This is a genomic window from Pseudoramibacter alactolyticus ATCC 23263, from assembly GCF_000185505.1.
In the GTDB taxonomy this organism is placed as follows: Bacteria; Bacillota; Clostridia; order Eubacteriales; family Eubacteriaceae; genus Pseudoramibacter; species Pseudoramibacter alactolyticus.
On the sequence record NZ_GL622359.1, the window covers coordinates 524,542 to 582,212 of the forward strand.

General features: G+C 43.8%; 54 protein-coding genes, 2 tRNA genes, 2 pseudogenes and 2 other annotated features (1 of these 60 running past the window's edge). Of the genes and pseudogenes, 27 read left to right on the forward strand and 31 right to left on the reverse strand.

What is annotated here, in order from left to right:
- Positions 1-108 precede the first annotated feature (108 nt).
- Positions 109-384 carry a hypothetical protein gene (locus HMPREF0721_RS02535; RefSeq protein ID WP_040639853.1) on the forward strand — a complete coding sequence of 92 codons (276 nt, stop codon included), beginning with the start codon at positions 109-111 and terminating at the stop codon, positions 382-384.
- A gap of 271 nt (positions 385-655) precedes the next feature.
- On the opposite strand, the gene pta (HMPREF0721_RS02540) is transcribed toward HMPREF0721_RS02535, so the two are convergent.
- Positions 656-1,678 (reverse strand): phosphate acetyltransferase, encoded by a 1,023-nt coding sequence (pta, locus tag HMPREF0721_RS02540; RefSeq protein ID WP_006597966.1) that lies wholly within the window; start codon positions 1,676-1,678, stop codon positions 656-658.
- A 129-nt stretch (positions 1,679-1,807) separates the two neighbouring features.
- Entirely contained in the window at positions 1,808-2,536 is a 729-nt protein-coding gene (locus tag HMPREF0721_RS02545) for a tRNA threonylcarbamoyladenosine dehydratase (protein ID WP_006597967.1), read from the reverse strand.
- 122 nt (positions 2,537-2,658) lie between these two features.
- Here HMPREF0721_RS02545 and HMPREF0721_RS02550 point away from each other — a divergent pair, with 122 nt between their 5' ends.
- The 5 genes and pseudogenes from HMPREF0721_RS02550 to HMPREF0721_RS11425 form a co-directional block, all read left to right on the forward strand.
- Positions 2,659-3,504 (forward strand): ABC transporter substrate-binding protein, encoded by an 846-nt coding sequence (locus HMPREF0721_RS02550; protein ID WP_006597968.1) that lies wholly within the window; start codon positions 2,659-2,661, stop codon positions 3,502-3,504.
- A 121-nt stretch (positions 3,505-3,625) separates the two neighbouring features.
- A complete protein-coding gene (gene trmD / locus HMPREF0721_RS02555; RefSeq protein WP_040640197.1) occupies positions 3,626-4,348 on the forward strand; it encodes a tRNA (guanosine(37)-N1)-methyltransferase TrmD in 723 nt (240 codons plus the stop codon).
- An 86-nt stretch (positions 4,349-4,434) separates the two neighbouring features.
- Positions 4,435-4,944, forward strand: a complete 510-nt coding sequence (locus tag HMPREF0721_RS02560; RefSeq protein ID WP_006597970.1) for a MarR family winged helix-turn-helix transcriptional regulator — start codon at positions 4,435-4,437, stop codon at positions 4,942-4,944.
- Positions 4,919-6,253 carry a citrate/2-methylcitrate synthase gene (locus HMPREF0721_RS02565; RefSeq protein ID WP_006597971.1) on the forward strand — a complete coding sequence of 445 codons (1,335 nt, stop codon included), beginning with the start codon at positions 4,919-4,921 and terminating at the stop codon, positions 6,251-6,253. The genes HMPREF0721_RS02560 and HMPREF0721_RS02565 overlap by 26 nt, the downstream gene beginning before the upstream one ends.
- A 218-nt stretch (positions 6,254-6,471) precedes the next feature.
- Positions 6,472-6,655, forward strand: a pseudogene (locus HMPREF0721_RS11425) (transposase); the annotation flags it as partial.
- A 79-nt stretch (positions 6,656-6,734) separates the two neighbouring features.
- Here the strand turns inward: HMPREF0721_RS11425 and pta (HMPREF0721_RS02570) are convergent.
- Positions 6,735-7,745 carry a phosphate acetyltransferase gene (pta, locus tag HMPREF0721_RS02570; RefSeq protein ID WP_006597972.1) on the reverse strand — a complete coding sequence of 337 codons (1,011 nt, stop codon included), beginning with the start codon at positions 7,743-7,745 and terminating at the stop codon, positions 6,735-6,737.
- 332 nt (positions 7,746-8,077) lie between these two features.
- Here pta (HMPREF0721_RS02570) and HMPREF0721_RS02575 point away from each other — a divergent pair, with 332 nt between their 5' ends.
- From HMPREF0721_RS02575 to HMPREF0721_RS02650, 16 genes are all read left to right on the forward strand, one after another.
- Positions 8,078-8,692, forward strand: coding sequence for a response regulator transcription factor (locus tag HMPREF0721_RS02575; protein WP_006597973.1), 615 nt, complete (start codon positions 8,078-8,080; stop codon positions 8,690-8,692).
- Entirely contained in the window at positions 8,692-9,933 is a 1,242-nt protein-coding gene (locus HMPREF0721_RS02580) for a sensor histidine kinase (protein WP_006597974.1), read from the forward strand. The genes HMPREF0721_RS02575 and HMPREF0721_RS02580 overlap by 1 nt, the downstream gene beginning before the upstream one ends.
- 104 nt (positions 9,934-10,037) lie before the next feature.
- Positions 10,038-10,505 (forward strand): tRNA (uridine(34)/cytosine(34)/5-carboxymethylaminomethyluridine(34)-2'-O)-methyltransferase TrmL, encoded by a 468-nt coding sequence (trmL, locus tag HMPREF0721_RS02585; protein ID WP_006597976.1) that lies wholly within the window; start codon positions 10,038-10,040, stop codon positions 10,503-10,505.
- Between the two features lie 151 nt (positions 10,506-10,656).
- Entirely contained in the window at positions 10,657-11,499 is an 843-nt protein-coding gene (locus HMPREF0721_RS02590) for a fumarate hydratase (RefSeq protein ID WP_040639855.1), read from the forward strand.
- Positions 11,499-12,071: a Fe-S-containing hydro-lyase gene (locus tag HMPREF0721_RS02595; protein WP_006597978.1), complete on the forward strand. Its 573-nt coding sequence runs from the start codon at positions 11,499-11,501 to the stop codon at positions 12,069-12,071. Before HMPREF0721_RS02590 ends, HMPREF0721_RS02595 begins: the two co-directional genes overlap by 1 nt.
- Positions 12,049-13,311: a pyridoxal phosphate-dependent aminotransferase gene (locus tag HMPREF0721_RS02600; protein ID WP_006597979.1), complete on the forward strand. Its 1,263-nt coding sequence runs from the start codon at positions 12,049-12,051 to the stop codon at positions 13,309-13,311. Before HMPREF0721_RS02595 ends, HMPREF0721_RS02600 begins: the two co-directional genes overlap by 23 nt.
- Positions 13,312-13,331: 20 nt before the next feature.
- Positions 13,332-14,345, forward strand: a complete 1,014-nt coding sequence (locus HMPREF0721_RS02605) for a LacI family DNA-binding transcriptional regulator (protein WP_006597980.1) — start codon at positions 13,332-13,334, stop codon at positions 14,343-14,345.
- Positions 14,346-14,418: 73 nt separating this feature from the next.
- Entirely contained in the window at positions 14,419-15,606 is a 1,188-nt protein-coding gene (locus HMPREF0721_RS02610) for a TraB/GumN family protein (RefSeq protein WP_242821842.1), read from the forward strand.
- A gap of 127 nt (positions 15,607-15,733) precedes the next feature.
- Positions 15,734-16,396 (forward strand): amino acid ABC transporter permease, encoded by a 663-nt coding sequence (locus HMPREF0721_RS02615; protein WP_314605337.1) that lies wholly within the window; start codon positions 15,734-15,736, stop codon positions 16,394-16,396.
- Between the two features lie 40 nt (positions 16,397-16,436).
- A complete protein-coding gene (locus HMPREF0721_RS02620) occupies positions 16,437-17,189 on the forward strand; it encodes an ATP-binding cassette domain-containing protein (protein ID WP_040640199.1) in 753 nt (250 codons plus the stop codon).
- 58 nt (positions 17,190-17,247) lie between these two features.
- Positions 17,248-18,117 (forward strand): histidinol-phosphatase, encoded by an 870-nt coding sequence (locus HMPREF0721_RS02625; protein ID WP_006597984.1) that lies wholly within the window; start codon positions 17,248-17,250, stop codon positions 18,115-18,117.
- Between the two features lie 126 nt (positions 18,118-18,243).
- On the forward strand, positions 18,244-18,894 hold the full coding sequence (locus HMPREF0721_RS02630) for a helix-turn-helix transcriptional regulator (protein WP_040640200.1): 651 nt from the start codon (positions 18,244-18,246) through the stop codon (positions 18,892-18,894).
- A gap of 74 nt (positions 18,895-18,968) precedes the next feature.
- On the forward strand, positions 18,969-21,599 hold the full coding sequence (gene ppdK, locus HMPREF0721_RS02635) for a pyruvate, phosphate dikinase (RefSeq protein ID WP_040639858.1): 2,631 nt from the start codon (positions 18,969-18,971) through the stop codon (positions 21,597-21,599).
- 599 nt (positions 21,600-22,198) lie between these two features.
- Positions 22,199-24,052, forward strand: coding sequence for a G5 domain-containing protein (locus HMPREF0721_RS02640; RefSeq protein WP_040639859.1), 1,854 nt, complete (start codon positions 22,199-22,201; stop codon positions 24,050-24,052).
- 26 nt (positions 24,053-24,078) lie between these two features.
- Positions 24,079-24,912 carry a PcsB-like coiled-coil domain-containing protein gene (locus HMPREF0721_RS02645; protein WP_040639860.1) on the forward strand — a complete coding sequence of 278 codons (834 nt, stop codon included), beginning with the start codon at positions 24,079-24,081 and terminating at the stop codon, positions 24,910-24,912.
- 50 nt (positions 24,913-24,962) lie between these two features.
- On the forward strand, positions 24,963-27,068 hold the full coding sequence (locus tag HMPREF0721_RS02650) for an RICIN domain-containing protein (protein ID WP_006597992.1): 2,106 nt from the start codon (positions 24,963-24,965) through the stop codon (positions 27,066-27,068).
- 154 nt (positions 27,069-27,222) lie between these two features.
- On the opposite strand, the gene HMPREF0721_RS02655 is transcribed toward HMPREF0721_RS02650, so the two are convergent.
- The 3 genes from HMPREF0721_RS02655 to HMPREF0721_RS02665 are packed head-to-tail and all read right to left on the reverse strand — an operon-like array spanning position 27,223 to position 30,676.
- The gene (locus HMPREF0721_RS02655) at positions 27,223-27,633 is read right to left on the reverse strand and encodes a hypothetical protein (RefSeq protein WP_006597993.1); all 411 of its coding nucleotides are present in this window, start codon (positions 27,631-27,633) and stop codon (positions 27,223-27,225) included.
- A gap of 14 nt (positions 27,634-27,647) precedes the next feature.
- A complete protein-coding gene (locus tag HMPREF0721_RS02660; protein ID WP_040639861.1) occupies positions 27,648-28,949 on the reverse strand; it encodes a phenylacetate--CoA ligase family protein in 1,302 nt (433 codons plus the stop codon).
- A 47-nt stretch (positions 28,950-28,996) separates the two neighbouring features.
- Positions 28,997-30,676, reverse strand: a complete 1,680-nt coding sequence (locus HMPREF0721_RS02665; RefSeq protein WP_006597995.1) for a glutamine--tRNA ligase/YqeY domain fusion protein — start codon at positions 30,674-30,676, stop codon at positions 28,997-28,999.
- 336 nt (positions 30,677-31,012) lie between these two features.
- Here HMPREF0721_RS02665 and glmS point away from each other — a divergent pair, with 336 nt between their 5' ends.
- Positions 31,013-32,836 (forward strand): glutamine--fructose-6-phosphate transaminase (isomerizing), encoded by a 1,824-nt coding sequence (gene glmS, locus HMPREF0721_RS02670; protein WP_006597996.1) that lies wholly within the window; start codon positions 31,013-31,015, stop codon positions 32,834-32,836.
- Positions 32,837-32,944: 108 nt separating this feature from the next.
- On the opposite strand, the gene HMPREF0721_RS02675 is transcribed toward glmS, so the two are convergent.
- On the reverse strand, positions 32,945-33,967 hold the full coding sequence (locus HMPREF0721_RS02675) for a tyrosine-type recombinase/integrase (RefSeq protein WP_050787008.1): 1,023 nt from the start codon (positions 33,965-33,967) through the stop codon (positions 32,945-32,947).
- Between the two features lie 225 nt (positions 33,968-34,192).
- Here HMPREF0721_RS02675 and HMPREF0721_RS02680 point away from each other — a divergent pair, with 225 nt between their 5' ends.
- Entirely contained in the window at positions 34,193-35,494 is a 1,302-nt protein-coding gene (locus HMPREF0721_RS02680) for a S1C family serine protease (protein WP_006597998.1), read from the forward strand.
- A gap of 128 nt (positions 35,495-35,622) precedes the next feature.
- On the opposite strand, the gene HMPREF0721_RS02685 is transcribed toward HMPREF0721_RS02680, so the two are convergent.
- From HMPREF0721_RS02685 to HMPREF0721_RS02735, 11 genes and pseudogenes are all read right to left on the reverse strand, one after another.
- Positions 35,623-36,096, reverse strand: coding sequence for a hypothetical protein (locus HMPREF0721_RS02685; protein ID WP_006597999.1), 474 nt, complete (start codon positions 36,094-36,096; stop codon positions 35,623-35,625).
- A gap of 273 nt (positions 36,097-36,369) precedes the next feature.
- The gene (locus tag HMPREF0721_RS02690) at positions 36,370-36,888 is read right to left on the reverse strand and encodes a cell division protein ZapA (protein WP_006598000.1); all 519 of its coding nucleotides are present in this window, start codon (positions 36,886-36,888) and stop codon (positions 36,370-36,372) included.
- 72 nt (positions 36,889-36,960) lie between these two features.
- Positions 36,961-37,815 carry a DNA-processing protein DprA gene (locus tag HMPREF0721_RS02695; RefSeq protein ID WP_169310200.1) on the reverse strand — a complete coding sequence of 285 codons (855 nt, stop codon included), beginning with the start codon at positions 37,813-37,815 and terminating at the stop codon, positions 36,961-36,963.
- A gap of 46 nt (positions 37,816-37,861) precedes the next feature.
- A complete protein-coding gene (pheT, locus tag HMPREF0721_RS02700) occupies positions 37,862-40,255 on the reverse strand; it encodes a phenylalanine--tRNA ligase subunit beta (protein ID WP_006598002.1) in 2,394 nt (797 codons plus the stop codon).
- Positions 40,256-40,268: 13 nt separating this feature from the next.
- Complete coding sequence (pheS, locus tag HMPREF0721_RS02705; RefSeq protein ID WP_040639862.1) at positions 40,269-41,291, reverse strand: phenylalanine--tRNA ligase subunit alpha; 1,023 nt, start codon at positions 41,289-41,291, stop codon at positions 40,269-40,271.
- 55 nt (positions 41,292-41,346) lie between these two features.
- Positions 41,347-41,574, reverse strand: a binding site (T-box leader).
- 25 nt (positions 41,575-41,599) lie between these two features.
- Positions 41,600-42,418, reverse strand: a pseudogene (locus HMPREF0721_RS12760) (TrmH family RNA methyltransferase); the annotation flags it as partial.
- Positions 42,419-42,772 carry a 50S ribosomal protein L20 gene (rplT, locus tag HMPREF0721_RS02715; protein ID WP_006598004.1) on the reverse strand — a complete coding sequence of 118 codons (354 nt, stop codon included), beginning with the start codon at positions 42,770-42,772 and terminating at the stop codon, positions 42,419-42,421. It abuts the pseudogene before it with no gap.
- A 24-nt stretch (positions 42,773-42,796) separates the two neighbouring features.
- Positions 42,797-42,991, reverse strand: a complete 195-nt coding sequence (gene rpmI, locus HMPREF0721_RS02720; RefSeq protein WP_006598005.1) for a 50S ribosomal protein L35 — start codon at positions 42,989-42,991, stop codon at positions 42,797-42,799.
- Positions 42,992-43,019: 28 nt separating this feature from the next.
- Positions 43,020-43,637, reverse strand: coding sequence for a translation initiation factor IF-3 (gene infC, locus HMPREF0721_RS02725; RefSeq protein ID WP_006598006.1), 618 nt, complete (start codon positions 43,635-43,637; stop codon positions 43,020-43,022).
- 123 nt (positions 43,638-43,760) lie between these two features.
- The gene (thrS, locus tag HMPREF0721_RS02730; RefSeq protein WP_006598007.1) at positions 43,761-45,695 is read right to left on the reverse strand and encodes a threonine--tRNA ligase; all 1,935 of its coding nucleotides are present in this window, start codon (positions 45,693-45,695) and stop codon (positions 43,761-43,763) included.
- A 53-nt stretch (positions 45,696-45,748) separates the two neighbouring features.
- Positions 45,749-45,950, reverse strand: a binding site (T-box leader).
- An 84-nt stretch (positions 45,951-46,034) separates the two neighbouring features.
- Positions 46,035-46,616, reverse strand: coding sequence for a hypothetical protein (locus HMPREF0721_RS02735; protein WP_006598008.1), 582 nt, complete (start codon positions 46,614-46,616; stop codon positions 46,035-46,037).
- Between the two features lie 179 nt (positions 46,617-46,795).
- Here HMPREF0721_RS02735 and HMPREF0721_RS02740 point away from each other — a divergent pair, with 179 nt between their 5' ends.
- Complete coding sequence (locus HMPREF0721_RS02740; RefSeq protein WP_050786948.1) at positions 46,796-47,506, forward strand: LexA family transcriptional regulator; 711 nt, start codon at positions 46,796-46,798, stop codon at positions 47,504-47,506.
- 235 nt (positions 47,507-47,741) lie between these two features.
- Here HMPREF0721_RS02740 and HMPREF0721_RS02745 read toward each other — a convergent pair whose 3' ends face one another.
- From HMPREF0721_RS02745 to HMPREF0721_RS02760, 4 genes are all read right to left on the reverse strand, one after another.
- Positions 47,742-48,023: a hypothetical protein gene (locus HMPREF0721_RS02745; protein ID WP_156788681.1), complete on the reverse strand. Its 282-nt coding sequence runs from the start codon at positions 48,021-48,023 to the stop codon at positions 47,742-47,744.
- A 255-nt stretch (positions 48,024-48,278) separates the two neighbouring features.
- Positions 48,279-49,529, reverse strand: a complete 1,251-nt coding sequence (locus HMPREF0721_RS02750; RefSeq protein ID WP_156788682.1) for a prealbumin-like fold domain-containing protein — start codon at positions 49,527-49,529, stop codon at positions 48,279-48,281.
- Positions 49,530-50,502: 973 nt separating this feature from the next.
- Positions 50,503-50,578, reverse strand: a tRNA-Ala gene (locus HMPREF0721_RS02755).
- Positions 50,579-50,602: 24 nt separating this feature from the next.
- Positions 50,603-50,691, reverse strand: a tRNA-Ser gene (locus HMPREF0721_RS02760).
- A gap of 133 nt (positions 50,692-50,824) precedes the next feature.
- Here HMPREF0721_RS02760 and proC point away from each other — a divergent pair.
- Positions 50,825-51,631, forward strand: a complete 807-nt coding sequence (proC, locus tag HMPREF0721_RS02765) for a pyrroline-5-carboxylate reductase (protein ID WP_006598015.1) — start codon at positions 50,825-50,827, stop codon at positions 51,629-51,631.
- 79 nt (positions 51,632-51,710) lie between these two features.
- On the opposite strand, the gene ychF is transcribed toward proC, so the two are convergent.
- The 9 genes from ychF to rplU all read right to left on the reverse strand — a co-directional run bounded on the left by ychF (position 51,711) and on the right by rplU (position 57,164).
- Complete coding sequence (ychF, locus tag HMPREF0721_RS02770) at positions 51,711-52,790, reverse strand: redox-regulated ATPase YchF (RefSeq protein WP_006598016.1); 1,080 nt, start codon at positions 52,788-52,790, stop codon at positions 51,711-51,713.
- Between the two features lie 39 nt (positions 52,791-52,829).
- Positions 52,830-53,207 (reverse strand): ribosome silencing factor, encoded by a 378-nt coding sequence (rsfS, locus tag HMPREF0721_RS02775; RefSeq protein ID WP_006598017.1) that lies wholly within the window; start codon positions 53,205-53,207, stop codon positions 52,830-52,832.
- Positions 53,191-53,811, reverse strand: coding sequence for a bis(5'-nucleosyl)-tetraphosphatase (symmetrical) YqeK (yqeK, locus tag HMPREF0721_RS02780; RefSeq protein WP_006598018.1), 621 nt, complete (start codon positions 53,809-53,811; stop codon positions 53,191-53,193). Before yqeK ends, rsfS begins: the two co-directional genes overlap by 17 nt.
- 1 nt (position 53,812) lies before the next feature.
- Positions 53,813-54,430: a nicotinate-nucleotide adenylyltransferase gene (gene nadD, locus HMPREF0721_RS02785; protein WP_040640209.1), complete on the reverse strand. Its 618-nt coding sequence runs from the start codon at positions 54,428-54,430 to the stop codon at positions 53,813-53,815.
- Between the two features lie 44 nt (positions 54,431-54,474).
- On the reverse strand, positions 54,475-54,792 hold the full coding sequence (locus HMPREF0721_RS02790) for a YhbY family RNA-binding protein (RefSeq protein ID WP_006598020.1): 318 nt from the start codon (positions 54,790-54,792) through the stop codon (positions 54,475-54,477).
- Between the two features lie 13 nt (positions 54,793-54,805).
- Complete coding sequence (gene obgE, locus HMPREF0721_RS02795; RefSeq protein ID WP_006598021.1) at positions 54,806-56,110, reverse strand: GTPase ObgE; 1,305 nt, start codon at positions 56,108-56,110, stop codon at positions 54,806-54,808.
- A 94-nt stretch (positions 56,111-56,204) separates the two neighbouring features.
- Complete coding sequence (rpmA, locus tag HMPREF0721_RS02800; protein ID WP_006598022.1) at positions 56,205-56,495, reverse strand: 50S ribosomal protein L27; 291 nt, start codon at positions 56,493-56,495, stop codon at positions 56,205-56,207.
- Positions 56,488-56,850 (reverse strand): ribosomal-processing cysteine protease Prp, encoded by a 363-nt coding sequence (locus HMPREF0721_RS02805; protein WP_006598023.1) that lies wholly within the window; start codon positions 56,848-56,850, stop codon positions 56,488-56,490. Before HMPREF0721_RS02805 ends, rpmA begins: the two co-directional genes overlap by 8 nt.
- On the reverse strand, positions 56,850-57,164 hold the full coding sequence (rplU, locus tag HMPREF0721_RS02810; RefSeq protein ID WP_006598024.1) for a 50S ribosomal protein L21: 315 nt from the start codon (positions 57,162-57,164) through the stop codon (positions 56,850-56,852). The genes HMPREF0721_RS02805 and rplU overlap by 1 nt, the downstream gene beginning before the upstream one ends.
- 266 nt (positions 57,165-57,430) lie before the next feature.
- On the opposite strand from rplU, the gene HMPREF0721_RS02815 reads away from it, so the two are divergent.
- On the forward strand, positions 57,431-57,671 hold the 5' end (the start) of the coding sequence (locus HMPREF0721_RS02815) for a Na+/H+ antiporter NhaC family protein (protein ID WP_040639863.1). Its footprint extends 1,316 nt past the window's final position; 241 of the gene's 1,557 nt are visible here — the first part of the coding sequence; the start codon lies at positions 57,431-57,433; its stop codon lies off the right edge, out of view.

The window sequence follows — 57,671 nt, forward strand, 5'->3', positions numbered from 1 at the left end:
CACCAGACTGAGGCGCCGGAGGCGGTTTTTTAATTGCTTAAAATAGGAAGTGCCATGAAGAATCAGGCAATGCAATTATTCCAGGAAGGCATGGAAAAAACCGAGTAGGTGCTGAATACTGGAAAAGATCCTGAAGCGATTCGCGATTATGCGGCGTGCATTTCTGGGATCGTTGATTTTTTTGAAACCAATAATATGGTGACAATTGATATGCTTGATTTTGAAGAACCGTTCAAGCAAAGTCTGCGGGCGGATAAGCGTATGATAGAAACCATTATGAAAACGGAAATTGAAGAAATCAAGCTGATCATAACCTTTGTTATTTATTGTTATTGTCGATTTATCGGTTTGAAAAATCATAGTGTCGTGTATGTATTGGTTTAAAGTTTACATTGAAAGTTTTTGCCCGGTGTTTTTGAATTGATTGGTCAATATGGTCTAAAACTGCTGTTTTGGCAACGGGGGATGCCGAAACTTTCCTCACCTTTGAAAAAATGGCAAGCGCGGTTAACTCAATGCTGGGAGAATCGAAAAGAAATGATTGAGGAATCGGCAAAAATTTTTTGCCCAATATCTGGTAGACAGAGCAGACCAATAAAAAAGTCCAAAGGCGTTCGTTTATGCCTTTGGGCTTTTTATTGGTTTTAATCTTGAATTATTCGGAAAGGGCGGCAGTGACGAGCGCCATTTTGTAGACTTCGTCAGCGGTGCAGCCGCGGGATAAATCGTTGATCGGTGCATTAAGCCCCTGCATAACCGGACCGATGGCTTCAAAACCTCCTAAGCGGGAAGCAATTTTGTAACCCATATTGGCGGCTTCGATCAGTGGAAAGATAAAGGTGTTGGCCTGACCGGCAACTTTAGAGTCGGGGCATTTGGTTTGAGCGACAACGGGGGAAACAGCGGCGTCAAACTGAAGTTCACCGTCAATATCTAATTCCGGTGCCATTTTTTGTGCTTCGATGGTAGCATCATGCGAAAGCTGGACAGTGCCGCCTTTTCCGGAACCTTTGGTGGAGAAGGAAAGAATCGCTACTTTGGGATCGATGCCGAAAATTTTCGCAGTTTTTGCAGATTCAACAGCCACCTCGGCCAATTGCTGAGCGGCGGACAACGTCACATTGCCATCTTTGTCCACGCGGTCTTTGTAGTCGATGTTAATGGCACAATCGGCAAAAGCCAGTTTTTCCTTTTCGTCGTTGCGCATCAGGATAAAGGTAGAACTGACGAGGTGGGCGCTCGGCTTGGTTTTGATAAGCTGGAGGGCCGGGCGAACAGTGTCTGCGGTAGAGTAGGTTGCGCCGCCGAGCAGGCAGTCGGCCTTGCCCATCTGAACCAGCATGGTGCCGAAGTAATTGGTCTGCATCAGGGCTTCACGTGCCTCTTCTTCCGTAAGTTTGCCTTTGCGCAGTTCGACCATTCGCGCCGCCATGGCATCCATGTCTTCTTTGGGGTAGGTTTTGGGATCGATGAATTCTGCTTCGTTGATGCAGTCATATTGATCGTCGCGGGTGGCGAGAAAAACTTTCATGGTGTCACCCAGCAAAATGACATTTAATGCTTTTTCCTTTAAAAGACGATTGGCGGCATAGAGAATACGCGGATCATCGCCTTCCGGAAAAACAATGGTTTTGTGATTGGCTTGAAGTTGTTCTTTTAATTCGTCAAAAATGGACATGTTTTAAAATCCCCCTTGGAATGACTTTATAATATCGCTTTTAATTATACCGTAATCCCACCACCGGAAATAACAATATCTTGTCCACTTAGAGAAAATATTTCGGATAATCGGCGATGGCCCGCCGCTTTAACAGCGACAGCAGTCTTGGGTTAAATCTTTGATGACTTCTCCGGCGATAATCAGGCCGACAACGCCGGGCACAAAGGGAACAGAGCCGGGAATGGGATGATGATCATGGGGTGGTTCAGAATCGGTGCCGGTTTGCGGGCGAATCGGTTGTTCTCTGGAATAGACCACTTTGAGGTGGTCAATACCTCGTTTTTTACACTCTCGGCGAATCACCTTCGCCAACGGATCGACAGAGGTTTTGGCGATATCCGTCACTTCAAACTGAGTTGGATCAAGTTTGTTGCCTGCGCCCATGCTTGCGATAACCGGGACCCTTTTTTCTTGAGCTTCTGTGATCAAGGCGAGTTTGGCGGTTACGGTGTCGATGGCATCGACGATATAATCGTATTGGCTGAAATCAAAATCCCCTTTGCTTTCCGGCAGATAAAAACAGCGATGGGATGTAACCCGCGCTGCGGGATTGATGTCGCGGATCCGAGCGGCCATGGCATCAACTTTAAACGTGCCGATGGTCTGATGGGTGGCGATGATCTGCCGGTTGAGATTGGAAAGGCTTACACGGTCGCTGTCGATCAAATCAAAACGGCCGATGCCACCGCGAGCTAAAGCTTCACAAACGTATCCGCCGACGCCGCCGATACCAAAAATGGCGACATGGGCACGGGATAATTTTTGAATCGCTTTCTCACCCAATAAAAGCGCTGTTCTTGAAAATTGTTCTGTCATAAAAATGCTCCCGATATTGATAAGATGTATTTTATCTTAGCATAAATGAGATGGGCTGAGGAAAATAAAAAATGGACATCCTGCAATAGATAACATATAATAAGGCTGAAAAGGAGGTAGCGATGATGAAAAAGTTAGTCATTATCCTTTTTGCCGTGACCCTTTTATTGGGAGCGACCGCTTGTGGGAAAGCCCGCCAAACGGATCCTTTGGCGGATAACGTATTGACGATCGGAACAGATTCGGATTTTGTGCCGATGGAATATCGTGATAAAAATAAAGCGCTCAAAGGGTTTGAAATTGATTTGGGAAATGCGATAGCTCAAAGGATGGGAGTTCGTGCATTTTGGATTGATACCGGCTGGAACAGCATTTTCAATCGAATGAACGGCGGAAAGTATGATTGTGTGATGTCAGCCATTAACGATACAACTGCGCGAGAGCAGAATTTTGCGATGACAGATCCGTATTTTATCAGCTCGATTGTCATCGTCTCTCGAAAAGAAACCAACGAACAGCAGGCGGATGCTGGCGGTCGGCCAGCAAAAGAAACAATCGATCGCGCAGAAAAATTAAACGGGCGAAAAGTCGGCATGTTAAAGGATATTAAACGACGGGACACGATGACCGATTTGCAAACGCGGTACCCTAAAATTAAAATCAAGGGATTTTCCAATAGCGCCAAGTTATTTAAAGCGCTCAAAAAGAAAAAGATTGATAATATCGTGGTGGATGAAGCCGTCGCAATTACCTATCAAAAGAAGGATCCCGAACATTTAGCGATCACCTCGGCGGCGATCAATCAAAAGGCCTTTGCGATTGCCTGCCGGAAAGATAACAGCGCGTTAAGCGAAAAAATCAGCCGGGCGATTGCCGATTTGAAAGCCGATGGCACCTATCGAAAATTAACGCTTAAATGGTTTGGCAGAGACATGACGAAAGACGCGTTGACACAAACGATGCAATGACTTTTTAATTAAAGCAAGGGCATGATGTGATATGAGGCAAAAGGGATTTCAGACAGGACCTGGAGTCCCTTTTATGATATAATAAATCTAATTATCTCCTGTGAAGATCGGAAAACATATGATGAAAATAACCATTCTAACCATTTGTCCGGAAATGTTCGATGGTTTCTTGCAATCACATATTGTCATGCGCGCGTTGCAGTTACTAACAGCTGAAATTGAAGTAATTGATATTCGGGATTATGCAGATGGCAGCTTCCGTCATATCGACGAGGCACCTTACGGCGGCGGCGCGGGGATGGTTCTCCGCTGTGAGCCGGTGTTATCGGCTTTAGCATCTGTCAGAATCCCCGAGAGTACGACGATCGCCTTAACACCCTGGGGAGAAGTCTACTCACAAAAGCAGGCTGTCCAGTTGGCGCAAACTGATCATGTGATTTTAATCTGCGGTCACTACGAGGGGATGGATGCCCGAATATTATCCGAAGTGGACATGGAACTTTCCATTGGTGACTATATTTTAACGGGAGGAGAACTGGCGGCGATGGTTGTGGCCGATAGTGTTTTGAGGCTTTTGCCCGGGAATTTAAAATCCGGCAGTCTTGAATGGGAGTCCCATGATCGGGATTTACTGGAATATCCACAGTTTACCCGGCCAATTGCTTATCATGGAAAAATCGTTCCTTCCGTTTTACGTAGCGGCAATCATGAACAGATTCGGAAATGGCGTTTGCAGCAAGCATTGCTGTTGACTCGGGAAAGGCGCCCGGATCTGTTTGCACGGCATGATTTAACCTCGGAGGAAAAAATGTTGTTGGCAAAGGCAGATCGAGAGATGGAGTAAGAATGCTTTTTTAATTTAAAGTAAAGTTGTGTCTTATATAATTTTTGACTCAAATAGCGAATCATCACATAAGAGAGGATAGAGCGATGGACCATCAATCAATTGTCGATTTGACAAATTTATCGAACGAGTTAATGTACCGACGTTTTTTGGTCAACAATGACGAAGTGCGCCAGTTTTTTTATGAGCTGACGGTCCCGGAATACATTGCCTTGAATTTAATCATCGAGAATGAGGCGAATGATCCCATTTATGGCGGGAAAACATATTTAAGCGATTTGGCGGAGCGTCTGCAGCGACCAATGCGCACGATCTCAAGCATCGCCCGCAATCTGCGGGATAAAGGGTTTGTCATTTGGAGCCATGACGGGGATGGCGAACAGGGAACTTATGTGATGATCACCGAAGAAGGCCGCAGCATTGAAGAAAAACATCAACAGGTCACCAAGGAATTCTATGGTCGCGTGATCGAAAAGTTTGGTCGCCAGAATATGATGGAACTTTTGAATCTCATGAAGCAACTGGATACAGTCATGACGGTTGAACTGGAAAATAGCAAACAGGAGGAAAATGGCGATGGGGAAAGGACAATCTAAATATTTAGAAAGACAAATTGCCATTTGTCGGGATAATGACGCGATTTCTCCCCGCTTATATGAAGAATATGGGGTTAACCTTGGTCTTCGTGATGCGGATGGCAAGGGTGTCTTGACGGGCTTGACTAATATTTCCGAAGTGGACGGTACCAAAGCACAAGGCGGACGCAACGTGCCCTGCGAAGGTGAGTTATGGTATCGGGGCTATAAAGTTCAAACGCTCATCAATTCGCTTGGGAAAAGTGAACCGGGCTTCGGAAAAATCGCTTATTTGCTTTTGATAGGGGAATTGCCATCAGACGAATCGCTTAAGACATTCAAAGCGTCCATTCGCCAGTATCGAAAGTTACCAACTAATTTTACCCGGGATGTCATCATGAAGGCCCCAAGTGCCGATATCATGAACAGCATGACGCGCTCAATTTTGACGTTGGCATCCTACGATCCGATGGCGAAGGACGCTTCGCTTGAAAACAATTTGCGGCAGTGCCTGCAATTGATTGGTCAATTTCCGATGTTGGCTGCTTACGGTTATCACGCGCATGTTTTTGCTAATTTGGATGGATCGATGTATATCCATAACCCGAGTCCAGAATTGTCAACGGCGGAAAATTTTTTGATGATGCTGCGGCCGGACCGTTCTTATACGCCGGTGGAGGCGAAAACACTGGATACGGCTCTGATTCTCCATATGGAACACGGTGGCGGGAATAACTCTACCTTTACGACCAGGGTGGTTACTTCCAGTGGCTCAGATACATATTCGACGATTGGGGCGGCGATGTCTTCTTTAAAAGGGCCGAAGCATGGCGGCGCAAACATCAAAGTGATGAACATGATGGCGGATATCCGTGCACATATTAAAGATTACAGCGACGAAAATGAGATTGCTGCCTATTTAAATCGCATTTTAGATCGCGATGCCTTTGATCATAAGGGGCTTATTTATGGGATGGGGCATGCGGTTTATACCCTGTCCGATCCCAGAGAGCGCGTTTTTAAAAAATATGTTCGCGAACTGGCTGCAGAAAAAAAACGTGAAAATGATCTTCTGTTGTATGAAAATATTGAAAAGTTGGCACCGGGTTTGATTAACAGTAAACGCAGACATCCCAAACCTGTATGTGCTAATGTTGACTTTTACAGCGGCTTTGTGTATGAGATGTTGGATATTCCGGAAGAACTTTATACGCCGCTGTTCGCTGTGGCCCGTATCGTTGGATGGAGTGCTCACCGTATGGAAGAACTTATCTGCACAGACAAAATCATTCGCCCGGCCTATATGAGCGTGATGGAACGTTTGGAATAAAATAACGGTGCAACTAAAAAGAGCCTGTCAGGTTGATCACTGACAGGCTCTTTTAAATTGTGGATCGGATAGACCCAGTTGAGTGGGTGTGAGATTCCCATCAGAGAAAAGAATATGCACGAAATATTAACGGCCCGCTATGTGGGGGCGCGACGTTTGTTATATAAAAAATCACCTCTTCGATTACAATAAAGTTGTTCAGGCTATTGCGGAAATGGATGTGCAAATATCCTATCGTCTTTACACCAAAGGATAGACGAAAAATAATCTACATAAGGCGGGTATAAAAGATATCCTCAAACAGTTATGTGGTTATAAAGGTGAGGAAATCTGGAGGAGCATCTGATGACGGACCATATTCATATGCTGGTGAGTATCCCACCGAAACAGAAAGCCAGCGCTTTGAGACGCTGGCCTGGTATCCTATGGCTTATTGCCCTGGAGCAAACCACCCTTTGGAAGGGTGGGTGTGATAGCGCGATTAGCCGAGTGCCGCAGTAATAAGTGACATTTTATAAACTTCATCGGCATTGCAGCCGCGGGAGAGATCGTTGATAGGAGCATTGAGTCCCTGAAGAATAGGACCAAAAGCTTCAAAACCGCCGAGACGAGATGCAATTTTATAACCGAGATTGCCGGCTTCAATAGTTGGAAAAATAAAAGTATTGGCTTGTCCGGCAACTTTTGAATTCGGGCATTTTGTTTGGGCGACGGCAGGAGAGACAGCAGCATCAAATTGCAATTCACCGTCAACAGCCAGTTCCGGAGCCAATTTTTGTGCTTCAATAGTGGCGTCGTGTGAAAGTTGAACAGTGCCGCCCTTACCGGATCCTTTGGTGGAAAAAGACAGAATAGCCACTTTCGGATCAATACCGAAAATCTGGGCGGTTTTTGCAGATTCCACGGCGACTTCCGCCAGTTGCTTGGCAGCAGATAAAGTGACATTGCCGTCTTTATCCAAGCGATCCTGATAATCAATATTGATGGCACAATCGGCAAACGCAAGCTTTTCTTTTTCCTGGTTGCGCATTAGGATAAAAGTAGAACTGACCAAATGTGCGCCAGGCTTGGTTTTAATGAGCTGAAGCGCCGGGCGGACCGTATCCGCAGTGGAATAAGTTGCGCCGCCAAGCAAACAGTCAGCTTTACCCATTTTGACAAGCATGGTGCCAAAATAATTGCTGTGCGTCAGCGATTCGCGAACCTGTTCTTCTGTCATTTTTCCCTTGCGTAGATCCATCATAGTCTTGACCATTGCTTCAATATCCGCATAATGAAATGGATCAATTATTTGGCATCGGCTGATATCAAAGCCGTTGATTTGAGCAGATGATTGAATGGCGTCAACAGATCCAACCAAAAGCACTTGCAAAGTACCGTCTTGTGTGAGCCGTTCCGCAGCTGCTTGAATTCTGAGATCTTCTCCTTCCGTGAAGACAATGGTTTTTTTCTCAGACTGAAGCCGTGATTTAAATTCATTAAAAATTGACATGAAATTCCTCCCCTGGAATAATATAGATAAAATAATGATATCTTAAATAAGCTGAATCTATCTTTAATTTATAGCTTGAAAGATTTTTTGTCAACAAAATAAAATCCTATTTTATGGGTAAAATAGAATGAAGAAAAGTAAAAGAATAAATGTGTGATTCAGAGGGAAAAACCATTCTGGACCAGAAAAGCCCGAGAGTTAGGGCTTTTCTGTTCAAGCAGAATTAAGAAAAAATGGATATACTGTTGCAAAAAATAAACGAGAGGCTGGAAACAATTTATGCGAATTTTGTTTATTGAAGACGAAAAAAAATTACAGATGCCTTACAAGAGTTGTGTAAAATTCAAAATATTGATTGCGACGTTGCCAATGACGGTGAAGAGGGATTGCTTTTTGCATTAAATCCGATTTACGACGTTATCGTTTTGGATATCATGTTGCCGCTCAAAAGCGGTCTGGAAATTCTCAAGGAAATTCGCGACAGAGACATCACAACACCGGTGTTAATGTTAACGGCGAAAGGTACCGTTGACGATAAGGTCAAGGGACTCGATCTTGGCGCTGATGATTACTTGGTCAAACCTTTCTCCGCGAAGGAATTGTTTGCCCGCATCCGGGCATTGAGTCGCCGTCCGGACAATGAAATCAAAGGCGAATGTATTGACTTTGAAAACATTAGCTTTAACACTAAAAAGAATACCCTTCAAACGGAAAGTGAAGAATATAAACTCTCTGTTAAAGAAGCAAAGATTCTGGAAATGTTGATCAAACGTCCCAATCAAGTTTTTACGCGTGAACAGATATTAGATCGCGTGTGGGGATTCGATAAAGAGGTTAATGAAAATAATATCGAAATTTATGTCCATAATCTGAGAAAAAAATTGGCTGATACCAATGTTAAAATTGATACCATCCGTGGTGTTGGATACACAATGGGTAAAAGATAATGTTCAAGGAGATTAAAAAGCAAATCACGCTTTTTAACGTTCTGATCCTTATTGCTTTTTTGTTGATATTTATTTTGCTTTTGGTTTTTATGCTGCGATGGAACATTACCAATAACAGCGAACGTTATTTGCGGGAAGTTGCCAATAATATTCGCAGTGGGGAAGTCTATCCCAACGATAGCAAAACCCAGGATTTTCATAATCAAATCGGTTATGAATATATCGTGTGGGACAATCATGACAGCATTGATCGCATGAAAATTATGAACAGCTCCTTGATCATGCAGGGTTATTCTTATGTAAAGAATACAAAATTCAATGATGCTTTTAAAACTTTTTATACCGATGATGTTTCTTACCGGGTATATTCGATTCGCTTCAAGGAAAGAGGAAAAGTTAAAACCTTGCAGGTTTATCAGCAAATCACTTCAGAGTTAAGTGCCACACGAACTATTTTGATTTTGTTGCTTTTTATTGGATGCGGTGGAATTTTGGTTTTAATTCCAATCAGTTATTTCTTAGCGGGAAAATCACTCCAGCCGATCAAAGAAAGTTTTGAAAACCAAAAAAAATTTATTGCGGATGCTTCTCATGAGTTGCGAACGCCATTAACGGTCATTCAAACCAATGTTGAGGTTTTACGCCTAAAGGAAGACGAAGTATTGGCCGAAAATCTGCATTGGCTCGATAATATTGCCAGTGAAAGTGAAACCATGTCAAAACTGGTATCCAGCCTTTTGACGATTGCACAGGCAGATAACAAACGAATCGTTATGGAAAAAAAACCATTTGATTTAAGTGCTTTGTGCGCAGAAGTGGTGGATTTGATGTATGATTTTGCCGCAGAAAATCAAATTGATCTGCAAGGCGATATTCAGCAAAATGTTGAATTTAAAGGAGACGAAGAACAGCTGAAACGCGCCATTCGCATTTTGGTGGACAATGCCATTAAATATACGCCCGGAAAAGGCAAGGTAACCATTAAACTGCGTGAAGGTGTTCGCAATGTCGTGATCGCCATCAGCGATACGGGAGTAGGGCTTTCGGAAGAAAATAAAAAGAAAATTTTCAGCCGATTTTTCCGTGTGGACGATGCGCGTAATCGCGAATCTGGAGGCTTCGGTTTGGGATTAAATATTGCTGATATGGTTGTTAATCAACATGGTGGCCATATCAAAATTGATTCCAAATTGAATGAAGGCAGTACCTTTTCAATCGTATTGCCAAGGCTCACCCTATAATTTAAAATTAATGATAAGATGGAACTGTAAATTTTACAAATCCATCTTTTTTATTGCACATAATTCTTTTATAATATAAAAAGTGAAAGAAGAAAGGGTTAAACATGTTCAATATTGTATTATTCGAACCGGAAATTCCGCAAAATACCGGCAATATCGCCCGAACTTGCGCATTGACCGAAACAAAGCTTCATTTGATCGAGCCGCTGGGATTTTCAATTGGCGACAAGGCGGTTAAGCGAGCGGGTCTGGATTACTGGGATATGGTCGATGTAACAGCTTATCTCGATTTTGAAACATTTTTGGAAGAAAATAATGATCCGGAGCTGTATCTGTTAACAACGCATGGCAATCAAAATTATGCAGATATTGTTTTTAAAAACGATGACTACATCATGTTTGGGAGAGAAACGGCGGGGCTGCCAAAGGCGATTCATGCGCGGTATCCGAATAAACGTTTTCGCATCCCTATGAAAAATCATCCCCACGCACGTTCATTAAATTTGGCCAATTCGGTGAATATTGTTTTATATGAGGCATTAAGACAAAATCAGTTTTTCAATTTAATATAAACGGATTAATTTAAAGATCGAAATGAAAAACTTGAAAAAAGTGAAAAAAGTGAAAAAATTTCAAATAAATCGATGAAAGCCTTTTAAATTATGTTATAATAATGCTGTTATTCTGAAAGTGATTTTTAAAAATGCGTTGTTAAGAGGCACCATGAAAATAATTCAAACAGATGTCATCGAGGAAAAAATTGCAAAATTGTGTATTGATATTAATGCCAAGCTTAATCCGGATGTTCTTGAAGCGCTCCAAGCAGCTGAGGCATCGGAAATTTCTGAAACGGGACAGGGCATTTTAGCGCTCATACATCAAAATATCGATTTGGCGCAAGAACGCCATCGTCCCATCTGCCAGGATACGGGGATGACGATCGTTTTTGTCAAACTCGGACAAGATGTTCACATTGAAGGCGGCTGCTTAGAAAACACCATTCAGGCGGGGGTTCGCAAGGGCTATGTAGAGGGATTTCTTCGCAAATCGGTGGTGGCAGATCCATTATTGCGGACGAATACCAATGACAATACGCCGGCGATTATCCATTATCAGATTGTCGAAGGTGAATCGCTGGAAATAACAGTGATGGCCAAGGGATTTGGCAGTGAAAACACCAGTGCACTTAAAATGCTGAAACCATCAGACGGTATTGAAGGTGTGAAAAAATTCGTGCTGGAAACCATTAGTAGAGGAGCTCCCAATGCATGCGCGCCGATTATTGTCGGTGTGGGATTGGGCGGAACCTTTGAAAAGGCAGCGCTTTTGTCAAAAGAGGCATTGACGATTCCCTTAAATCGAAAACATCCCAAAAAGCATCTTGCAACGTTGGAAAATGAAATTTTAACGCAGGGCAATGCATTGGGAATCGGCCCCATGGGAATGGGCGGTCTTAACACAGTGTTGGGTGTTCACATTTTAGATTATCCGACCCATATTGCTGGTCTGCCGGTTGCTGTTAATCTTTGTTGCTATGTCGATCGACATGGAAAGGTTGCGATTTGATGAAACACTTGCAAACACCTCTGTCATCGGAAGACATTGCCTCATTAACAGCCGGCGAACAGGTATTTATTGACGGCATCATTTATACAGCAAGGGACGCGGCGCACAAGCGCATGATTGAAAACTTGAACTGCGGGAAGCCGCTGCCCATTGATATACGTGATCAGATTATTTTTTATATGGGACCGTGTCCAGCGGCACCAGGCGAAATCATCGGGCCGGCTGGCCCCACAACCAGTCACCGAATGGATGCTTATACACCTCAGCTTTTGGCTCGTGGATTAAAAGGGATGATTGGCAAGGGCAATCGGACAGAGGCGGTTATTGAAGCGATAAAACAAAAAAAGGCTGTTTATTTTTCTTGTGTAGGCGGGACAGGCAGCTTATGTGCCGACCATATTCAAGCGGTTGAAATTATCGCTTACGATGACTTGGGAACAGAAGCCATTCGGAAATTAAGGGTAAAAGATTTTCCGGTTATCGTGGCGATTGATGCAAAAGGAAACAATATATATCAGAAAGGTATAAAGAAATATAGAAACTACACGAATGGAGGGCAAGATTATGAATAGAATGGTGATCGAAACATCTGTGAGAGCTCAAGGAACGGATCCGATTTTTCAGGTGGCCTCTGAAGCCAACAAACGTATTGCGGAAATTGGCCGAGATAAAGTCATTAATTCGACCCTGGGCGCATTTATGGATGACGATGGCAAGCTTGTGACTTTTGATTCTGTTTATTCTGTATTCAGAAATATTCCAGACGCCGGGATTGCGGCCTACGCCGGGATTGCGGGGACGCCGGAATTTTTGGAAAATGTGGTTTATGCATGTTTCAAACATCATAAGCCGGAAGGTTATATCAAAGCGGTGGCGACACCGGGCGGAACAGGTGCGGTTCGCAATGCAATTGCCAATTATTCAGAAGTTGACGACACCATTTTGGTTCAGGATTGGCATTGGGCGCCTTATGGTACCATTGCTGATGAAAACCATCGCAAGATCACAACATTTCAACTGTTTAACGATGAAGGCAATTTCAATATGGAATCTTATAAAAAAGAATTCTTGAAGCTTTTTAGAAGCCAGCACCGCGTTTTATCTATCTTGAACACACCGGCCCACAATCCAACGGGCTACAGTATCTCCGATGATGAATGGAGAGAATTAATTGCTTTCTATACTGAACAGGCCAAGGCGCATCCCGAATGGCGAATTATTGTGCTCTGCGATATTGCTTATATTGATTTTGCCGGCCAAGGTGAAGAAGCCCGGGCATTTATGGAATTGTTAACTGGCATGCCGGAAAATGTGTTGCCACTGTATGCTTATTCAGCTTCGAAAGCGTACACCATGTACGGCCTGCGCAATGGAGCGCTGCTTTGTGTGTCACCGACGGAAGAAATTGCCAACGAGTTTGCCGCAGCGGGAGCCTACTCCAACCGAGGGACTTGGTCTAACGGCACCCACGTTGCACAGACGACCCTGGCTAATATTGTTTCGGATCCGACCTTGCTGAATCGATTTGAAACGGAACAGGCAAAATGGCGTGGCATTCTTCAAATGCGTGCCAAAGCCTTCATGAACGCTGCAAAAGAAGTCGGCTTAAAAACCTGTACCTATCGTGATGGATTCTTCTTGTCGGTTCCCAGCAAAAATCCAGAAGCAGTGCGTGACTATTTGATAAAAGAGGATTTCTTCCTGGTGGCTTTGGCAAAGGGGTTGCGTTTTGCCCTTTGTGCAGTCAATGAAGAAAAATGTCACAAAGCACCGGCCCTGATTAAAAAAGCTTTAGTGGAAATCGACGGCTAACCCCTTAAGGAGGCTACAAAATGAAAGTTAAAATTGTTGATGTTGCCAGAGAAGCCAACGTTTCTGTTGCAACGGTATCACGTGTTGTCAATAATATTCCGTTGGTCAATGAGGAAACGCGAGAACGTGTTCTGGCTGCGATTAAAAAGACCGGCTATAAACCGAATGCCATTGCACGGAGCCTTAAAATTCAAAAAACCAACACACTTGGAATTATGATCCCCAATATCACGGATCCTTTTTACACCGAAATGGTTCGCGGAGCCGAAGATGTTTGCGGCATTTATAACTACAATATTATTTTGAGCAATACCGATTTCGATCCCGAAAAGGAAAAGAAGTCTCTGGATGTATTGGTGGAAAAGCAATGCGACGGCGTCATTTATGTCGGCAAGGACTTGACGGAAGAAATGCGTCAGGAACTTATTGATGCATCTTGCGAAGTCGTTTTGGGCTGCGTGCCGGATGATTCCGCGAAATTATCGGAGGTTCTGATCGACAATGAAGCAGCGGCTTATGATTTGGCAATCAAAGCAATTGAAGCGGGACACACACACAACGCCATTTTTAACGACAACAGCGAAAACGGTTATATCACCCTCAAACGCATGGAGGGGTTTAAGCGCGCATATGCCGAAAAGGGGCTGGATTTTGATTCGGCATTGGTGCTTTACGGCAACAGCAGCGTTCTTAGCGGTGCACATATGATGCACAATGCCTTGGAAAAAGACGTGCCCTTTACCAATGTATTCTGTTATAACGATCAGATGGCCTTGGGCGCGATTCGCGAAGCGGAGCAAAGCGGGAAAAAAGTACCGGATGATATTTCTGTTTGTGGGTTTAATAATTTCTGGGTCGCCGAGTGGGTCAGCCCTAAAATCACGACGATTTCCCAGCCGATGTATGATATTGGGGCTGTGGCTACGCGCATGCTCATTAAAATGTGTGAAAAAGAAGAAACAGAAACCAAAACGCTGTACGTTCCTTACGATTTGAAAATTCGCGAATCTTTGAAAGATGTTCGTAAAGCATAAAAAAATTATGCCTTGATATTTGAAAAGCATGTTTAAATTCAAACATGCTTTTTTTGTCGGAGTTTCACTAATTATGAAAAAAAATATCGAATATCTGGAGAATGGAACCATCCAAATAACGGATGAAAACAAAGAATATATTTTGATTGGGACCGCCCATGTTTCGTCAGAGAGTGCAAAATTAGTTCAGCAGGTGATTGATGAGCAGATGCCAGACACGGTCTGTATCGAGTTGGATCAGGGACGCTTTCAAACGATCACTCAAAAACAGGCTTGGTCTGACACGGCTTTTGCCCAGGTGCTTAAAGACGGGCGTGCCGGTTTTATGTTCATAAACATTCTCCTATCCCATTATCAGCAAAAGATCGCCGAACAGCTTGGGGTTCAGACCGGAGGAGAGATGCTGAAGGCCATCGATTCCGCCAAAGATGTCGGTGCGGATATTGTTTTGGCAGATCGAGATATTCAAATCACCTTTAACCGCATTTGGCAGGGTTCTTCTCTCTGGGAAAAATGCAAATTAATGGTCTCGATTGTTTTGAGTCTTTTTGATAATGAGACTTTATCCGAGGAAGACATTGAGCAATTAAAACAAGAAGATATGCTCAATGCTTCGCTGATGGCGTTGTCAGAGCATTATCATGGAATTAAGCGATATCTCGTCGACGAAAGGGACACTTACCTCTGTGAAAAAATCAAACGTGCGCCGGGGCAGTATATCGTTGCCGTTGTGGGGGCCGCTCATATTCCCGGGATTCTAAAAAATTGGAAAGAGACACATAACTTGGAACCGCTGGAAACAGCACCGCCAAAATCAAAAACTGGAAAAGTCATCGGTTGGACCGTGTCCGCTCTGTTGGTGCTCATGGTGATTTTAACGCTGTCGATCAGTCCGCAAGCCGGATGGGCACAAACACGTAATTGGCTTCTTTTAACCATGGGCGGCGCAGGCGTTGGCGCATTGATATCTTTGGCACATCCGCTGACCATTCTCGTATCGATCGGAATGGCGCCGATTTCGGCATTGAGTCCCGTCTTGGCAACCGGCTGGTTCGCCGGCATCAGCGAAGCCCATTGGCGCAAGCCGAGGGTGACCGATTTTGAAAATCTTTCGCATGATTTGAACCATTTGAAGGGCATTTGGCATAATCAAATCACACGGGTGCTGCTGGTTGTTATTCTGACTAATTTAGGCTGCGCTTTGGGAAATATTGTCGGAAGTCTTCACATCATTCAGGTGTTTTTGCGCACATTGTTTTAACGTAAGAGGGCATGGGCCTGCGATGTGAATAAATATTTTTGTTTATTGCAGCCGCCTTTCATATCATGTATAATTATTTGTAAATTTGTTTAAAAATACTTTTCAAGGAAGCGAGGCGTTTTATTTGTTGACCTCTACCCAAATGTGGGCTATTTTTAGCGGGACCGTCTTAACCATTGAGGTAGCAATTGTTGCTGTTGTCTTTGGTGCGATCTTGGGCATTGTTGTGGCACTCGGGCGAATATCTCACAATAAAGTTGCTAATGCGGTAACTTGGTTTTATGTATGGTTTTTTCGCGGAACCCCATTGCTTTTGCAATTATTTATTGTTTATTTTGCCGTTCCGATCATTTATCTCAATGCGACAGGATCGACTTTTGTGATTGATCCGATGTTCTGTGCCTTTGTAACCTTCTCATTGAATTCGACCGCATATATGGCTGAAATCATTCGGGCTGCAATCGAATCCATTCCGGAAGGTCAAATGGAAGCTGCCAAAGCGTTGGGGATGAGCTATCATCAGGCCATGCGAAAGATTATTATCCCGCAGACGTTTAAACGTTTAGTGGCGCCGTTAGGCAACGAACTGATCATGCTGCTGAAAGATACTTCATTGGTTTCAACCATTGCTCTTTTTGATGTCCTGCGAACGGTCAAAACCATGGCCAGCTCGACGGGGAACTGGATTTATTATCTTTATGCTGCCGCGATTTATTTATTCTTAACGACTATTCTTCAAGTCATTTTTGATAAGTTAGAAACTCGCTTTGGCGCGTATGAAAGAAGGTAAGCGTATGGCACAAACAACACAAACGAACAACGAAGAAATCATGGTGCGCGTTAAAGGACTGACGAAGTATTTTGGCGATTTGGAAGTTTTAAAGGGAGTCGATTTTTCCGTGAAGCGGGGAGAAGTGGTCTGCATTATCGGTCCATCCGGTTCCGGAAAGAGCACGATGCTCCGCTGTCTCAACCAATTAGAACGCATTACCGATGGGGAAATCTATATTGAAGAAGAGCTGATGGACAAGCGGAAAAAAGACAAGACCATCGCCCATATCGACGGAAACCGGCTGCAAAAACTTCGTTGCGATTTGGGGATGGTGTTCCAGAATTTTAATTTGTTTCCGCATTTATCGGTGATTGATAATGTGACCGTTGCGCCGGTTACCGTTAAAAAGGTGAACAAGCAACAAATTCAGGCACGGGGATTAGAACTTTTGGACATGGTTGGCCTGAAAGATCGTGCGAATGAATTTCCGATTCGTTTGTCCGGCGGGCAACAACAGCGTGTTGCAATTGCCCGGGCTTTGGCCATGGATCCGAAGATTATGCTTTTTGATGAACCGACATCAGCTTTGGACCCGGAGTTGGTCGGCGATGTATTGGAAACCATGAAAGCATTGGCTCAAGCGGGGATGACCATGATCATTGTCACGCATGAAATCGGCTTTGCTCGAGAAGTGGCTGATCGCGTGATTTTCATGGATGATGGCGTCATTTGCGAAGAAGGAGCGCCGGAAGAAGTGATCGATCATCCCAAGGAAGAACGCACCAAAAGTTTTCTGAATAAAATATTGTAATGAACCAATTTAAGAGCATCTTTCAACGGAGAGGTGCTCTTTTTTAGAAAGGAAATCGATGATCCAAAGTAACTACCATATCCATACGGATTTTTGTGACGGCAAACAGTCTGCAGCGGCAATGACTAAGGCTGCTATTCAGGCCGGATTGACCAGCATCGGATTCTCAAGTCATGCACCTTTAAAGTATTCAAACGATTGGACCATGGCAGGTGATGATTTGCCCAGGTATCTCCAAACCATTGAATCGCTCAAAGTACGGTTTAAAAATCAAATCAAGATTTATACCGGACTGGAAATTGATTATTATATGGATACACAAGGAATTTCGGAACGAGCTCAAAAAACATTGCCGGCACTGGACTACTGGATTGGCAGCATCCATTGTATGGGGGCTCTGCCGGACGGAGAAATAGCTTATTTTGATGATACCCCCGAAAGTATGCGGGCGGGTCTAATGGCATTATATAATAACAATGTGGCTCAGATGGTTGGCGATTATTATCAGGGAATTGCCCAGATGGCTACCGACTTAAAACCGGATATCGTCGCTCATTTTGATTTGATCAAGAAAAACAATGCCCATCAGATTTTCTTTGAAGAACAGACGTCTTGGTATCGTGACTGCTGGCACAGTGCCTTGGGAGCCATTGCCCAGTCAGGCTCTATTTTAGAAATCAACACGGGCGGCATTTATCGCTATGGACCGTCGTGTTTATATCCTTCTGTCGATATTTTAAAAGAAGCGCACCGCTTAAAGATTCCGATCACAATCAGCGGCGATAGTCACGATTTGCCGATGATTGACTACGGCTTTAAAACATTTTTACCGGATATTTTATCGCAATTGCAAATAAAAGAAATGATGATTTTAAAAGAGGGGAGATGGACCGTTCAATCCATTGAAAATATTGAAAAAAATATTTGAAAATTTCAATGCATATTTTGACGTAATTACATTCAGATATTATTTTGTTACCTTCAAAACGAGATTTTACACATGATAACGCTTTGCTTAATTTATAAAAGTGTTATACTTAATATGATAAATGTTATGGATGGTGACAAATTGGAGTTGACGGAAAGACAAAAAGAAATTATTGAGATTGTCAAAGATCATGAGCCGATTAAAAGTGAAGATATTGCTGAAAAAATTGGCATTAACCGTGCAACAATCCGCCCGGATTTAACGTTGTTAACGATGATCGGTGTCTTAGAAGCCAAACGTAAAGTTGGCTATTCCTACACGGGAAAATCCATTTTGCACATGATCGGCTCGTATATTAAGACCATTTCAGTCATGGATATTCAGACAGAACCCACAACAGTTCCAATGAATACCACCATTTACGACGGGATTATCACCATGTTTACGCAAAATGCTGGTACGATTTATGTAACAGATCAGGATTATCTGATGGGAATTGTCAGTCGAAAAGATTTTATGAAGTCCATGATTGGCAAAGAAAATATTGAAACGTTGCCAATATCCATTATCATGACGCGCATGCCCAACATCATTTATCTGGAAGAGACAGAATCAGTTTACGATGCGGCGAAAAAGACCATTAAATACGAGGTTGAATCATTGCCGATTATCCGTAAGACACAGGATCAAAATGCTATCGAGCGGTTAAGACTAATCGGAAAAATTTCTCGGACCAATATCACGCGTTATGTCGTTAATCTCGGAAACGATGATTGAACATTGAATGAATTGTCCTTGAAGGGATATTCAGATAAAACTTTATGTGTAAAAAAGTGTTGAGGAGGTTTTTTATGAACAAATGGGTTTACCTGTTTACAGAAGGCAACGCAAATATGCGTGAACTTCTCGGGGGAAAAGGGGCTAATCTGGCTGAAATGACCAATTTAGGTCTGCCGGTGCCTCAAGGTTTTACCATTACGACCGAAGCATGTACGCAATACTACGAAGACGGTCGCAAGATCAACGACGAAATTAAAGGCCAAATTGCCGAATATATCGGCAAGATGGAAGACATCACCGGGAAAAAATTCGGTGACAAAGAAAACCCGTTGTTGGTTTCTGTTCGTTCCGGTGCAAGAGCTTCAATGCCCGGCATGATGGATACGATTTTAAACTTAGGTCTGAACGAAGATGTTGTGAATACCATGGCCGCTAAATCGGGTAATCCGAGATGGGCGTGGGACTGCTATCGCCGTTTCATCCAGATGTTCTCGGACGTCGTTATGGAAGTCGGCAAGAAGCATTTTGAACAGCTGATCGACAAAATGAAAGTGGTAAAAGGTGTCACTGAAGATGTCGATTTGAATGCGGACGATTTGAAAGAATTGGCATCGCAATTCAAAGCTGAATATAGAAATCAGATCGGAAAAGATTTCCCGGACGATCCAAAGGAACAGCTTATCGAAGCGGTTCAGGCCGTATTCCGCTCCTGGGACAACCCGCGTGCGAATGTTTACCGTCGTGACAACGATATTCCGTATTCATGGGGGACCGCTGTTAACGTTCAAATGATGGCCTTTGGGAACATGGGTGATACTTCCGGTTCGGGCGTTGCCTTTACCCGGGATCCGGCGACCGGTGAGAACAGTTTTTATGCAGAAGTTTTGATGAACGCTCAAGGCGAGGATGTCGTTGCTGGTGTCCGCACTCCGCTGAAAATCGAATCCATCAAAGAAAATCTGCCTGAAATTTATGAAGAACTGATTGCCATTGCACGCAAGTTGGAAAACCACTATCATGATATGCAGGATATGGAATTTACCATTGAGGAAGGTAAGCTCTATATGTTGCAAACCCGCAATGGGAAACGGACCGCAAAAGCCGCATTAAAGATTGCCAACGATTTGGTTCAGGAAGGTCAGATTGACAAGAAACAGGCGATTCTGGCAGTCGATCCAAGAAATTTGGATACCTTGCTCCATGGTTCCTTTGACAAAAACGATCTCAAAAAAACTGAACAAATTGGTAAAGGGCTTCCGGCTGCACCGGGCGCTGCTTCCGGCAAAGTGGTCTTCACGGCAGAAGATGCGAAGGAAGCAGGCGAAAACGGTGAAAAAGTCGTCTTGGTCCGTCTGGAAACCTCGCCGGAAGATATCGAAGGCATGAAAGCCGCACAGGGGATTTTGACCGCTCGCGGCGGTATGACATCCCACGCTGCTGTCGTTGCCCGCGGGATGGGTTCCTGCTGCGTTGCTGGTTGTACAGATCTGATCATGGACGAAGAGAACAGAACCTTTACTCTCGGCGGTCACACCTATCACGAAGGCGATGTCATTTCCTTCGACGGTTCCACCGGGAATATTTATGACGGTGCGCTTGAAGTTCAGGCCGGTTCCGTTGAAGACGAAGACTTTGCCACGATAATGAGTTGGGCTGATGAATTCCGGACAATGGAAGTCAGAACCAATGCAGACACGCCAGAAGATGCCAAACAGGCTGTTGAATTAGGGGCTGAAGGGATTGGTCTTTGCCGGACAGAACATATGTTTTTCTCGGGTGACCGCATTGATCCGTTCCGTGAAATGATTTGCTCGGATACCGTTGAAGAGCGGGAAGAAGCGCTCGAAAAAATTTTGCCGCTCCAGCAGAACGACTTTGAACAACTCTTTGAAACGCTGGAAGGCCGTCCGGTAACGATTCGCTTCCTCGATCCGCCGCTGCATGAATTTGTTCCGACAGACGAAGAAGATATTAAAAAATTGGCGGATGCCAAGGGCAAATCGGTTGCTCAGATTAAAGCGATTATTGCGAGCTTACACGAATTTAATCCGATGATGGGGCACAGAGGCTGCCGCTTGACCGTGACTTATCCGGAAATCGGTGTGATACAGACGAAGGCGATTATTCGCGCAGCGTTAAAGGTTCAGGCTGCGCATCCGGAATGGACCATCGTTCCAGAAATCATGATTCCGTTGATCGGCGATGTCAAGGAAATGAAATTTGTCAAAGATATCGTCGTTAAAACGGCTGATGCCGAATTAGAAACGGCTGGTTCCAAAATGGCATACAAGGTTGGAACAATGATAGAAATTCCACGTGCTTGCTTAACAGCAGATGCTGTGGCCAATGAAGCCGAATTCTTCTGCTTTGGAACCAATGACTTAACGCAGATGACCTTTGGTTTCTCTCGAGATGACGCCGGTAAATTCCTTGATTCCTACTATGATGCCAAAATTTACGAAAACGATCCTTTCTCCCGATTGGATCAAACCGGCGTTGGCCGTCTGATGGAAATGGCTGTTATTGATGGGCGAAAGGCTCGTCCGGAGCTTCACTGCGGGATCTGCGGCGAACACGGCGGCGATCCGATATCTGTTGAGTTCTGCAACAGCATCGGCTTGGATTATGTTTCCTGCTCGCCCTTCAGAGTGCCGATTGCAAGATTGGCGGCAGCTCAGGCAGCAATCAAGCAAGCAAAATAATCATCATCCGCTTCGCTATAACTGAAAAATAATACCCAAAAGCCTTGAGGCAAGAGATTGTCTCGAGGCTTTTTTTAATTGTTAACGTGGCATCGAGGAAATGCGCTTTGACTATGAGACAAACAATATGAATAGCCAATTTCTCTTTGATACCCTATTGCCGAGAAGCCGCACGCATGTGTTTCATCAAAATGAGCGCTGCCATATTATCATAGAAAAAGCTTAATCATAAAAACAACATTCTTCATGAATCCTGTGACGGATTTGATACATTTTTGATGCAGGATGTTTTTAAGGAATAAAATCATCGTTTTTTGCAATGTATGTTCCTTTTGATTTAAAAATGATTTTCGCAATATTAAAATAAAATAATTGATAATTCGGTGCAAAAAGAACCGTTTTGGTGTAAATATTAATAAATAAATAATTGTTCAAAATCATATGGTCCATTAAATGTTTGCGCCTCATTGACCATAACAGAACGGCTTGATAGCATAAAGATAACAATTTTGTGATGATTTTTTACAATTTCGATAATTTTCACCTTAGAGATTTTCATTCTCATCACAAAAAATCAATTTTTTATGAAAGGGTTTAACATGTCAACACGTATTAAAAGAGCAATTTTTCTTGTTTTGATCGCAGCTGCTACTTTGGCTGTTACAGGCTTTGTGGTTAATTCACGGCGCAATCACAACAAAAAAATTACCGTTGTATACGACGAAAATACTGGTCAATCCGATGATGCAGCCACAAAAGCTGTCACCGCAAAAGGCACGGAGACAATTCAAACCTTATTAAAGGACAATGGCTACACCATCGATAAGGATATCTATGCCTATTCCGTCAATTTAAATAAACGGGCTTCCGATATCGCGAAAGTGACCATTACCAAAAAAGCAAAGGGGACGTTGGTCGTCGGTGATCAAACGCAGTATTACAGCACGGCAAAAAAAACCGTCGGCGGTATGCTTGCAGAAAAAAATATCACGGTGGGACAGAACGATATTGTGACGCCGTCAAAATCTTCGCCGATGAACACCACTGTCAAGAAGGTTCAGGTGGTTCGCGTAACTAAATCGACGGTGAAATCCGAAGTAACGTTGCCATATCAAACGAAGGTTGTCAGCAGTGATGCGGTTCCTCAAGGAACGGTCAAAGTTTTGCAATCGGGGAATACCGGCATTCAGAACGTAAAAACGGTTGTGACCCGTCACAACGGCGTTTTAGTTTCAGAAAAGGAGAAATCCAAAGATATTGCTAAAGTGGCGACGGATATGAAGGTTCAAGTTAATCCTCAGGATTATAAAGCCGCATCGGAAGCGGTGAAAACCAAAGAAAATGCCAAATCTGCCGGAACGGCCGCATTGCCTTCATCCACGAATAATAATTCAGATACCGCTTCTAAAGATAAAGCAAGCACTGCGCCCGCGTCAACCGACAATAAGACAACGGCAACTCCGGGAAAAGAAGATACTGCTAAAATTGAAACAACCGTAACAAAGCAGACGATTCCTTTCGAAACCATTAAGGTTCATGTTGCCAATATGCAAGTCGGGCAACAAAAAGAACAGCAAGCAGGTGTCAATGGCACTAAGACCATCCAAACCAAAACAACAATCAAAGGTGGTCAGGTTATCGCTACGGAAAGTACGGTGGTCTCTGCCACGGATGCAAAACCTCAGATCATCGCCGTGGGGACGCAAACACCAGCTTCAAACGATACGGTCAAAACAGAAAACACAACACAGGCTTCCACCAACAATACAGCGACAACCACCGAAGAGAATAAGGCGAACACTGTTAACAATTCGGTTCAGACGCCTAATAACGGATCCGACAGTTCGGCGGCTTCGGTATCCAATAGCACATCAACTAATAATGCCGCAGCCAATGCTAATTCGACCGGTGCATCCGCCAAAACACCCCCTTCTTCGACTTCTCCAGCGACAACATCGCCGACGAGTGCAACAACAACTGCAAACGCCACAGCCGCAAAGGCGCCGGTTCAAAAGACTGCTGTAGAAACAACATCGGTGAACGGCAGCAAGCTTAGTGCCAATGGCACAGCGGCACTTAAAAGTGGCGCTACGTCGGGGCATAAAACCACCGGCCTAAATACCGCCAATTATAATTTGATTTGTGCGGTGGTTGCCGCAGAAGATAATACTTCTTATACCGGCGCCCTGGCTGTCGCATCCTGCATCATGAATCGTGCCGATTCCGGCAGATGGGGAGGCGCCACACCAGTTGCTGTGATTACGGCAAAGGGACAATTTTCTGCCTATATTTATGGCAATTACAAAAAATATGCCGACGGCAAAGCGCCGTCTTATGTTAAAGCGGCCGTATCGGACTGCATGACCTGCGGCCTGCGCAATCACAGCTACACATCGTTTAGAGCCGGTTCGGTCAAAGACTCTAAAAAAATCGGCGCTAACTATTATTTCTAAAAATTAAAGGAGGTGGGCTTTAAGCCATGCATCATTCAATCCAAAGACGTTTAGTCTGTCTGAGCATCGCAGCCACCATGGCCATAAGCTCGATGCCGCCGGTTTTCGCTGCAGACGATGCGTCAACCCTTTCAAATCAGATTACACAAATTCAAAAGCAAGTAGATGCGCAAGCAGAAAAACTCAGTAAGATCAATCATGAACTGGCAAACAATTCCAAAGAATTGGCGATTGCCCAAAGTTCTATGAGCAATCGCGTTCGCTCGATGTATATGTACGGAATGGATGGATATTTACAGTATCTTTTCTCTTCCAAAAACGTTTCGGATTTTTTTACCAATGCCGATCAAATCACCAATGTGGTTCGCGCCGATCGGGAGAAGGTCCAAAAGATTGAAACCCTGGAAGCTTCGCTTAAAGCAGAGCGAAGGGAAGCCAAGGCGACTCAAGATGATCTCAACAAAAAGCTTAAGGAAGTTCAGAAGAAACTTCAGCAATACGCGTCAACGGGAAATAAAACAGAAGTTACCGATCAGATGGATTTTATCTGCGCCATTGTTGCATCAGAATGCAATGTCAACTATGAAGGTGCATTAGCCGTCATTTCCTGCGTTATGAATCGTGTGGATTCCGGCAGATGGGGCGGCAAGGACGCCGTTTCGGTTTTGACGGCACCGGGACAATTTGCCGGTTACCTGGATGGTCCTTACAAACGTTATTTAAATGGCCATTATCCGCCATACGTTAAACAAGCCGTCACTGATTGTATGACCAAAGGTATCCGTAACCACAATTATCAAAGTTTTCGCGCCGGCAGCTCCTACGGCGTTTGGAATTGCGGCGGTAATTCTTACCGATAATCCATGGTCATAGGTCGATAAACGAAAAGAAAGGAAGGGAAATAAATCCCATGCAAAAACGAGCAATCACCAGCCGAATCGCCATTGCAGTGATCACCACCATCTTTACGCTCAGTTTGACGCTGATGATGGTTCCAACAGTCACATTCGCCGCAGAACTGAATGACGGCGTGGCATTTTCGGCTAAAATCACAACCACGGACGGCATGAAGGTCGTTTCGGCCGGGCAAAATAATGTTTCGCTCAAGGACGATGCCAACACAGCTGACCAAGTGTGGCAGTTTGTTTACAATGAAGTCAAAGGAACCTACGCGCTAACCTCAAAAGCGACCGGTCAACTGTTAACTGTGGCTTCAGATCAAAACAATGCGTCTGTTCAGGCAACCACAGCCAATAATACCAGCGGTCAACGCTGGAAAATCTATCTGGAAAAGAACAATACCTTCTCACTGATGCCGGCAAGCTCTGCCTGCAATGTGCTGAGCGCCGCGAGTGACGGTACTGTTCAAATCAAAGCCGATCAAAACGCAACCGGTCAGTCGTTTAAAATTAAGATCCTGTCCGCTTCAGAACTAAGCAGTCTGAAGACGGCGTCAACGGTTAAAGACACAGCACCGGCAAAAACAACCGAGAAGGTGGCAACCCCGGAAAATACATCGACAGCAAAGCCAGCAGCGACCAATAATAATACGTCTAATACATCGACTTCGGCCAATGCGGCCAACGCCAATGGCAGTGCGAACGCTTCAACACCGGCTGACACGTCTGCAACGAAAGCAGCAACTGCGCCGACTTTGGTCAATCTGGGAACAGATTTTTGGGGTCAGATTAAAAAGAACAGTGGCAGCCATTACGTTGCGGCGGAATCGTCCGGAAACGCAGCGCTTTACAGCGGCAATAACGCCCTTGATCAATTATGGCATTTTGTGCGCAACGGTGACGGCTCTTATCGCATTACCAATGCGGCCAACAGCAAATGTTTAGATCTGGCCAGCGGCAAAGATGCTAACGGCACCAATATTCAAACTTATGCAAAGAATAGTTCCAATGCGCAAAAATGGTGTATTTATCAGCGCGCAGACGGCACTTATTATCTGATGCCGAAATCCTCTGCAGCGCGGGTTTTGGATATTGCGAATAACAAAACATCGGACGGCACCAATATCCATCTCTACGACAGCAATGACAACGAGGCACAAAAGCTGACTATTGTAAAAGCCAACAGCGCTTCGACGGCGAATGTGAATTTGGGCAATTCCTTTGTGGCAACGGTTAAGCATTTGTCCAGCGGCAAAGCTGTCACTGAAAGTTCCGGTAACGTGGTAATTCAAACTAACAAATCCTACAAAGATCAGGGATGGCGGTTCACTCGCAACAGCGACGGTTCCTATCTTATTACCTCCTTAGCGGACGGGAAAGCGCTTGATTTAGCCAACGGCACGGACGCTAATGGCACCAATATTCGCGTTTATGCGAAAAATAATTCGAAGGCACAGCGGTTTTATATTCGCACGCAATACAGTGCGGCGACCGGATATACTTATTATTTAATGCCGGCATCATCGTCAACGCGGGTGATGGATGTCAATGGGAATGGATCGGCTGATAATACGAATATCCAGCTTTACGCGAAAAATAATTCGAAGGCACAACAATTTATCATTAACAAAGCGAGTGCCGGCAGTTATTCGGCCAGACAGACAGGCCGTCAGAAAGTGATTGCTATTGCGAAGAGCCAGATTGGCACCAGGGAAAGCAATAATGGGTGGACCAAATACGGCGCTTGGTACGGCAACTATGTGAAATCAAAATATGCTTTTAGCAATGCGGCCTGGTGTGCCATGTTTGTCTCTTGGTGCGGCAATCAGGCGGGCCTTTCAAGTGGCACTTTCTATTACCATGCCTATTGCCCGTCGGGCGTCAGTTGGTATCAGAATAAGAAACAATGGCATTGGAAGGGCTATACACCAAAATCCGGGGACATTGTCTATTACGATTGGAACGGCGATTCCGTGACCGATCACGTTGGTTTGGTTGCTTCCTACAATAAAGGCACTATTGCCACCGTTGAAGGCAACTATAGCGACCAGGTTAAACAACGTACCATCAATTATAGGAGCAGCTATATTTTCGGATATGCCTCTCCCAATTATTGATCAATTAAACAATGCAGTAACGCAATAAAAAAGATACAGTTTCAACTGTATCTTTTTTATTTAATAGGCGGGGTTCACTAAATTTATTTAGATCACGCATCGCTTTGATGCCGACATATGGTTTATTTTTTCAATTTTCAATGAATAAAATGGTTTATACGACAGCAAAGCCACTTTCTCGGATCAAATCAAAAGCCTTTTCCTGGTCAGATGTGGCCATAATCAGCATATAGGGCGCATCTTTGACGGCATAGGGATAGGCATAGTCCACGTTGATGTTATTGTTTGAAAGCAAGTGGAAAATGCGGTTCATCATGCCTGGTTCGTCAATGGGTTCAACGACCATAATGTCAATCATGCGAACCACTTTGCCGGCTTCCTGGAAGAGCGCCATGGCTTTATAAGGATCATCGACGATTAATCGCAAAATCGCATACTCTGTAGAATCATAAACAAAAAGAGCGCGAATACTGATATTATTTTGAGCCAAAATGTCCGTTGCGGCCGCCAAATGACCAACTTTATTTTCGATAAATACCGAAAGTTGTTTTTCTTTTGCTAACATCTTATATCACCTTTTTATTTTTCGTTTCGCTTGTCGATAACACGAACAGCTTTGCCTTTGGAAGCTTCCATACTCAAAGGTTCCACCAGATGGATCACCGGGTGAATGCCCAAAACCGTGTGAAGCTGTGTCTTGACGGTGCCCAATAGTTGATCCAGCCGGGAAGCCGAATCCAACAAGGACGCATCTGTGACTTCAACATTAATGTCCATGCGATCGAGATAGCCTTTTTTACTGATAGTAATTAAATAATTGCTGCCGATACCATCAATGGATAACAAAACTTCTTCGATTTGAGACGGGAAAACATTGACGCCGCTGATAATGAGCATGTCATCGGTTCGGCCGGCAATTTTCGACATCCGCATAGTGGTTCTGCCGCAGGTGCAAGGGGAGCTGTCCAGACTTGTGATGTCTTTTGTTCGATACCGCAAAACCGGTGTGGCTTCACGGAATAACGGTGTCACCACAAGCTCGCCTTGTTCGCCTTCAGGTAAAACTTCGCCGGTCGCGGGATCAATGATTTCACAAATAAAATAGTCCTCGTTGATGTGCATTCCATGATAATGGAGGCATTCGCCGGCTACGCCGGGGCCGCCCAATTCGGACATGCCGTAATTTTCTGTGGCCTGCATCCCCCAATTCTGATTCAATTTAGCGCGCATGGCTTCGGTTGACGGTTCACTGCCAAGCACCCCATAACGTACTTTTAAATCTGTTCGTGGATCAATCTCCATGGACTGCGCAACTTCAGAAAGGTGCAGGGCGTAGGAGGGGGTGGCAATCAACGCTGTCGTGCCCCAGTCTTTCATGATTTTGATTTGTTTTTTAGAGTTGCCGCTGGACATGGGAATCACACTGGCACCGATGGTCTCAAGTCCCTGATGCAATCCGAGAGCACCGGTAAAGAGACCGTAGCCAAATGCAATCTGGGCCGTATCATGATAAGTTACCCCGGCCATGGCAGCAATGCGGGCGATGCATTCTTTCCAAACCGCCATATCGTTTTGGGTATAACCGACAACGGTGGGATTGCCTGTTGTTCCGGAAGAAGCGTGGTAACGAATGATTTCTTCTTTGGGAACGGCGAATAGATCGAAAGGATAGTGGTCTCTGAAATCATCCTTAGTCGTAAAAGGAATTTTTTTCAAATCATCTAACGTTTGGATATCATCCGGCGTAATATTTGCCTCATGAAACTTTTGCTGGTAAAAAGGAACGCGGTTATATGCGTAACGAATAGTTTTCTTGAGTTTTTCCAGCTGAATGAGCCGAAGCTCGGTTCGATCCAATGTTTCCGTTGTCGACCATATCATGATGAGTGCCTCTCTTTTCCTCTTCTTAATCCAAAAATAAAAGTCAATTACTTTTTCGGGGGGCGCCAACCGCTTTTTAAGGGAACAATCTGATTAAACACGGGTTTGCCAGGCTTTGAATATTTGGGATCAGCCGAAAAATAACCATTGCGCACGAATTGCATTTTATCGTAAGGTTCGGCTTTGATCACCTCAGGTTCCGCCATTGCCGTAATAATTTCAAGGGATTGCGGATCAATTTTTTCCATCAGGTTATCCAAGGTGTATTTACTATCATCTTTGAGCAATGTTTTGAGCATATGTACTTCCACCGGCTGACACTGCGTCGCTGAAACCCAATGAATGGTTCCCTTGACTTTTCGCCCGGTAAAACCGGTTCCACATTTTGTTTCTGGATCATAGGTACATTTTAATTCAATCACATTGCCATTCTCATCTTCGATAAAATCGTTACATTTAACAAAGTAAGCACCGCGAAGCCGAACTTCATTCCCGGGGAAAAGTCTAAAATACTTTTTGACGGGTTCTTTCATAAAATCGGATTGTTCAACATACAATTCACGGGTAAAAGGCATTTGATGCGTTCCCATGGCTTCAACATCCTGATTGGTTTCAATGTTCAGCCATTCAACTTTGTCTTCAGGCCAATTGGTGATGGTCACTTTTAGAGGATGGAGCACACAGTTGTAACGCGGCGCTTTTAATTTCAAATCGTTGCGGACAAAATGTTCCAGCATGGCCATGTCCACGGTGGAATTCGCCTTGGCCACACCGATTTCATCACAGAAATCCTGAATGGCTTCCGGCGTGTAGCCACGGCGCCGCAAACCGGCGATGGTTGTCATCCGCGGATCATCCCAGCCGTCAATCACGCCCTCGTCAACCAATTTTTTTATGTAGCGCTTGCCCATAATGGTTTTACTCAGGTTGAGTTTCGCGAATTCAATCTGACGCGGCGGTTCTCTTTGAAATTCGTCCAGATGTTCAATAAACCAGTTGTAAATTGGGCGATGGTCTTCAAATTCAAGAGTGCAGAGGGAATGGGTAATCCCTTCAATGGCATCCTCTACCGGATGGGCAAAGTCATACATGGGATAGACATGCCATTCTTCGCCGGAATTAGGATGCACCATGTGACGCACTCGGTAAATAATCGGATCTCGCATGTTCATGTTGGGACTGGCCATATCAATTTTGGCTCGAAGCACCTGAGCGCCCTCTTCAACGTCTCCGCGGATCATCGCGTCGAATAAAGCCATGTTGGTTTCCGGTGCTCTATCTCTAAAAGGGCTGGGCTGACCGGCTTCTGTCAACGTGCCTCGAGTTTGACGAATCGTTTCCGAATCCTGATCGTCGACATAAGCCAAACCTTTGCGGATTAATTCCTTAGCCAATTCGACCATTTTTTTAAAATATGAAGATGCAAAGAAAAGATTATCCCCCCATTCGATTCCGAGCCAGGTCAAATCTTCTTTGATGGATTCAACATATTCCATGTTTTCTTTTTCCGGGTTGGTGTCGTCAAAACGCAAGTTGAAAGTACCGCCGTATTGTTGAGCGATTTTATAATTTAACAGTGAAGATTTAGCATGACCAATGTGCAGATAACCATTGGGTTCAGGCGGAAAGCGCGTATGAACGCGATGATCAGTATAAACACCATTTTTAAGATCTTCATCGATATAGTTAATGATAAAGTTGCTTTTCTTTTCGTTGTTGTTTTCCATTCATGACTCCTGTCGATTAATTTACTTTTAAAAAATATTTTATCATAAATTGAAGATGAAAAAAGTCCCAATGCTGTTTTATCCGCTTTATTTGTGGTTTTTTCTGTTTGTGTTATAATACAGCCATTATTGAGATGATGCGATAAATATTTGGATCCACAATCGTATTGACCGTCTCAATTTGAGCGCCAGAACTCATGCCGGATCCGCACTGAATGAGTTGACGAGGTCAGGGAGTATCGAAAGTTCGGCGGATGCCCTGGAATATCGATTTGAAAAAGGGGGAGTGATCCCCTTCACAAAGAAATCGAAATAATCATATAGCGAGGTGTTATTATGTGTGGAATTGTTGGCTATATTGGCCATCAGCAGGCGCAAGATATTTTGATGAGTGGATTGGCAAAATTGGAGTATCGGGGTTATGACTCGGCGGGCATTGCGGTGGTCAACGATTCTCAAATTGCATTTAAAAAGAAAAAGGGACGTTTGGCCAATTTACAGGGGATCCTTGATGAGACACCATTGACAGGCACCGTCGGTATCGGACATACGCGTTGGGCGACACATGGGGAACCGTCGGATATTAATGCCCATCCTCATTTGAGTCAGGATCAAAAGATTGCCGTTGTTCATAACGGCATCATCGAAAATTATATCGAATTAAAAGAAAAATTAATCCAGGCAGGCCATCGCTTCTTATCGGATACGGATACGGAAGTGGTTGTCCATTTGATTCGAGAGCTCTATGATGGCGATATCACTAACACGGTGATTCAAGCCAAAAGAAAATTGAAGGGTTCCTATTCTTTGGGCGTTTTATGTGCAGATGAGCCTGATAAATTAATTGCTGTTCGCAAGGACAGCCCTTTGATTGTGGGCCTCGGAAGCGGCGAGAATTTTATCGCTTCAGATATCCCGGCCATTTTGGATCAAACCCGGGATGTTTATCTGTTGGATAATGATGAAATTGCCGTTTTAACCTGTGACTCCGTTACCGTTTTGGATCGTTATGGCGAATCGGTCGGCAAACAGGTTTTTAAAGTGACCTGGGATCCCGGTGATGCCGAAAAAGGCGGCTACGACCATTTTATGGCAAAAGAAATCAACGAGCAGCCCAAGGCTTTAAAAGATACGCTGACCGGGCGTTGCTTTGCGGATCGAATTATTCTGGATGATATCCATCTGACGGAATCCATGCTAAAAGAAATCGATCGTATTCAAATCGTTGCCTGCGGCACGGCCTATCATGCGGCTATGGCCGGGAAACACTACATTGAAAAATTCGCCCGAATTCCGGTTGAAACGGAAACCGGCTCGGAATACCGTTATAAAAATCCGATTATTACCGATAAAACACTTTTAATTGTGATTTCTCAATCGGGTGAAACCGCCGACACCATGGCAGCCATTCGATTGGCTAAAGCTGCAAAGGCGAGAATCGTTGCCATTACGAATGTGATCGGCAGTTCCGTTGCCAGAGAGGCTGACGATGTGCTCTATACCAATGCCGGGCCGGAAATTGCGGTGGCTTCAACCAAGGCTTATGTTACACAAGTAGCGTGCATACTGCTTTTCGCTATGCACCTCGGAAGATTGACGCAGCAATTGGACGATGCTTATTTTGCAAAGCTGGCGAAAGATCTGCTGAACGTGCCGGATTTAGCGGCGGCTATTTTAAAAGCCCAACCAGCTTTAAAAAATCTGGCGCTTGAACATTTTAAAATGGAAGATGCTTACTTCATCGGCAGAGGTTTGGATTATGATACTTGTCTCGAAGGCAGTCTTAAAATGAAAGAAGTATCGTACATTCATTCAGAAGCCTATTCGGCCGGTGAATTGAAACATGGGCCGATCGCACTGATTGAAAATGGTTCGGTCGTGATCGCTGTTTGTACGCAAGACAACGTATTTGAAAAAATGTTGTCCAACATCAAAGAAGTAAAGGCCAGAGGCGCCCACGTTATTGCCATTGCCCAAGATAAACATCAAGAAATCAACTCGGAAGTTGACGAGGCTTTCTTCATCCCCGACGAATGCGAGGAACTGACGCCGATAACAGCTGTGATTTATCTGCAAATTTTAGCTTATTATTTGGCGGTCGCCCGGGGATGCGATGTTGATAAGCCCAAAAATCTCGCTAAAAGCGTCACCGTCGAATAAAGAACTATCGAATTTGAATAAAAAATAATAGCCATTAAAAACAAACGTTTGGATCGTTTTTTGATCCAAACGTTTGTTTTTGATCGTCTGCTAAAAAATTAAGAGAATTTATTTTGGCGAAAACTCAGCCAGGGGATTTTTATACAGGGCGGCACGCACATCATCATCTTCAATATGTGTATATATTTCGGTCGTTGAGACATTTTCGTGCCCCAATACTTTTTGCAATGTTCGAATATCTACCTGCCCATATTTATACATGAGCGTGGCGGCCGTGTGTCGCAGTTTGTGAACGGTAATTTTGTTGGCATCTAATCCAGCCTTTAAAATATATTTGTGAACCATTCCTTCCACCATGCGATTGGAGATCCCCCTCCCGCGACTGCTTAAAAAAAGGTGATCATCTACTTTAACGACCTTGTCACTCTGTGCTTCTATTCTTTCGATCTGTTGTTTGCGAATGGGATAGTAAGCTTCCAGTGCATTGACACAGGCATCGTTTAAAATCACATCCCGTTCTTTGTTGCCCTTGCCGACAATGTGCAGCGTTTCATCTTGAATGTCTTTTAGCCGGAGGTTGGTTAATTCTGATAAACGCATCCCGCAGTTTAAAAAAAGAGTGACAATAGCCAAATCTCTTTCTTTATTCCGACCGTCGATAGCATTAAGAAGACTCATGGCTTCGTCCAGTGTCAGATAAATGGGATCCCGCTGTTTAATTTTAGGGACCTCCAAATTTTGAGTTGGATCGCTCATATCCAATTGTAAAACGACGGTTAAATAATGATATAACGCACGAATGGCAGCCGTTTTTCTTTTTCGCGTTGTGTTGCCGTTGCCTCGTTGGACAGAAGCATAGCCTAAAAAGGCATAAATATCTGCCAGCTGTACCGCTGAGAGTAGGGAAAAATCGATGGGGGAGATATCAATGGCTTCAAAAGGGCAGTCGCGATCGACCTGGCCGAATCGGCGCCGTAAAAATCTAAAAAATTGAATGAGATCATTTTGATAAGAACGGATTGTATTTAAGGAATAACCCTTGGCGGAAATTAAATAATCAGCCAAATCCGTTAAAATTGCATTTTGACGTTTGGACGGTATTTTGGGGGCATTTGTTTTATCTTCAGGCAACAATTTGGCTTCTCCTTTGATATTTATATAATAGATTATACGCAATAACGGCTAAAAAACATCTGTTTTTTGCTTCTCTTAAATAAAAACCATTCAAAAATAAAAACAACTTAATTCTCAAATACTCTAAAGATTTAGTCTTTATCATATGTTTTGAAAGGAGAGATCAGAATTATTCTTGCTATCATTTTTTATTTGATTAAATATTTCTGATCAGAAAATGATATGACCAATCCATATAATCATCATAATCTCAATGACGGTTTAACACCGTACGAAGAGATTCATGAAAAGACCAATCCCGAAACACCATGGAACGCACAGAATCCAAAAAAAGGATTTCGGAAGCGATCCACGGCTTTACTCGTCGCGGGTTGTTTGGTCGTCGGCGGTTTGAGCGGCTTTGGCGGTTCTATTTTGGCCAATCGCATAACCGGCAAATCAACGACAATTATGTATAGAACAGTTGGCCACACCGAAACAACCAGTACCAAATCTTCTTCTTCAAGAAATGGTACGTTGACGACAGAGCAAGTTGCGAAAGCGGCAACTTCAACCGTTGTTTCCATCACCACTGAATCCAAGGAAACATCTTCCGTTTATTCGGATTTAGTCACAAAGGGTGCTGGATCCGGCGTTATTTTAACAAAAGACGGCTATATCGTTACCTGTGCGCACGTTGTGGATAACGCGACCACCATCAAAGTGAAAACCTCTGATAACAAAGAATATACCGCCAAAGTAATTGGCAGCGATTCACAAACAGATATCGCGCTCATCAAAATATCGGCGTCAAATTTAACACCAGCTGTCATCGGTAAATCCAGTGAGCTGGATGCCGGCGAAACGGCCGTGGCCATTGGTAATCCGCTGGGTGAATTGAGCGGAACGGTCACAGAAGGCATTATTTCAGCCAAGGAACGTCAAATAACCATTTCGGGCCATAAAATGACTTTGATTCAAACTTCCGCTCAAGTGAATCCGGGCAATTCCGGCGGCGGCCTGTTTAATCAATATGGCGAATTGGTTGGTATTGTTGAATCAAAATCATCCGGCAGCGGCGTCGAAGGGCTTGGATTCGCCGTTCCTATAGATACCGCAGCCAAGGTGATCGAGTCGTTAAAAACCAATGGCTATGTTAAAGGTCGGCCGAGTTTAGGCGTTACAATTGTAGATGCAACCAGCGCTCAAAGCGCTATGCGATATGGTGCCGGTCAAACGGGCGTTGTGATCGCCAGCGTGACAAAAAATTCCGCAGCAGATCGGGCCGGGCTGCAATCCGGCGACGTTATTACGGCCGTTTCCGGGAAAAAGGTATCTGAGGCCGCTGACGTCACGGCCGCTGTCCAAAAAAAATCTGTTGGTGATAAAATCAAGATTACCATTTCAAGGGACGGCTCTTCAAAAACGGTGATTGTTACTTTAAAAGAAGCAACGAAAAATAACAGTTCAATCAGCAACGCAAACGCATCAGACAACTCAAATGGCGGCAATGATAATGATGACGAAGGCGGCAGATTATTCTAAGACAAGAGCTCCCGACGGGTTTTGCCCGCTGGGAGCTCTTTTGCTAAAGACTGAGATATTATCGCGTATAATTGGTGTTATACGCGATAATATCTCTCTTCCTCTTTTGCCGGAGTGACAGATTTTTATCATTGACCAATGATACGCAGACAAGCTTGATACGCTTCGTCAAAGGTATCCCATTTGACAACATCTCCTTCCCGGACTTCCAAATCGCCCAAACGCGCATAAGAATGTGTCCCATCATTAAATGATTTAATGACAATATCGTCCTCGGTAAAATGCGGGAATTCTAAAAACTTGCGATATAAAAAATTATCTGCCACATGTTCATCGGTTGACCAATTGCCATCGGCGTCGTAATAAATATTTTTCTGGCTCGTAATCGCGACGAATTGTCGATCTAAATCTTCATCGCTTGTATGATGACTGGCATGTTCAAGATCGAGATTTTTAATGCGGTTGCTGATGTCATCCTTAAGGCCGGTGCCGGCCAAACGAATCGCTTGATGATAAGCAACGAGCTGTTGGAGATTGCGGATCTTCAATAACCATCTTTGTTCAGATGTCCCTTTATCAACCAATACAAATAACCAATTCATTTCCTTCTCCTATCTTATTAAAAAATTTCTTTAAATTCGGTGCATTTCGAATTGAAATTTATCTATTTTTCGTATAAATATATCTTTACGTTTTAAATCCCAATAATTTTTAAATCATTCAAATCATTCACTTGAATTGCCATAAGGAGTTTATGCCGTGAAAGATCAATTAGATCATATATAGATTTTTATTTTATCACAGATTTAATCATTGATATAGCGATTGCTTTTATGCTTTAAATATAAAAAAGCAGCGATGAGCTGCTTTTTGCATCACGATTGATGGTCCTTGGATTTACTGAGTTCTATTTGGCTTTCGAACAATTTATTTTGAAGATTTAAAATCGATTTGCGGTTGGATTCGCTTTCTTCCTTCGCCTGCTTCAAGTGTTCGCGATATTGATTGAGCAACTCATTTTTTTCTTCAAGCTGACGCTGACAGGCTTGCAAATCCTTGAGAATTTCTTTTTTCTCCTGTTCCAATTGATTAGATTGTTCTTTTTCATTGGCTAAATGTTCATTGATGGCAGATTGTTCTTTTTTTGCCTGTGACAGTCGATCTTTCATTTCAGCAATATCGCGCTGTGCCTGAAAATATTTTTCCGAAATATTCATGCATCCGATAAGCATTAGCTGAATGCGATTGATATGCGGATTGCTGTTCTGGATTTCTTGTAGTTCCTGATTGACAAAATCTGCCAATCCGCGAATATAATCCTCATTGCCATCCACTTTAACCGGCAAGGGTGTGCCCATAATGGTTAGTTCAATCGACTTTTTATCATTTGCCATATCTCTCTTTGTTCCCTCCGATCTTCCTCCATGCTTTGTTCAATTTTATTATAGATAAAATGAGAAGGGTTTTCAATTTTTTCGCATATTATTTAAAAAGATTTTTATTTCCGCCATTGCAAGAATTCGGATATCTGTTTTCAGTTTAGACAGCAAATCTTCTATTTCCGGTGCAGATGCGGCAATGGCATGATCCGTGATGATCGGGCGCTTATACTTTTCGGCAAAACGCAAAGTGTGCACGGTTCCGCTGTTTTTATCAAATTCGGACACAATGAGAGCCTGAGCACTCATGGCTTGCAAGCGATCCCGCGCGATATAATAATGTTTTCGAGGCATCTCTTCGAGGGGTGAATATTCTGAAATTAAACATCCCCCGCCCTTAACAATTTCATTCGCCAGTTCCTGATTGCTTGACGGCGCAACAGCTGTCAGTGAAGCTGGCAAAAAAGCCACCGTTTTTCCGCCATTTTCCAGACAGCCCAGATGCGCCGCCGTATCACATCCCTTTGCCAAACCACTAATCACGCAGATATCGCGTTTTGCGAGCTCTCGGCCCATATTGTGTGCGAAAGTCTTCCCGCTGGCTGAAGGTGTGCGAGTCCCGATCACAGCCATGCGTCTTTGCCCGAGACAGCGAAGCTCTCCCTGATAAAACAGAAGAACAGGGGCATCGGATGCTTGAAAACATGTGGGAAATATCTCATCGAAGGGTGAAATCATATGGATGGCCGCTTTGCTGCAAAGTTCTAAAATCTGCTGAGCCGATTGATACCCAGCCATAAAGAAAGAGATTGGCAGCATTGGTGAAAATAGATTGGCGCGCATCCCAAAATCGATCAGATCCAAATAGGTCAGATGCTGATTTGCAGGTAAGACTTGTTTTTTAAGTTGGCGCACAAATTGCGCAAAGCGCCGTCGGCTCATCCCCTCTAATCGGGAAATGGCCAGCAGCGCTTCCGTCGTATTTGAATTATTCATCGCGCAGTTGGGCGTGAAGTTTCGTTTCCAAATCAGACACGATGGCGTCGACAATCGGATTAATGTCGTCGTCGGTTAATGTTCGTTCAGCATGGCGGAACGTCATGGAAAATGCCAAACTCTTCTTGCCTTCGCCGATTTGTTCCCCGCGGTAGACATCAAAGAGATCAATGGATTCCATGATGTCGGCATGATGATCTTCGATAATTTCCCAGACCGCTGAAGATGGCAATGCTTCCGGCACGATCACTGCCAAATCCCGGTTTGAAGAAGGATATTTCGGCAAATCATCAAAATGAATGATTCGGTCGGATGCCATTTCGGTCAGGATGTTAAAATCGAATTCTGCCAGGAGCGTATGCTTCGGCAATGCGAATTTTTTCGCGACGATTGGATGAATTTCACCCATCTGCCCGACCGATACGCCATCGATTGAAATGATCGCCTTTCTCCCCGGATGGAACAAATGGTCCCCGCCGGCTTCAAAGCGAACGGATGTTCGGCCGACTTCCGCAAGAATGCGCTCCGTCACCCCTTTAAAGCTGTAGAAATCGTCAGCATTATAGCTTGTCATCACCAGATGTTTGGTTTCAATCGGCAAATCACTGGTATCCGAATTCACATGATAGGTCGATGCGATCTCGAAAAAACGGCCTGACGGATTTTTTCGGCTGTGGTTCAGAGCAATCAGCGACAATTGCTCGCCGGCCAAAGTGAAGCGCATCACGGCACTGTCTTCGCCCAGGGGATTCATGATGACCACCGGTGCTTCCACCTCATCCATCTGCATGTCATGAATGGTTTTAAGCGATGTGAATGACGTGGTCATGGTTTGGAAATAGCCCGAACCAATGAGCAGGTCTTCAATCTTCGTTTTAAATACCTGCGCGTCGGTTTTAAGGCCGACCAAAGTCGTTCCGCCCATGATGGTGTTTGGGATGTGGTCATAGCCATAAATGCGCGCCACTTCTTCAGCGATATCTTCACGAATGCGCAGATCCCGGCGATATTCGGGGACGATGACTTTCAACCGTTGACCGTCTGCGGGCTGAACTTCAAGGAACAGCCGATTTAAAATTTTTACAATGTCATCGGCTGAAATATCAATGCCCAGAAACCGGCTGATCCATTGCGGATCCACTGTAATGGTATGGGCTTCTTCCGGATGCGGATAAATATCAATCATCCCTGGAATGACCTCGCAAGCGCCAGTGGATTCAAAGAGATAGGCAGCTCTGAGCGCGGCGACTTCACACAATCCCGGAAAAGTTCCCTTTTCGTAGCGCGCAGAGGTTTCTGTTCTGAGCCCCGTCTTGCGGGAAGTTTTGCGGACGCTCGTTTTATCGAAGCAGGCTGATTCCAGCACGACATATTCTGTTTGATCGGTGATTTCTGAGTTGAGTCCGCCCATGATGCCAGCGACGGCAATCGGTTTTCGCCCATTGGTAATCATCAACATTTCGGCATCAATGGCACGTTCCTGACCATCCAATGTCGTGACAGATTGATCGTCACATTGTTTGACAATGATTTCCTGACTGCCGATGCTTTGATAATCAAAAGCATGGAGGGGCTGACCGACTTCCAGCATCACATAATTGGTCACATCCACAATATTATTAATCGGCCGAACGCCGCTGTTCAGCAATTTACGCTGCATCCAGATGGGTGAGGGTTCAATTTTATTGACTTTAAACATCCGCGCGGTGTAACGGGGGCACAGATCGCTTTCAACGGAGACCTTCAGGAAATTTTCAATCGGCAGCACATCCTGAATTTCCTGTGCCTCCTGATAAAGCGTGATCGGCTCAATGGGTTCGTCCAAGGCCGCCGCGGCTTCCCGGGCAATCCCATAAATCGATTGGCAGTCGCTGCGGTTGGCCGTTAATTCCACATCGATGATTTGGTCGTTAACCCAAAAAAGATCTCGAATTTCCTGCCCCAGTTTCGTATCTTCGGGCAAAATATAAATGCCGTTCATGATTTCCTGGCTAAAAAGGCCGGTATCCAGTCCCATCTCTTCCACCGAGCACATCATTCCCGGCGATTCAATCCCACGGAATGAGGTTGGCTTCATTTTTGAGCCGTCTGCGATAACAGACCCGGCCACGGCAACGGGAACCACGGCGCCCACAAAAACATTTTTTGCGCTGGTAATAATCGGAAGCGTCTGATCGCCAAAATCGACATCGCAAATCTGCAATTTATCGGAATTGGGATGTTTGGCAATCCTTGTGATTTTACCCGTTAAAATGCCTTGAACATTGGGATTAACCGGCTGGATCGTTTCGACCTTCGTGCCGGTCATGGTCAGAATATCCCCAAAGGTCTTAACATCCTGATCAACGTTGACATATTCTTTTAACCAATTTAAAGATACAAGCATGTTTTCCCTCCGATTATTTAAATTGTTCTAAAAAACGGATATCATTTTCAAATAAAATCCGCAAGTCTGTAATACCGTATTTGGTCAGTGCGATGCGGTCGAGGCCGAGGCCAAAGGCAAAACCGGAATAAACTTTCGGATCAATGCCGCAGGCCTTGAGCACATTGGGATGCACCATCCCGCATCCCAAAAGTTCGACCCAGCCGGAATCGTCACAAACGGAACAGCCTTCACCGCCGCATCTGAAACAGGTCACGTCCATTTCAGCCGAGGGTTCTGTGAAATAGAACTGATGGGGGCGAAATTTGGTTTTTGTTTTGTTGCCAAATAACTGCTTGGCGAAAAGATCCATCGTTCCCTTCAGATCAGACATGGTAATCCCCTTATCGATCACAAGCCCTTCCATTTGGTGGAAGACCGGAGAATGCGTCGCGTCAATTTCATCGGAGCGATACACGCGCCCGGGGGAAATAATGCGCAGCGGCGGCTTTTGCTCGAGCATGGTCCGAACCTGAACCGGCGACGTTTGCGTTCTTAGCACCATATTTTCCCGATAATAAAAAGATTCCTGTTTGTCTCGCGACGAATGATCCAAAGGCATGTTCAAATCGTCAAAATTATACTTAACCCACTCAATTTCCGGCCCTTCGACAATCGAAAATCCCATTCCCAGAAATATATTTTCCAATTCATCCGTAACGATATCCAAAGGATGATGGCCGCCGATTGCCGGCGCTTTTCCGGGGAGGGTCACATCGATGCGCTCTTTTGTCAGGCGGGCCTCCAGAGCCTTTGTCTCCATTTCGTGTTTGAAGCTGTTCAGTCCGTTTTGAATTTCCTGACGAACGTCGTTAGCCAATTTGCCGATGACGGGGCGCTCTTCTTTGGAAAGCTTTCCCATTCCTTTCATGAATTGCGTCATCGCTCCCCTTTTCCCCAGGAATTGAATGCGGACACGATCCAGCTCTTTCATATCCTTGACTTTGGCCATTTCTTCCTGAAATTTCTTCTTTATTTGATCTAATTGATCTTTCACGGCATAAACTCCTTTCAAATAAAAAAATCCTTATATTCTCAAATATTCTCAAAAATATAAGGACGAAAATTCCGCGGTACCACCTTGCTTACCCGACACAAAAAAATATTCATGCCGAATCACTCAAACACATAACGCAGGTCGTACGTTTCGGCCTACTCAGTTTCAGCCGAAATGCTCAGAAGCGAAACTTCCCGCAAAGGGTTCAAATACCTCCCAGCGACTGGTATTCTCTCTTAAGAACCTTCACCATTTGCGGTACAAACTTCTTCATTGCAAAAATATGATTGACAAGCATACATCATAATGCCTGCAGCAACGGCAACATTCAAAGACTCAGCCTTCCCTAAGATAGGCAGTTTCCAAAGAGAATCGCATTGTGCCTCTATTTCAGGGCGAATCCCATGGGATTCACTGCCCAAAATCAATGCGAATCCGGATAAACATCCGGTTGCCTGCGGCGGCCTCAGAGACGTTTTTCCCTGAAGCGAAGCGCCGATGATCTGAATCTTGTTTTCTTTTAATTCGTCAATAACAGTCTGTAACAGCCGATTGGTCTTTATCGGCAAATGAAAGCAGGATCCCATTGACGCGCGCAACGTTTTTTCATTGTAAATATCCACACAATTATCTAAACAAACAACGATATCAAAACCGGCAGCATCAGCCGTTCGAATGATGGCTCCCATATTCCCGGGATCAGACACCCCGTCCAATAGGATGTATTTATGACAAATCCCCTCTTTTGCTTCCTTTTTTCTGGCCACGCACAAAATACCTTCCGGATGCATCTGAGACGACAAATGGGTCATCACGGTATCTGCAACGACCGTGTGTTCAAGCGGGAAAGCAGCCGTTAATGCCGCGTTCTTTTGAAGCCAGCTTTGACTGACCAAAATATGGTCGATGGGAATTTGAGCCGCTATTGCCTCCCGGGTCAGTTTCCACCCTTCAAAAAAATAGCGGCCGCTCAGGTCTCTGTTTTTCCGCCGAGATAGAGCCCTAATTTCCTTAATCAGCGGATTTTGTTTTGACGAGATAATGTCTGGAAATTTTTGCATAAATTGTGTTTCAAAAACAGATCGAAATCCGGTAAAATACTGAATTCTCCGGGTCGGCCGACACATTTAAAGATTTTCTTTTGCGACTTCTGCCAGCTTACTAAACGCAGCGGCGTCATTCATCGCCAGGTCAGCCAGAATTTTGCGGTCAATGGCTACATTGGCAACTTTCAAACCATGCATCATCTTGCTATAGCTCAGATCGTTCAAATGTGCAGCAGCATTGATCCTGGTGATCCAAAGTTTGCGATAATCACGTTTCTTCTGTTTACGGCCGCTGTAAGCAGAGCGCAGAGCTCGCATAACCGCTTCGTTGGCCGGGCGGTATAATTTGCTCTTTGCGCCGTAATAACCCTTTGCAAGCTTTAAAATCTTTTTATGTTTTTTATGGGCATTAACCCCTTTTTTAATTCGAGCCATTTTATTTCCTCCTTGTTCCCACGGTTATTTTAACAACATTTTGCGAATATTTTTGGCATTGCTGGGGACCAAATAACCGGCCTTTCTCAGCTTTCTTTTCCGCTTTTGAGTTTTCTTGTTTAAAATGTGACTTTTATAAGCTTTTGCTCGTTTGATAACACCGGATTTCTTAATTTTAAAACGTTTCGCAGACCCGCGATGTGATTTCATCTTTGGCATGATTCTTCCTCCTATACTTGCGTAACTTTTATTCTTCTTTTCCTTGTTTTTTCTTTGATTTATCCTTATGGCCCTTTGGCGTTAAGAAAATGGACATATTGCGGCCTTCCAGTTTCGGATTTTTCTCGACTGTTCCGACTTCTTCAAGCCGCTTGGCAAAATCGAGAAGCACCTGTTTTCCCTGATTGGTATAGGCCATTTCACGACCTCTGAATCGAATAGTCAATTTGACGCGATGCCCTTGCATTAAAAATTTTTCGGCATTTTTCGCCTTAACCTGAATATCGTGTTCCTCAACACGGACGGACATCCGGATTTCTTTAATGCTGACGGCTTTTTGTTTCTTTTTGGCTTCTTTTAACCTGCGTTCTTCTTCATAGCGAAATTTCCCGTAGTCTAAAATTTTACAAACCGGCGGTTTTGCGTGTGGAGATACTTTAACCAGATCTAAATCATTTTCATCGGCAATTTTCTGAGCATCCCTTGGAGCCATGACGCCGAGCATATCCCCATTAGGGCCGACGACCCTGACTTCGCGATCACGAATTCGTTCGTTGATTTCGTGCTGCATGTCTTTTCTCTTTGCTATTGTAATACACCTCCCATTACACAAATAAAAAAAGCAGGTGAAACAAATCACCTGCATCAAAAGCTTGTTAAAGTCTTATGACCCATTCTCCCAACGAGATAGGTGAGAGGCGTCGCCTCCACTTTGTTTCTTTGATCATTATAGAAAAGCCCTTCGCCGATGTCAAGTGCTAATTATAATTTATGCGAAGGAATCCCGCAGCTGCAGTTCCCGTTTTTTATTCATGACATCGACGACTTTCAGAAAAGCATCCACGGGGATATCATGCAGCTGCACGCCATCTCGGATTCGAACTGAAACGGCGTTGGCTTCTTTTTCCTTGTCGCCGACAATCAGAATATACGGCAGGAGCTCTTTTCGGAATTTGGAAATTTTCCCCCCCATCTGGGCATCGCGATCGTCGACTTCAACGCGGATGCGATGGTCGCGCAGCTGATCTGCAATGCTCTGGGCATATTCATTGTGGAATTCTCTCACTGGAACGATCCCAACCTGCACGGGTGACAGCCAGAACGGGAACTTGCCGGCAGTGCTCTCGATAAGCAATCCAATAAATCTTTCCAACGAACCATAAATAACGCGGTGAATCATCACCGGCACTTTAAGTTCTCCGTCTTTGTCCATATAAGTCAAGTCAAAGTTTCTCGGCAATTGGAAGTCCACCTGAATGGTCCCCATCTGCCAGGTTCGATCCAGGGCATCTTTCATCATGATATCGATTTTCGGGCCGTAAAATGCGCCGTCGCCTTCATTGACATCATAACCGCCTTCGCCATAACGCTTATCTAAGATTTCTTTTAATGCGGCTTCCGCTTTATCCCAGAGGGCGATGTCTCCCATGAAATCCGCCGGCCGTGTCGATAATTCCGGGCGATACTCCAGTCCGAAAATACCGTAGAACAAATCGGCAATATCCAAGATTTCATTAATTTCATCATAGATCTGATCTTCTGTAATGAAGTTATGCGAATCATCCTGACGAAACATCTGTACGCGCAATAACCCGTGCAGCTGGCCGGATTTTTCCTTCCGGTGGAGCACATCACAATCTGATAAGCGCAGGGGCAGATCGCGATAGCTTCTGGTTTTGCGTTTGTAAACCACGATGGCATTCGGGCAGTTCATCGGCTTAACGCCATAAATTTCATTTTCGCTGACCGGGATCACAAACATATTATCTTTGTAATGGTCCCAATGGCCAGACTGGCGCCAAAGTTTATTGTAATTGATCTGGGGCGAGGAAATTTCCTGATAACCGCGTTTTTCGTGTTCATCCCGCCAGAATTCCAATAAGGTATTAAAAAGTTTCCATCCTTTCGGCAGCCAGTAAGGCATTCCCGGGGCAGTATCGTCCAAGAAAAACAAATCCAGCTGCGGGCCAAGTTTGCGATGGTCGCGCTTTTGAGCCTCTTCTAATTTAGCCAGGTGTTCATCCAGCAAAGATTTCTTCGGGAAGGCAACCCCATAAACCCGCTGCAGCATCTTGTTATTTTCATCACCATGCCAGTAAGCGCCGGCCAGGCTCATGATTTTAAAAGCTTTGATTTGTCCGGTGCTTCGAATATGTGGTCCGGCGCAAAGGTCAGCCCATTCTCCCTGACCGTAAAAAGAAATCGTTTCATCTTCCGGTAGGGCTTCAATGAGTTCCGTTTTATAAGTTTCATGTTCTTTTTCAGCCCAAGCCAGAGCCTCTTCACGGCTTTTGACCGTATATTCGATGGGATAATCAGCTTTAACGATCTTTTTCATCTCGGCTTCAATGATTGGGTAATCATCCGGCGTAATGGCGTGTTCCAAATCGACATCGTAATAAAAGCCATTGTCAACAGCCGGACCGATTGTCAGCTGGGCATCCGGCCAAACGCGCTTAATGGCCTGGCCCATGACATGTGATGCCGAATGCCAAAATGCTTTCTTCCCTTCAGTGTCGTCAAAGGTTAAAAAACGGACCTTACAATCATGATCAACCTTGGTTCGCAGATCCACCGCTTTGCCGTCAATCATTCCGGCCATCACTTTTTTAGCTAATCCCATGCTCAGCGATTTAGCCATTTCGTAAATACTCAATCCATTTTCAAAGTCTTTGATGTCACCGTCAAGTAATGTGATTTTCATGTTATCCTCCATTGTTAAAATAAAAAAAATCCCTTTATATTCGATATCGAATATAAAGGGACGATTTGAACGCGGTTCCACCCTTTTTGGCACGAACGGTGCCCTCTTTATTATCTGAGTAACGGTCAGCGTCCGGAGCCGGTCAATCCCGGTCTGCTCCAAGGCGGTCTCACGAAAATAATTCTTAGGATTTTCACAGCAACCAATCCCTCTCTTGAAGAATCCATTTTCTTCGGTCCTTTTCAAAGCATTTTTAATGATTGAGTCTTATTATAGTCAAAGTTTTACATAAAATCAAATCTTTTTGAAAAAATGAAAATCTACAGTACAGCTCAAAGTTTATTGCCCCTTTTGACTGGAACCGGCGTATCCGCCGTTTCCCAGGTCCGAATCTTGAGCGCTGAAGCTAAATACCTTATAGGTTGCATTTACTTTTTGAAAGCCAACCTTTGCCTGATAACGGTCTGTTAATTTTAATGTAATCTGATACTCTCGGTTCTTCGCAATAACCGACGGGTTTGAAACATTAATCGGAGAGCTCACATCTGTATAGGTGCTGATATCCCGGACGACATCAACGCCATTGGCTGCATCGCCGCCGGAAAGCATTGTGTCCAGATCCTTTGCAAAAACAGTCGTCATATAGGTTTTAGCCTTGGTAAAATCTTTTTGATGGGCAGCCTGATAAAAGGCCACTGCATCTTTTTTCATTTGATCAATTTGATCCTGTGACAATGTGTTGTTTTTTGTCGTCTTTTTCTGTAAAGATTTGTTTGTATCCTTAGGCACCGTCACTTCTGGTTGGCCAACGCTTTTTGAAGAAACCCTATCCTTTTGTCGGTAATGCTTCCACACATTAAACCCCGCGGCGGCGGCGGCTATCAAAATCAAAATAACAAGCAACACAATTTTTTTCTTCATAAAAAATCCCTTCCAATCACATGATTAATTTTTAAAATATATATTTGCCGTTGAATATCGATTTTATTAAATATTATACTGTAAACAAAAGAGAGCGTAAAGAAGATTAAATTTTATTCTTTCTTTTTATTGACAATTTTTTAGTCATATTGCAAAATAGTGATGAAAGGAATAAAAAAATGGGACTTGAAAAAATTAGTGAATACAAGAAAAAGATGCGTCTGACAACCAAAGAACTATCGAACCGCTCCGGTATTCCGATCAGCACATTGAGCAAATTATTAACAGGCGAAAGCAATAACCCAACGCTTAAAAATCTTCAGGCTTTGGCCAACGTTTTTGAATGTTCTCTTAATGATTTCGGCGCACTGGATACCTTTGATTTGAGTATTTCCAATTCAGAGCGGGAACAGATAAGAAAAATCCGAAAAATGGATCCTTATGGACGAAAAGCTGTGAATACCTTAATCGATATTGAATTCGAACGGATTTTGCAAAAGGAACCCAATTCTGACGTGGCCAGATGGGTGGATCTTCCCTTTCAACTGCTTAAAGCCTCGGCGGGATCCGGTCAGTTTTTGGATGCCGAAAACTTTGAAATGCGGGCATTTAAAAATCCACCAGTCAGTGCCGATTTTGCACTGAAGATTTCCGGCGACTCCATGGAGCCGAAATTTTCCGATGAAGAAACCGTTTTTGTTCACCAGCAACCAGATCTTGAAGATGGGCAAATTGGTATTTTTGTTTTTAACGGTGAAGGATACATCAAGCAGATGGACCGAAAGGGGCATTCTCTTATTTCGCTCAATACTAAATACGATCCCATATTAATTACAGGTTCTGATCAGTTTCGAATCGTGGGAAAGGTTGTCGGCAAAGCTCAGCATTAAATATTTAATTGCGCGCCAAACCAAAAGATACCATCAGGATAAATATGAAATGCTGGTGGTTTTTTTATTTCCAAATTCAAAGTGATAAAAATAAATACCGATGAAATGATAATTCCATATCTGCAATAGCCCCTACATAATTTAAGTGTTCCCGCGAGGGAAAGAAATCCCCGGTCCTAATAAACCCCGGCTGACCTTCCCTCGGAAAATCAGCCGGTTAAAGCAACGCCATTATTCAACGTGTCATTGTATTGTCAGCATCGTGTTTTTTTAACAGTCGCAGTTTAATTTTCCGCAGCTGCTGTCCACGTGTGCTGGTCATCAGAACGCCAATAACGATCATACCAAAAGCAATTCCCAGCATCACACCCTGGGCAAAATCAAACACAGCACTCGGCGTTTCCGGTTCAAAAAACAAAGTAATGAAGTATATAACTATCGAAATCAATGCCACGATATAAAAAATATGCAGACGTTTTGTCAGTTTCAGTTTTTCTTCATTGCTGTAGTCTGCCACTTTCAATCATGAGACAAAAATGTCCCTTTATCAATATCGTTTTTTCCATGGTTTAATCGACCGATAATTCCGTTAAAATCAAAACAGGATATCTGCTAAAGCGGATCACAAACCAAGTGTGCGAAATCCAAATCATCAGGTACAACTTCATAATATAAAAAGCCATCCGCGCGTCCAAGGCGTGGTTTTCGGCATACAAAAAAGCTGAATCTCAATTCAATGAGATTCAGCTTTTTTACTTAATAAAATATTCTTTTATCCCCTCTTGTTCATCTTTCTTTTATTTGCAATCACGCCCAATACGATTAAGACGGCCGCTCCTGTCAAGAAGGTCGCCACAGGAAGCAGCAACGATGTGTTGTCGCCGGTTTTTACAGATTTCCCGGGTTTCGTCGCAGATTTTACAGGCTTTGCCACATGTTTATCATACATCGTGACGGTTTGATCCTGTCCTGCCACAAATTTAATCGATTCGTGATTCAGCTCGTAATCTTTTGGAGCCACGACTTCTTTGAGAATGTATTCTCTCCCGGTTATGAGATTCTTAATGAAGTGAGCATTCTGCGTAGAGGTCCATTCGTCGACCAAATCACCGGTTTTTGCATCCAAGACTTTCATCTTTGCCCCGGGAAGTTCCTTTTTGCTGGTGATGTCTTTTTTAGTGACGGACACATTGCTGAACTTGAGCCATTGCGCTTTAAACGAAGTAGCCGCTGCAGTATCCTTTATAACTTTAAGGTGCCCCAAGTTTTGTTTTTCGGGCGCTGTCTTAACGATTAACGGCTGATAAACAAAATTTTTGCCAACACTTCCTGTGCTGTATTCTCCGGTCACACCGGCATCAGCTTCTAAATGGAAGGAATCTCCCACAGAAAGCGTGATGTTTTTGATTAAGACCGTCCCGTCTTTTTTGATCAGTCTGACGCCTTCCGGCAGAACAAAACTTAATGTTTGACCCGCGTCTCCTTTAACTTCGTTTTCTTCGGTAACCTGAACCTTTTTCGCTGAATTCCACGAGACCTTAAGTTCTGATTTCGCGAACTGTGTGGCTTTAGTCGGCGGTGCCGGCTGAGTTTTGAGAAATTCTTTAAATTCCTTCACACCTTTAATTCCGTCATTATTGGTATTTTTGTAAAAATCGCTGAGTACGCGGGAAGTAACGACAACCCCTTTCGCCTCATTGCCTTCAAAGCCACTCCATGGCTTTTGACCATATTGTCCGTAATAAAGCGCTTTAAACACATCGGGATTCTTACTGATATCTTCACCTAAGGCTTTATTCGGCCCGCTATTGTCCGATTCAACACAAAAGCACTTCATGCCATTATATTCAAAAACGGTCGCTTCTTGTCCCTCCCATTTCCCAACTGATTTACTCGTAATTTCACCTTCAGCATGAACAGATGTCATCGTTGCCGGGATCAGAAATATCATCATAAACGCCAGGGCCGCTATCATCATTAATGCATGTCTTTTGATTGTCATCAAATTTTCTTTACCGTTCACTCTTTCCTCCCATATTTTTTGAGCTAAAAATTTAATTATAACATATATGTTTTAATGACTCTATTATAGCATATGTTTTTAATTAAAAAAGCATTTTTAAATACTTTTTTAATTAAAATTATTTTTATTATTGGCATTGCTTGGACACATTTATCCATATCAGCAGTCTTGGCAAAGATTACAACCGTCTCCCGGCTTCTTTGTATCGGGCTCCTAATGATCCTTCTGTTGCATTCATCCAATACTTTTCGCCAAATATCTAAAATAAATTCTATTTATGTGCATTATAAAAGCGGAGACTCGAAATCCTTACAAAATAAATTCTACTGTTCGCCCGGGTGAACTGTCAATATGTTTTCCTCTCAGACGAATTGAAATGCCTTTTGATCGCAATTTTTGAAACTTAAAAAAATGTAGAATTTCAGTTAAATACATATACCTTTGCTTCTCCAAAGCTTTTTCTTAAAATTTCTTAAAATTTTTAGCGAAAAAGGGAAATCAATGTTATCAATTAATTATTTTTTAAGAAGGACCTGACGATTTTCAGGAAATATATCAGTATTTAAAAATTCAGGGACGGTCCTTTTATTTCTATCCATTATTTCTTTGATAGAGCGCATAAAAATAGTTTGAATCCCCAAGAAAGGAGCTGAACAACGGAGGAACAATTTTGGGCGGCGCTGACCCCTTTAGTTAAACCTTGCGTTTGTTATGCGGCTATTTGAAGTGACATCCGTGTCGATTTTATGTTCTCCCCAAAGACGATGACAATATAAAATTAAAAAACAGAATACGGTACAGCTTTTAGCGGATCTTCAAATCATCTCAAGGAATATTTTTCTTTTTAGAAAGAATAAAAAAATTGCATCAGTATCACAATGACCTGATGCAAAAGGAAAAAGACAACCCGGGTCGCGGCCAAATCATCTTCCCACAAAAAAACTTGGCCGAAACCAAGCTATTCTTTCAAAAATGGTGGAGATGAGGGGATTCGAACCCCTGACCTCGTAAATGCGAATCACGCGCTCTCCCAGCTGAGCTACACCCCCACGAGGCTATTGAATTATTTAAACTGGCGGAGAAGGTGGGATTCGAACCCACGTGCCCCGGAGGGCAACCGCATTTCGAGTGCGGCTCGTTATGACCACTTCGATACTTCTCCAAACGATCACTTTCAATATTGTAAACTGGAGAATAAAATCTGTCAAGGATTTTATATTGAATCGATGGAAAAAAATATCTATAATGAAAATAGATTTTCAATCATTGTATTTAAAGTTTAAAAGGAGATTTTCATGGCGGAACAACTCGGCTTTATCGGTGCCGGTAATATGGCTCAGGCCATTTTTAAAGGTATTTTAAAAACAAAAAAATTTGCCGCAACCGATATTCACATTTATGATCCGGACGGCGACAAGCTTCGACAACTGACAGAAGCATACGGCGTGATTGGTGAAGCTTCTAATATCCATGTTTGTACTCATGCCGATGTGCTTTTTCTATGTACAAAGCCCAACGTTTATCCGACGATCATCAACGAAATCAAATCGGCTGTTGACGTGAATACAGTCATTGTCACCATTGCCGCGGGGCAATCCATTCGCCGAACAGAATCGCGCTTTGAAAAAAAGATTCATCTCATCCGCGTTATGCCCAACACCCCTGCCCTGGTCGGCGAAGGCATGGCCGCTCTGACGGCCAATGCACTGGTCACTGATGCGGAATTGGCTTTGGTGCTTTCCATTTTCCGTTCTTTGGGGAAGGCTGAAATTGTACCGGAAACTTTAATGGACGCGGTTACCGGCCTGTCCGGTTCAGCGCCCGCTTTTGTCTTTATGTTTATTGAAGCCCTGGCGGATGGTGCCGTGCAGACCGGGATGCCGAGAACGCAGGCCTATACCTTTGCGGAACAAACTGTTTTGGGTTCTGCCAAAATGCTGCTGGAAAGCGGCAAACATCCGGGCGAACTCAAAGATATGGTTACCTCTCCCGCCGGCACAACCATTGAAGGGGTTCTTTCCCTTGAAGCCAATGGTTTCCGCAGTGCGGTCGCCGATGCTGTGATTGCTGCAACTGAAAAAAGCAGTATCATGGGCAAATAAAATTTCAAACAAAAACTGCACCGCGATCTATGAATCACAGGTGCAGTTTTTTGTTGATGGTTATCGTCTGCCTTGTCATTTACACATTAAACCGGAAAAAAGTCACATCGCCGTCCTGCATGATATAATCTTTACCCTCTGTTCGGGTGACGCCCTGCTCTCTTGCCTTTGCTTCGGATCCCGCCTGAATCAAATCATCGTAGGAGGTGATTTCAGCCTTAATGAATCCCCGTTCAATATCCGTATGAATTTTTCCCGCCGCTTTTGGTGCTTTGGTCCCTTTTGGGACGGTCCAAGCACGGCATTCGTCCGGTCCGGCCGTCAAGAAAGAAATCAGCCCCAAAAGCCGATAGGCTACGGTAATCACGCGATCGAGTCCCGATGACGACATGCCCATTGCCGCTAAAAATTCTTCACGCTCTTCATCATCCAAAATCGCGATTTCTTCTTCTATTTTTGCCGAAATTTTAATCACTTCCGCCGGTGCCACTTTTCCCTTTAACGCTGTGACATAAGCGTTATCTTCCTGCAATTCATCCTCAGCGACATTGGCAATATAAAAAAATGGCTTGGTGCAGATCATCTGAAGCTGGGAAATCCAATGCCATTCGTCATCATTAAAGGCCGTTTTATCCGGCTTTTTCCCATCTTCCAAATAGGATTTAACCTTCTCTAAAACAGCCAATTGTGTTTTTGCCTCTTTGGAGGCCTTTGCTGCCCGGCGTGTCTTATCGATTCGGCGATCAATCATTTCCAAATCTGCAAAAATCAATTCCAAGTTAATGGTTTCAATGTCATCGATGGGGTCAATCTTTCCCGATACGTGAACCACATTATCATCATCAAAGCAGCGAACCACATGGGCAACTGCATCCACTTCGCGTATATTGGCTAAAAATTTATTGCCCAGACCTTCCCCTTTGCTGGCTCCTTTAACCAAACCAGCAATATCGACAAATTCAATCGTGGTCGGAACGATTTTTTTCGTTTGGTACATTTCCCCCAGGACCTTCAAACGCTCATCCGGCACGGAAACGACGCCCACATTGGGATCGATGGTGCAAAAGGGATAGTTTGCAGATTCTGCACCCGCTTTTGTAATCGCATTAAAAATAGTACTTTTGCCGACATTTGGCAGACCAATAATTCCAATTTGCATGGTTACCTTCTTTCACACGCTCGCATTTTGATCAAAAATTTATTGTTCAGCCGCCGGGCGCAAATTATCCTGCCAAAGCCGCTCCAAATCGTAAAACTCACGATCCTGCTCATGAAAAACGTGAATGATCACATCGTAATAGTCCAATAGGATCCAACGCGACGTGCGTTCTCCCTCGACGCTTTTGGGCGTCATCCCCCGCTTCGAGGCTTCGTATTGAATATTTTCGGCAATGGCATGAACTTGACGTTCGCTCCCACCGCTGGTAATCACAAAAAAATCCGCATACGAAGCAGAGCCGCGCACATCGATGATTTTTGTCCGAATCCCTTTGCGGTCTTCGATCCAAGACTGTGCCAAATCAGCAAACGCTTCCGATGAAATATCAAAAATTTGATTGTTATTTTCCTGATTCACGATACTTTTCTCCTTTTAATGGCTGATATTTCTTTTTTAAAATTAACGCATTGCGTGCATTGATCGTTCGTGGGTGAATGAGCCCTCCGATCGCATTGATATAGTTGATGGTATTTGAGAAAGCCATGAGACACGCTTCATCCAAGTCATTTTCTTTGCAGGCTTCCCTCAAGCTCTCGACACCGGGATAATGCCGGCCGGGTTCGATAAAATCCGCCAGATAAATAATTTTTTCGAGCGGCTGCATGTTTTCGCGTCCCGTCGTGTGATACGCAATGGCCGACAAAATTGCTTCGTCTTTGATTCCATATATTTGGCGTGCAACAACAGCGCCAACCGGGCCATGGAGCAGTTGAGGCTCCGCAAGTGTGATCTCATCCAGCGGCAGCTTTGCTGCCCGCGCAATGTCGAGCATTTTCTCATTTGCATAGTTTTTAGCGCAGTCGTGAAGCAAGGCCGCAACGCGCGCCTTTTCATTATCAATGTTAAAATGCCTCGCCATTTGCTCTGCACTTTTGATGACGCCGAGGGTATGGATAAAACGACGGGGCTTTAATGTCTGTTTGAGCCGATTTTGTAAATTTAAAAATTCCTCGTTTGTCATATTATCGGTCTTCTTTGATTTGGTAAAGATGATGTGTTTCGATATAGGCTTCTACGGGTTCAGGAATTAAATATTTAATAGACTGTCCCGAAGCGATCCGATTGCGAATTTCAGTGGACGTGATGTCCATTTCTGCCGACATCAATCCATAGATATTGGCATGGTATTTTTTGCGCAAGCGCCGGACACGCCGCCGCCATTTAGAAACTGGATAGCCCGGACGGGTTGCTGTGATAAAATTGATGCTTTGCAAAAGTTCTTCTGCCGAACGCCATTGAGTAATCTCAAACATAATATCTGCCCCTGTAATGAAATACAGCTCACTTCGGGGATACATTTTTTTGATTTCACGGATGGTATCAATGGTATAAGATTTGCCGTGACGATCGAGCTCAATCGATGCAGAGGCAAATTTCGCATTTGATGCAATGGCCATATTAACCATCTCAAAACGTTGTTGGCGCGTGACCGACACATTCGTTTGCTTAAAAGGATTATCCCCTGCCGGAATAAAGATTACCTTGTCTAAATGAAATTCGACACGTGCTGATTCAGCCAAATGTAAATGTCCCAGATGAATGGGATTGAAACTGCCGCCCATAATACCGATTTTTTCCATGATAGTTTTTTCGATAGTTTTTTCTCGCATTAGAAACGCAAGCGTTATGCTTTTGGATTCGGATTTTTTTTAGTCGGAATGTTTATCTTGATATTTTGCGGATTCCGTTTAAAGAGCACAAAGGTTGATCCCATCACGTTGACAATATCGGCTTTTAGAGCCTTCGCCAGAAGTTCAGCAGCTTCTCCGGCATCCATCATCGCATTTTGTTGGACCTTGCCTTTAATCAATTCCCTTGCGACCAGTGCATCTTTTGCCTGATTAATCAGTGACGGTTCGATCTCTTTTTTACCGATTAAAATCACGGGCTGTTCTTTTGATGCCAAGCCCCGTAAATGACTGCGTTGTTTGCTGGTTAACATAATAAAATCACCTTTATTTAAAATATTCGAATTCAATGCCTTCGATTGAAACAATATCTTCTTCTTGAATGCCGGCATCCTCCAATGCTTTAAAGATACCGGCATCCTTCAGCCGTTTTTGGAAATAGCCAACAGATGTCAAATCGTCAAAATTAACCGAATGAATGAGCTGATCTAAGAAGTCTGCCTCAACATAATAGACCATTTCGCCACCGCTACGCTGTTCTTTTTTAATATCAAAGGAACGGTGCAGCCGATCCGGCAGGGTATAAGTCACGTCATCTGCTGAAATTTCTTCAGAAAAAATTTCAGTTTCCGGAATTTCGGAAAGCAGCTGAAGCGTCCGGCTTAATAATGCATCGATCCCATCCCGGGTAACTGACGAAATGCAGAAAACTTCATATCCTTTTAATTCAAGTGTTTCTTTGACCCGTTGAATTTTTCTTTCATCAGACACATCGCATTTTGTCAAGGCAACAATTTGCGGTTTTTGTTTTAATTGATCGCTATATGCAGCCAATTCCCGATTAATCGTATTAAAATCTTCTAAAGGATCTCGGCCTGCGGCAAAACAGTCCTCCGACACATCCAGGAAATGAATTAACATTTTCGTGCGTTCAACGTGTCGCAAAAAAGATAAACCGATGCCGGCGCCCTCCGAGGCACCTTCAATGACACCGGGAATATCGGCGACAACAAAAGTATCAAAATTCTTCCACTCGACGACGCCCAAATTAGGTTCCAATGTCGTAAAAGGGTAATTTCCAATTTTGGGATTTGCCTTGGTAACAATCGAAAGAAAAGTTGATTTGCCAACATTCGGCAAACCAAGCAATCCCACGTCCGCCAATAATTTAAGTTCTAAAATCAAAGTTTTTTCTTCGCCCTTAGAACCACCTTGAGCAAATCGCGGGGATTGTCTCGTCGATGTTGTAAAATTATAATTTCCGAGACCACCCCGGCCGCCTTTGGCAACGGTACATTGCTGTTCATCTTTATTAAGATCACATAAAACGCGACCGGTGCTTCTATCTTTAACAATAGTTCCAACCGGGACATGGACGATAATATTTTCTCCCATTTTTCCCGAGCTTTTGCTTGCAGAGCCATCATCACCGTTGCCGGCTTTGTATTTCTTTTTATATTTAAAGGGGGCCAGCGTCCTTAAACCGCGGGTCGCCTGCAAAATTACATCGCCGCCTTTGCCGCCGTTGCCACCGTCCGGTCCGCCTTTTGGGATATATTTCGCTCGGTGAAAGGTCATGCCGCCGTGGCCGCCGTGGCCCGCTTTGACATAAATTTGAACTTGGTCTATCAATGCGCATCACCTGCATTTCCTTTTGGTATCAATTACTTTGTAATATGAACAAAAGGCTGTCACACATGATGCGACAGCCTTTTGAAAGACACTTTTAATTAACAGCTTCTCTCGGATACACCGAGCATTGCTTTTGGTCACGGCCCTTGTGTTCAAAGGCCACAACGCCATCGCACATTGCGAATAAAGTATCATCGCCACCTTTGCCCACATTGACCCCAGGATGGATTTTGGTACCACGCTGTCTCACAAGCACATTACCTGCAATTACGTGAGCGCCGTCACCTTTTTTGACACCCAATCTCTTAGATTCGGAATCACGGCCGTTCTTAGAACTCCCAACTCCTTTTTTATGGGCAAATAATTGTAAATTCATTCTAATCATGGTATTGACCTCCGCTTATCGTATTTTTCTCTATCACCTTTACATAATCTTGATATTCGTCCGCTGTTGCCCTGACATTGAGTTCATAGGTATCTATCAAGGCTGCAATGGCTGCTTTCTTTTGAGGGTCGTTCGAGAGCGGCACATTAAAAATCGTATGCCCCGGCTCGAGGGAGACAATAACCGCTTCATTCTTTAGCCCAACAACTTCGGTCAATCCATTAATAACGGCAATTGTTAGTGCGGAAATGCCAGAGCAAACAATATCTTCTCCTACATCTGCATAACCGCTGTGTCCCGTCACCCGAACCGATTGAATGTTGCCATCGCATTTTTCAAAGCGAACTGTAATCATTATGCTTCGATTGCCGTGACTTTAACTTTCATATAGGGTTGACGATGTCCTTGTTTACGGCGATAGTCTTTTTTCGCCTTGTACTTGTAGACAATGACTTTATCGCTTTTTCCAGCTTCAACGACTTCAGCCTCGACAGCGGCCCCGTTAACAACCGGTGTTCCAATCTTCAAGTCAGCGCCTTCACCAACAGCCAAAACCTGATCAAAAACGACCTTATCATTCGTGGTTTTGTCCTTCAGCTTTTCAATTTCAATAACATCATCTTTTGCAACACGGTATTGTTTACCGCCTGTTTTAATAATAGCGTACATGGTTAAACCTCCTCATACCAGTCTCGCCACAATGGGTGTTAAACCTTATGACCCACAGTGTGCGGCTACTTAACTGCTACATCATATCAGAATCGTTTATGAGCGTCAAGCTGTGTTGACATTTCTTTTGAATCTTTATGAAATATTCTAACTGGATTCAAATTAAAATTTAAATTTTTGATTTGATTATTTTTTCAATAACAACTTAAATTTTACTTTAAATTATGATAAAATATTTTCGCTATTATATTTTAAGAGAGGTTTTTATGCATGCAGTTAACGTAGGATTTTTGTCTCTTTTACCGCCAATTCTTGCCATTGTCTTAGCACTTTGCACCAAAGAGGTGGTCTCATCTTTATTAATTGGCATTCTTTCCGGCTCGATGATCTACGCCGCTTATACGGGCGGCGGCATTATCGAGATGGCAGGTGTGGCATTTGGCACCGTATCCAAAACCGTTGGTTCCCCTGACAAGTTCAATATCATATTATTTTTGGCATTATTGG

What these genes read in the sequence shown, in the direction of transcription:
- HMPREF0721_RS02595 (WP_006597978.1), top strand. Translation starts at nt 11,499, where the DNA reads ATGAAACACTTGCAAACACCTCTGTCATCGGAAGACATTGCCTCATTA.
- HMPREF0721_RS02545 (WP_006597967.1), bottom strand. Translation starts at nt 2,536, where the DNA reads ATGACAGAACAATTTTCAAGAACAGCGCTTTTATTGGGTGAGAAAGCG.
- HMPREF0721_RS02650 (WP_006597992.1), top strand. Translation starts at nt 24,963, where the DNA reads ATGCAAAAACGAGCAATCACCAGCCGAATCGCCATTGCAGTGATCACC.
- pheT (WP_006598002.1), bottom strand. Translation starts at nt 40,255, where the DNA reads ATGCTTGTATCTTTAAATTGGTTAAAAGAATATGTCAACGTTGATCAG.
- HMPREF0721_RS02620 (WP_040640199.1), top strand. Translation starts at nt 16,437, where the DNA reads ATGGTGCGCGTTAAAGGACTGACGAAGTATTTTGGCGATTTGGAAGTT.
- HMPREF0721_RS02600 (WP_006597979.1), top strand. Translation starts at nt 12,049, where the DNA reads ATGGAGGGCAAGATTATGAATAGAATGGTGATCGAAACATCTGTGAGA.
- HMPREF0721_RS02610 (WP_242821842.1), top strand. Translation starts at nt 14,419, where the DNA reads ATGAAAAAAAATATCGAATATCTGGAGAATGGAACCATCCAAATAACG.
- infC (WP_006598006.1), bottom strand. Translation starts at nt 43,637, where the DNA reads ATGCAGGTGATTTGTTTCACCTGCTTTTTTTATTTGTGTAATGGGAGG.
- HMPREF0721_RS02740 (WP_050786948.1), top strand. Translation starts at nt 46,796, where the DNA reads ATGGGACTTGAAAAAATTAGTGAATACAAGAAAAAGATGCGTCTGACA.
- HMPREF0721_RS02560 (WP_006597970.1), top strand. Translation starts at nt 4,435, where the DNA reads ATGGACCATCAATCAATTGTCGATTTGACAAATTTATCGAACGAGTTA.
- ychF (WP_006598016.1), bottom strand. Translation starts at nt 52,790, where the DNA reads ATGCAAATTGGAATTATTGGTCTGCCAAATGTCGGCAAAAGTACTATT.
- HMPREF0721_RS02735 (WP_006598008.1), bottom strand. Translation starts at nt 46,616, where the DNA reads ATGAAGAAAAAAATTGTGTTGCTTGTTATTTTGATTTTGATAGCCGCC.
- nadD (WP_040640209.1), bottom strand. Translation starts at nt 54,430, where the DNA reads ATGGAAAAAATCGGTATTATGGGCGGCAGTTTCAATCCCATTCATCTG.
- rplU (WP_006598024.1), bottom strand. Translation starts at nt 57,164, where the DNA reads ATGTACGCTATTATTAAAACAGGCGGTAAACAATACCGTGTTGCAAAA.
- proC (WP_006598015.1), top strand. Translation starts at nt 50,825, where the DNA reads ATGGCGGAACAACTCGGCTTTATCGGTGCCGGTAATATGGCTCAGGCC.
- glmS (WP_006597996.1), top strand. Translation starts at nt 31,013, where the DNA reads ATGTGTGGAATTGTTGGCTATATTGGCCATCAGCAGGCGCAAGATATT.
- HMPREF0721_RS02645 (WP_040639860.1), top strand. Translation starts at nt 24,079, where the DNA reads ATGCATCATTCAATCCAAAGACGTTTAGTCTGTCTGAGCATCGCAGCC.
- HMPREF0721_RS02565 (WP_006597971.1), top strand. Translation starts at nt 4,919, where the DNA reads ATGGCGATGGGGAAAGGACAATCTAAATATTTAGAAAGACAAATTGCC.
- yqeK (WP_006598018.1), bottom strand. Translation starts at nt 53,811, where the DNA reads ATGACAAACGAGGAATTTTTAAATTTACAAAATCGGCTCAAACAGACA.
- HMPREF0721_RS02660 (WP_040639861.1), bottom strand. Translation starts at nt 28,949, where the DNA reads ATGATATGGTCGACAACGGAAACATTGGATCGAACCGAGCTTCGGCTC.
- HMPREF0721_RS02550 (WP_006597968.1), top strand. Translation starts at nt 2,659, where the DNA reads ATGATGAAAAAGTTAGTCATTATCCTTTTTGCCGTGACCCTTTTATTG.
- rplT (WP_006598004.1), bottom strand. Translation starts at nt 42,772, where the DNA reads ATGGCTCGAATTAAAAAAGGGGTTAATGCCCATAAAAAACATAAAAAG.
- rpmI (WP_006598005.1), bottom strand. Translation starts at nt 42,991, where the DNA reads ATGCCAAAGATGAAATCACATCGCGGGTCTGCGAAACGTTTTAAAATT.
- HMPREF0721_RS02590 (WP_040639855.1), top strand. Translation starts at nt 10,657, where the DNA reads ATGAAAATAATTCAAACAGATGTCATCGAGGAAAAAATTGCAAAATTG.
- HMPREF0721_RS02640 (WP_040639859.1), top strand. Translation starts at nt 22,199, where the DNA reads ATGTCAACACGTATTAAAAGAGCAATTTTTCTTGTTTTGATCGCAGCT.
- pta (WP_006597966.1), bottom strand. Translation starts at nt 1,678, where the DNA reads ATGTCCATTTTTGACGAATTAAAAGAACAACTTCAAGCCAATCACAAA.
- HMPREF0721_RS02580 (WP_006597974.1), top strand. Translation starts at nt 8,692, where the DNA reads ATGTTCAAGGAGATTAAAAAGCAAATCACGCTTTTTAACGTTCTGATC.
- trmD (WP_040640197.1), top strand. Translation starts at nt 3,626, where the DNA reads ATGAAAATAACCATTCTAACCATTTGTCCGGAAATGTTCGATGGTTTC.
- HMPREF0721_RS02790 (WP_006598020.1), bottom strand. Translation starts at nt 54,792, where the DNA reads ATGTTAACCAGCAAACAACGCAGTCATTTACGGGGCTTGGCATCAAAA.
- thrS (WP_006598007.1), bottom strand. Translation starts at nt 45,695, where the DNA reads ATGAAAATCACATTACTTGACGGTGACATCAAAGACTTTGAAAATGGA.
- HMPREF0721_RS02695 (WP_169310200.1), bottom strand. Translation starts at nt 37,815, where the DNA reads ATGAGCCGACGGCGCTTTGCGCAATTTGTGCGCCAACTTAAAAAACAA.
- HMPREF0721_RS02625 (WP_006597984.1), top strand. Translation starts at nt 17,248, where the DNA reads ATGATCCAAAGTAACTACCATATCCATACGGATTTTTGTGACGGCAAA.
- rpmA (WP_006598022.1), bottom strand. Translation starts at nt 56,495, where the DNA reads ATGATTAGAATGAATTTACAATTATTTGCCCATAAAAAAGGAGTTGGG.
- pta (WP_006597972.1), bottom strand. Translation starts at nt 7,745, where the DNA reads ATGTCAATTTTTAATGAATTTAAATCACGGCTTCAGTCTGAGAAAAAA.
- HMPREF0721_RS02680 (WP_006597998.1), top strand. Translation starts at nt 34,193, where the DNA reads ATGACCAATCCATATAATCATCATAATCTCAATGACGGTTTAACACCG.
- HMPREF0721_RS02630 (WP_040640200.1), top strand. Translation starts at nt 18,244, where the DNA reads ATGGATGGTGACAAATTGGAGTTGACGGAAAGACAAAAAGAAATTATT.
- HMPREF0721_RS02690 (WP_006598000.1), bottom strand. Translation starts at nt 36,888, where the DNA reads ATGGCAAATGATAAAAAGTCGATTGAACTAACCATTATGGGCACACCC.
- trmL (WP_006597976.1), top strand. Translation starts at nt 10,038, where the DNA reads ATGTTCAATATTGTATTATTCGAACCGGAAATTCCGCAAAATACCGGC.
- HMPREF0721_RS02605 (WP_006597980.1), top strand. Translation starts at nt 13,332, where the DNA reads ATGAAAGTTAAAATTGTTGATGTTGCCAGAGAAGCCAACGTTTCTGTT.
- HMPREF0721_RS02665 (WP_006597995.1), bottom strand. Translation starts at nt 30,676, where the DNA reads ATGGAAAACAACAACGAAAAGAAAAGCAACTTTATCATTAACTATATC.
- ppdK (WP_040639858.1), top strand. Translation starts at nt 18,969, where the DNA reads ATGAACAAATGGGTTTACCTGTTTACAGAAGGCAACGCAAATATGCGT.
- HMPREF0721_RS02805 (WP_006598023.1), bottom strand. Translation starts at nt 56,850, where the DNA reads ATGATTACAGTTCGCTTTGAAAAATGCGATGGCAACATTCAATCGGTT.
- HMPREF0721_RS02655 (WP_006597993.1), bottom strand. Translation starts at nt 27,633, where the DNA reads ATGTTAGCAAAAGAAAAACAACTTTCGGTATTTATCGAAAATAAAGTT.
- HMPREF0721_RS02685 (WP_006597999.1), bottom strand. Translation starts at nt 36,096, where the DNA reads ATGAATTGGTTATTTGTATTGGTTGATAAAGGGACATCTGAACAAAGA.